Raw genomic sequence first — 57,671 nt, 5'->3', positions numbered from 1 at the left:
TGAAATTAACAAAAACGTTCAAAGCTTTTTTTGAAAGCGAAAAATCAGGCGGAATCTTATTACTATTTGTCACTTTAGCATCTTTATTTTTAGCTAATTCGGCCATACAAACCGATTACATTGCTTTTTGGGACACACAATTTGGCCATCATTCCATAACCCACTGGATTAATGACGGATTGATGACGATTTTCTTCTTACTAATAGGTTTAGAATTAGAACGTGAAATATATCAAGGAGAGCTATCTGACCTAAAAAATGCCGCCTTACCTATTTTTGGCGCACTTGGCGGAATGATTGTTCCGGCAGGAATCTTTTTGGCCTTGAATTTTGGAACAATTACTCAAAACGGCGCAGGAATACCAATGGCAACTGATATTGCCTTTGCAATCGGTATTTTATCGCTTTTAGGCAACAGAGTGCCTACTTCCTTAAAAGTATTTTTGACTGCACTTGCTGTAATTGACGACTTAGGTGCAATCATGGTTATTGCTATTTTTTATACAGAAAGTATCTCGTTTTTAAATCTAGCCATCGCTTTTGGAATTATGGGAGGCTTATTTATTTTGAATAGACGAAACGTACATAGTCTTTGGCCGTACCTTGTTGGCGGTTCCGGAATGTGGTATTTTATGCTTAATTCTGGCGTACACGCTACTATAACTGGCGTTTTGTTGGCATTTGTGATTCCGTTTGGAGATGGCGGAAAAAAGACCATCTCGTATAAATTACAACATTTTCTGCATAATCCAGTTGCCTTTTTCATTTTGCCCTTATTTGCAATAGCCAATACGTGCATCGCAATTAATCCAGATTGGCATGAGGGCTTAACGCAATCAAATACCCTCGGAATCATTGCAGGATTGGTCATTGGTAAACCATTAGGAATCTGGTTATTTTCGTTCCTTGCGGTGAGTTTAGGAATTTGTACTTTACCACGAGACTTAAAATGGTCTACTATTTTGGGCGCAGGAATGCTGGGTGGAATCGGTTTTACGATGTCAATTTTCATTACCCTTTTAGCATTTAAAAACGATGGCGAAGAAGTAATCACCTACTCTAAAATTGCCATTTTAATAGCTTCGTTTATGGCGGGAACAATTGGCTTCTTGTGGCTTAAGTTTAATTTGAAAACAAGAAAAACAAAAACTACCACAACCTAATTGGATTGAAACAACAATAAAAAAGCCTCGTTTACAAATTTGTTAACGAGGTTTTTTGATATTTAGTGACTATTGGTTTGTGTTATGGCAAACCTGTCTATGAAATTTGATGGTCTCAAACCCAAAAAAAGAACTCACATTGGACTCCCTACCCCTTAATCTGTTTCAAAGAAGTTTTTATTCCTCGAATTAAGGACGAACTAAAACCGTGCATTTCCATTTCGTTTAAGCCCGCAATGGTACAGCCTTGCGGCGTGGTCACACGGTCAATTAATTGTTCTGGATGGATTTTTTCTTCGAGAAGCATTTCGGCAGCTCCTTTTACCGTTTGAGCAGAAATAGCCAATGCCGTTTGCCAATCGAAACCAATTTCGATTCCAGCTTGCATTGAGGCACGAATGTAACGCAAAGCAAAAGCTGTTCCACTGGCAGCAAGAACGGTAGCTGCATCCATCAACTTCTCGTCAATAATTGGTGCCGTACCCAAACTTTCAAATAGGGCAACTACCTCTTGAGCCAGTTCTTTATGGGCTTCATGAAATGCAATACATGTTGCCGATGCACCAAATTGTGCGGCAATATTAGGCATGATGCGAACCGCATAGTTATTGGCGCCAATTTTAGATTGCAAATTTTCAATAGACAATCCACTTACTGCCGATGCTATGATTTTATTGGAGATTTGTGGTAGAATTTCGGCCAAAACAGTATCTACCTGATAGGGTTTGATGGTGAGTATAATTACGTCAGCCTCTTGAATTTCGAGAATATTATTCGTTGTTACTGTTGCCCCTAATTTTTCGAGATAAAGAATACTTGAAATGTTGCGTCGTGTTATGGTTACCTGATGCTGTGTGGCAAATTTAGCCAAACCGAGTGCGATAGAAACGCCTAGGTTTCCTCCGCCAATAATGTGTACTTTCATGCGTTGTAGTTTTTTGCCCTTTCCTTTGTATTTACAACAAAATCAATAAGGCAAGTAGTTAGTTTTAGTTTAGTTTTCTCAAAAATAGCTAAAACAGCAACACAAACCACAAAGTCCATAAATGAAAAAGCCAAAAATGAAATCATTTTGAACCAAACTGGTGGCATAAAAAGACTTCATTTTTGGCTGAATGATAATATTCAAATCTAATTTAAAGGATTAAAACCCTAAAATCAATCGTGCTATTGAAAAGTAAATTAAAATACCGCAAATATCGTTACTCGTTGTTATGAAAGGTCCAGTAGCCAAAGCAGGGTCAATTCCGAATTTATCCAACAACAAAGGTATAGCAGTGCCAATTAATGACGCAATTATGATTACTGCAATCAAAGCCGTAGTGACAATAATCCCGATAATCATTTCTACATTCAGTAAAAAATGACTTCCTGCAAATAAAATGGTGGCTAAGATTACGCCATTTAATAGACTAAGAGAGACCTCTTTGATGAGTCGGTTAAAAACAGAGCCACTTAACGTATTATTAGCCAAACCTTGCACAATAATTGCTGATGATTGTACACCAACATTGCCCGCCATTGCGGCAATAAGCGGCGTAAAAAAGAATAAGTTTCCATGTTCTTTCATTGCACCTTCAAAAAGGCCAAGTACTTTCACAGAAATAAAACCTCCTAATAATGCCAAGACCAACCAAGGTAAGCGTGCTTTGGTATGTTCGTATATGCTATCATCGGCTTCCACGTCTTGTGAGATACCCGCTGCTAATTGGTAATCTTCATCAGCTTCATCCTTGATTACGTCAACGATATCATCGATGGTGATTCGGCCTACAAGGCGGCCCAATTCATCTACTACCGGTATAGCCTCTAAATCGTACTTTTGCATAATACGCGCTACCTCAACATCTTCTGTATCTACTTTTACCGAGTTTAGTTTTCGAATGTACACATCATTGATAGGTGTTCTTGACGAGGTAGTCAACAAATCCTTAAGTGACAAACGCCCTTTTAAACGGTCTTCATCATCTACCACGTAAATAGAGTGTACTCTGGAAATATTTTCGGCTTGAATGCGCATTTCTTTTACACAAGTGAGCACGTTCCAATTTTCATTAACCTTAACCAACTCCTTGTGCATGATTCCACCTGCAGTATCCTCATCATACCGCAACAAGTCAACAATATCTTTGGCGTGTTCTACATCTTGAAGTTCAGATATTACCTCGGCTTTCAAATCTTGCGAAAGCTCAGCGATAATATCGGCCGCATCATTCGTTTCAAGTTCATCGAGCTCCTCAGCGATTTCCTTTGGCGAAAGCCTGCTTAAGATATTTTCACGCAAGTCATCCTCGAGTTCCAAAAGGATCTCGGCTGTTTTCTCGCTATCTAGAACTTTAAAGATATAAGTTGCTTCATTAAAGTCTAATTCATCCAGAATTTCAGCAATATCAGCATGGTGCATGTCATTCAACAAGACTTCCAACTGCTGGTCGTTTTTGTTTTGAATGAGTTGCTCTAATTCATTAATTAATACTTTGCTGATTTTAAATTCCATCGGCTTCTATTTTTTGGGTGAGAGCAATAAATTGAGCTACATTAAGCTGTTCAGGTCGTTTGTTGAATATTTCATCTTCACGCAAAGCATCAGTTAAATTCAACGTTTTCAAACTATTTCTTAAGGTTTTGCGGCGCTGTTGAAAAGCAGTTTTTACTACGGTAAAAAACAATTTTTCGCTGCAAGGCAAACTGTAATCTTCTTTTCGGCGCAAGCGCAACACACCCGATTTTACTTTTGGTGGCGGATTAAACACATTTTCATCTACTGTAAAAAGGTATTCAGCATCATAAAATGCCTGCACCAAAACTGATAAAATTCCGTAAGCCTTAGAACCTTCTTTTTCGCAAATTCGCTCGGCAACTTCTTTTTGAAACATTCCTGCAAACTCGGGAATTTGATCTCGATACTCCAGCGTTCTAAACACAATTTGAGTCGAAATATTGTACGGGAAATTGCCAATAATTGCAAACTGTTTCCCTTCAAATATCTCGTTAATGTTGTATTTTAAAAAATCTTGCGAAATGATTTTATCTTTCAATTTTGGATATTTTGCATCCAAATACGTCACAGATTCTGCATCAATTTCGATCACGTAAGTTGTAATGGGTTTGTCTAATAGGTATTTCGTTAACACACCCATTCCAGGTCCAATCTCTAAAACATCATCATACCCTTGTAAATTCAAGGTATCGGCTATATCTTTTGCAATACTTTCGTCTTTTAAAAAGTGTTGTCCTAAGTGCTTTTTGGCGGTAACTTTTTCCATATCTCTTGTTTTGCCTCAATGGCACATAGGCACAAAGCCTACTTCTATTATTTTAAAATTGAAAATAACTACATACTACTTTAAGGAAATGCTTTCATTAGCCTTTTTAAGAAGTACTATTTATCTTCTTTTGACGTATTAATAATCTGCTATTAGTTGTAATTCGGTTCTAAAAGCGAGCATTTTATCTCCGAAAAGCTTAGCTCCTTCGGCTCTCATTGCAGGAGCATCTTCTTGGTAATAGCTTTCGAGCGTAGCTTTACTATCTGTGGTGTATTGCACTGAATAGGTTACACCGCCCATTTCTTCTTCGACCAATACACGTACCAAACGTGCTGCGGTGAATTTGCCCGTAGCAAGCATTTCAGGTATATGTTTGTGCTGCATCCAGATCATCCATTGGTCGTGTACGCTTTCGTGTATGTTTGTAGTAACGTTGTATAGTATCATATCAGCCCCCTAACCCCCTGAGGGGGAATCCTACTAGGGGTAAGTAGGGTTAAAAGTGTTTAATAAATCTGTTTTAAATGCGCTTTTAATTGCACATTCTGAAAAGAGGTCATTGTGATTTAAGGATTCAAAGTATCGCCTCGCAACTGCCTAAATTTGTTTCGCGCCTCTACAAAATAAATACTGTCTTCGTGTTCAAATAGTATTTTTTCATAAAGTGGTTTTGCCTTTTCAGGAACCGTTTGCTTGTTGTAAATCTCTGCCGAAAAAAACAGTGCTTCATCAACGTAAATTCCATCCTTATGCTGTGTAATTATGGCTTGATAATGGTTTAAAGCTTGTTCGTAATTGGCTTTCTTTTCATACAATTTTCCCAATCGTAGCAAGGTTACCGCTTCTATTTCAGCCCCTTTATGTTTTTTCAATATTTCTAAAAAGTGAGTTATGGCTTCCTCATCTCTATTTTGATACAGCAGATAATCGCCTTTGGCAAAATCTTTTAGAGCGGTTTGGGTAGAATCAGCCACCGTATTGTCATTAATCAATAAAAAATACTCTAGCGCGTCATTAGCAATGAGTTGCGTGTTAGCAGCTTTCAACTCTTTAAACTGCTTTAAAGCCCATGAAAAATCAGTTTTAAAATAACTGGTTTTAGCAGCTTTTAGACTGGCTTCGTGCGCCAAAACATCATTTTTTATATCCAATTCAATTTGGGAATAATAAATTAAGGCTTGATTGAATTTCTCTTCGTACAAAAAGATATCGGCCAGTTCCATTTTGGCTTTAGCCTTATCAAATTCATTCAATGGCATTTCTAAAGCTCGCTTAACTATTGATTTCCCTTCTTCGGGATTTTTTAAATTAAACGCTGTAAAATGTGCTTGAGCCAGTTGCAACTCTAAAGTTTGTGGTACGATCCCGAATTGCTGCACAAGTGTTTCCAATTTCAGTCTTATCGCTGCCAAGTCTACTGCAGTAGCCTTTTCTATTTTTAGCTGAATCAAATAGGTTTCAACTTGCAAAACTAAATCCTTGTCCTGCGTATTCTCGAGCACAAAGGTCAAAATTTCTTGAGCTGTCTCGTCGCGTTCTTCTTGAATAGCCAACTGTCCTAAATTTACAATAGCATTTAGCGACTCCGGATTTCGTTTATAAATGGCTTTTTCTTGAATAAAAGCTTTGTCAAATTCCTTTTGTTGCACATAAAACCAACTCAAATAATGGTTCCAAAACAAATCTTGATTCTTTTGTGTTCTTAAGATTAATGCTTTTCGCAAAAGCTGATTAAAAGAATCATCTCCCTCATCAGCCATAAAACGTACAAATTGATTTTGAATTCGAATGGAATTTTGTGGATTAGCAAAAGCTTCATCTAAAAGCGTGGTTACCATCATCTCTAAATTTGCCATTTGCCCGTACAGCAACCCAATTTGATAGCTAAAATTGAAATTTTGATCTGATTTTGTAGCCGATTGATAACATTGTAAAGCATAATCGAGTAGTACTTTTTTCTCAAAAGCATTGGCAATACCGTACACTTCATTCGGGTTTTTTTTGACTTTTTCTACCGCTTGATTGTAGTATTCTTTTGCTTTAGCGTCATTTTTTTGAAGCTGAAAATTATACCCTAATTCTACCACCAAATAACCTTGTGGATATTTGCTTAAACGTTGTTGAATGGCCTTATCTGCTGCATCATATTGCTGTAACTGCTGCATACATTCTACCGTGCGCAAAAAATATTGGCTATTTTGAGGCGCTTCTTTAAGGAGTTCCTCGAAACTTATTTTTGCCTTTTCAAAATCGCCTTTGTCAAAATAATACTGAGCTAGTTGGTCGTTTTGAGAAAACGCCACTAGCGAGCATGACAAAAAAAGATATAGAAAAAGCTTCTTCATTTTCAATATTCGGTATTAGTTGCAGTTACCGTTTTCAGCCATGGCATAAAATTACTATGACTGAAAACTGCAAATTGCTTAATCTATAATATCAAACCCACAATACGGACGCAATACTTCAGGAATTACAATCCCTTCTGGAGTTTGGTAATTTTCTAAAATTCCGGCTAATACTCTTGGCAAAGCCAATGCACTTCCGTTTAAAGTATGAGCCAATTGGTTTTTTCCATCTTTGTCTTTGAAACGCAATTTCAAGCGATTGGCTTGAAAGGTTTCAAAATTAGAAACTGAACTAATTTCTAACCAACGGTCTTGTGCCGTAGAAAAAACTTCAAAATCATAGGTCAATGCTGATGTAAAGCCCATGTCACCTCCGCAAAGACGCAACACGCGGTATGGTAATTTTAAGTCTCTCAAAATATCCTTAACATGCTCAACCATCCCGTCAAGCGCTTCGTAAGACTTATCTGGGTGCTCAACGCGTACAATTTCTACTTTATCAAACTGGTGCAAACGATTTAACCCGCGTACGTGTGCTCCGTATGAACCTGCTTCACGACGGAAACAAGGCGTGTAAGCAGTTGTTAATACCGGTAATTCGTTTTCGTTCAGGATTACATCACGAAACAAATTGGTTACAGGAACCTCAGCTGTTGGAATCAAGTACAAATCATCAGCTTTGTCGTGGTACATTTGCCCTTCTTTGTCAGGCAACTGTCCTGTTCCGTATGCCGAAGCTTCATTTACCATGTGTGGCACTTGCACTTCATTGTAACCTGCTGCTGTATTTTTATCTAGAAAATAATTAATCAAGGCGCGTTGCAAACGAGCTCCTTTGCCTTTGTAAACTGGGAAACCCGCACCTGCGATTTTTACACCCAATTCAAAATCGATGATGTCGTATTTTTTTACCAATTCCCAGTGTGGTAAAGCGCCTTCGTGTAATACGGGCACAGTACCTTCTTCAAAAACATTTAAGTTTTCTTCGGGAGTTTTACCTTCTGGGACAATTGCCGCAGGAAGGTTTGGTAGCGTATATAATTTTTCAAGTAATTCGGTTGCTAAAGCATCGGCAGTTTCAGCTAATTTTTTACTTTTTTCTTTGTTGGCTACTGTTTTTTCTTTCAAGATCGAAGCTTTGGCCTTATCGCCTGCTTTCATGAGTTCACCAATATCTTTCGCTAATTTATTAGATTCGGACAAAATGGTATCCAGTTCTACCTGAGTTGCACGACGGTTTTCGTCCAATTGTATCACCTCTTCCACTACACTTTTGGCATCCATATTTCTTTTTGCCAAAGCTTGGATTACCTTTTCTTGATTCTCTCTAATAAATGCGATTTGTAACATAGCTTAATTTTTTTGCGCTAAATGGTATAATAATGGTAGCAAATTTAAGGAAATGTTTGGTAAGATTGGGACAAAGTTTTTTGGGAAAATGGATTTCATGAAGATTCTCAAAACAGCCACAAAGATTCACGAAGTTTTTGATAAAAATCTTTACGTTGCTCGGCGTTTTTCTTGCTGTGTCTTTGCGATATAACGCAATTCATTATTGGCAGGAAAGGTCATTTCACGAAGATTCGCAAAAGAGTCACAAAGATTCACGAAGTTTTTGATAAAAATCTTTGCGCTGCTCTGTGTTTTTCTTGGTGTGTCTTTGCGAGATAACGCTATTATTTATTGATAAAAAAAATGTATTTCACGAAGATTCGCAAAACAAACGCAAAGATTCACTAAGTTCTTTATAGAAATCTTTGCGCTGCTCACTGTTTTTCTTGGTGTGCCTTTGCGAAATAACGCTATTCTCTTTTAATCTCGTGACCCACAAACTCTTCTAAAGTAGCAAACATATCGTCTATAGAAAGCACTTCAAGATCAGGGTGCGACATTAAAAAAGCAGCATTAAGTTCTACTATATTTTCTTCTATTTCGAAAAAAGTATCGGTGTTGAGTGCGTCTCTAGTGGGATTTACCCCTTCTAATTTTCCTTGTAAAAACTTATTGAGTTTCACGCTGCTCATTAAACGCACTTTTTTAGACTGTTGCTGAAAAAGTTCGAGATGTTTTGGAGCACCAATTAAGGCTAATCCCTCTTCGATTAGTTCATTTAACTCTTTGTTCCATCCGGAACGGTGCACAAATTGTGCAAAATTGCCCTCAACATGTTGGGCTACGTAAAAGTCTAAATAATAACTCATCAGCGCATCTTCGTGAATCAAATCGTCATCGATTTTCTCTTCACGCATTAAATTGATCACCGAAATGTTTGAGTTAATAATATCTTGTGGGTTTTCACTTTGAGCGGCGTTTTCTGAGATGATGATTTTTCCGAATTCCATTTGGGTTGCATTTTATATTTAGGGTACAAATTTCGTTTTTTTGCCACAGATTGCACAGATTAACACAGATTTATTTCTACTTAAATTTACCGCAGATTGCACAAATTAGAGCAAATTATTTTGAGCATAATATCATTACGAAAAACGAAGCAAGCGTTTTTTGCCACAGATTGAGCAGATTAACACAGAATTATTCCTGCAAGAAGTTAGATATCATCAGGTGTATCATTATTCTTTTGCTGATTGATTTTGGCTACCAAAGCTTTCAGGCGTAAGGCTTTTTCTTTTTTTTCCTCTTGCAATTTGGCCTTTTTGCGATTTAGTAATTTGGTATGCAAGGCTTTGTTTTTGGTGTTTTTTTCGGGACCTTTGGGCATAATGAGAAAATGTTTTTAGTGGATGCACCATTTATTGCAAAATGACACGCACGAAATTTAAAACTTTGCAAAGAAAACTATTTTTCCTGACTATGCTCTTCTTACAAAGCTGGAATCGTACTTTGAGTTAATCCCAAATTAAAGATTTCTTTTCCCTCTGAATGAAAAATAGCTTACGAAAACCCAATTCTCTAGCCCCAATAGCAGTGAAAATCCTTTTGCGCAGGTCCCGAAACCCGGGGATTGCGCAAAAGATTGCAACCGACAGTGAGACATCGCAGATTCAGCAAAGCTAAATAGCTTCAAATAAAATTCTATTGCTTATTTTTGCCAGCAATTAAATTAAATCAAGCAATTAGCCAGCGAAAAAAAGGCATTTTGTCACTTTTTTTAGGCGAATTATATGTGAAAACTAAAAAAACACGAGTTACAGATGATACAGAATCCAAAAAGATATACAATTACCGCGGCATTGCCTTACACTAACGGACCCATTCATATTGGCCATTTGGCTGGTGTTTATGTGCCATCGGATATTTACTCACGCTATTTGCGTTTGCAAAATCGCGACGTTCTATTTGTTTGCGGAAGCGATGAACACGGCGTAGCTATTTCGATGAAAGCCAAAAAAGAAGGTATTACGCCGCAGCAAGTAATTGATAAATACGATGGTATAATTCGCAAATCATTCTCAGATTTCGGAATTTCATTTGATAATTATTCTAGAACTTCGGCTAAAATTCATCATGATACAGCATCGGAATTTTTTAAAAAATTATACGAGCAAGGCGATTTTATTGAAGAAACAACGGAGCAATTGTACGATGCGAAAGCCGATCAGTTTTTGGCTGACCGTTTTGTTACTGGAACTTGCCCTAAATGTGGCAACGAAGAGGCGTACGGCGATCAGTGCGAAAAATGTGGTTCTACACTGAACGCTACCGATTTAATTAAACCAAAATCGACTATCACAGGAGAAACGCCTATTTTAAAATCGACTAAACACTGGTTTTTACCTTTGGATCGTTACGAGGATTTCTTGAAAGAATGGATTTTAGTAGGACATAAGAGCGACTGGAAACCGAATGTGTACGGCCAAGTAAAATCATGGATTGACGGTGGTTTAGAGCCTCGTGCCGTAACGCGTGACCTTGATTGGGGAATTGATGTTCCTGTGGCTGGCGCCGAAGGAAAAAAATTATACGTTTGGTTTGATGCACCTATTGGCTACATATCTGCCACGAAAGAATGGGCTGCAAAAGAAGGAAAAGATTGGGAGCCGTACTGGAAAGATCAAGACACCAAATTGGTTCACTTTATAGGAAAAGACAATATTGTTTTTCACTGTGTTATTTTCCCGGCGATGTTAAAAGCCGAAGGAAGTTACATTTTACCAGATAACGTTCCTGCTAATGAGTTTTTAAATTTAGAAGGCAATAAATTATCAACCTCTAAAAACTGGGCGGTTTGGTTGCACGAATATTTGGAGGATTTCCCAAATCAGCAAGATGTGTTGCGATATGCTTTGACCTCGAATGCGCCAGAAACGAAAGACAACGATTTTACTTGGAAAGACTTTCAGGCTAGAAACAACAACGAATTGGTTGCCATTTTTGGAAACTTCATCAACCGTGTGGTGGTTTTAACTAATAAGTATTACAACGGAGTAGTTTCTACACCAAATGAACTTTCTGAGGTAGACGAACAAACTTTGGCTGAATTGAAAGCATATCCAGCGGTAATTTCTAGTTCGGTTGAGCGTTTCAGATTCCGCGAAGCACTTGGCGAAATGATGAATGCTGCCCGACTTGGTAATAAATACCTTGCCGATGAAGAGCCATGGAAAATGATAAAAACAGACGAAGAGCGCACCAAAACTCAAATGTATGTGGCTTTGCAAATTGCCGCAGCGTTGAGCACGCTTTGCGAACCGTTTTTACCATTTACAGCACAAAAATTGTCTCGTATTTTAAAATTAGAACAGCCATTGGCTTGGAGTACCATCTCTGAAACATCGGAATTGTTAGCGTCTGGACACCAAATTGGAGAGGCAGAATTACTGTTTTCTAAAATTGAAGACGAGGCCATCCAACAGCAAATTGAAAAATTGCAAGCTACCAAAACCGCAAACGAAGCTGAAAATAAAGTAGCCGAACCACAAAAAGAGCTAATTCAGTTTGAAGATTTTGCTAAAATGGACATTCGTACCGGAACTATTTTAGAAGCCGAAAAAATGCCAAAAGCAAATAAACTTTTAATCTTGAAAGTGGATACAGGAATTGATGTTCGTACCATTGTTTCTGGTATTGCCGAAAGTTTTAAACCCGAGGATATTATTGGGAAACGCGTAACTGTTTTGGTAAACTTGGCACCAAGAAACTTACGCGGCGTAGAAAGTCAAGGAATGATTTTTATGACTACCAACACCGAAGGAAAATTGGTTTTTGTAAATCCAGATACGGATGGTGTTGCGAATGGAGAGACAATCAATTAAAAAAATTAACCGCAGATTCGCAGATTTTTCTTTTTCTAATCTGTGAATCTGCGGTAAAATAAATAAAAATGAACTTAAAAGTAATTGCTTTCGATGCTGATGACACTTTGTTCATCAACGAAACCTATTTTTTAGAAACCGAAGAGAAATTTTGTGCCCTAATGAGTGATTATTTGTCGCATCAAGGACTTTCGCAAGAATTATTCAAAGTTGAAATCTCTAATTTAAAATTATACGGCTACGGAATCAAGGGATACATTTTATCCATGATTGAAGCGGCAATGACAATTTCGAACAACACCATTCCGATAGAGGTTATTGAAAAAATAATACAATATGGAAAAGAGCTTTTAGAAAAACCTATCGAACTTTTAGAAGGCGTTGAAGAAACTTTAGAGGCGCTTTATGGCAAATACAAACTTGTAGTAGCCACCAAAGGCGATTTACTAGACCAACGACGTAAGTTGCACAATTCTGGTTTAGGAAAGTATTTTCATCATATCGAAGTCATGTCAGACAAAAAAGAAAAAGATTATGACGATTTGTTGAATCGTTTGGATGTGCAACCACATGAATTTTTAATGATTGGTAACTCTTTAAAATCAGACGTATTGCCTGTTTTAGAATTGGGCGGGTATGCGGTTCATATTCCATTTCACACCACTTGGGCTCATGAAAAGATTGATCATGAAATAAAGCACGAGAACTTTCACAGTTTTACAAATATTACAGAAGTTGTTGCCCTAATTACAAATTGAGAGACGCATAAATACAAATGAAACAGCTTTTAGATCTAGAAAACTGGAACAGAAAAGAACATTTTTTATTTTTTAAAGAGTTTGACGAACCCTTTTACGGGGCAACAGTTACGATAGACTGCAGTAAAGCTTATGCCGTGGCAAAAGAAAAACAGACTTCTTTTTTTACTTATTATTTACACAAAACATTAGCAGCGGTCAATCATTTTGATTGTTTTAGATACCGAATTGCTGATAATCAAATTTACATTTGGAACCGTATTGACGCTTCAGCAACCGTGGGCCGTGAAGATGGCACTTTTGGATTTTCATTAATGCCATATAATGAAGACTATACAGTTTTTAATCAAGATGCGTTAGCCGAAGTAGAACGCATTCAACAAACTACAGGATTATTTACACGTACTTTTTCAGATGATAATGTGATTCATTTTTCAGCCATTCCGTGGTTGGATTTCACCTCATTATCTCATGCCCGTAGCTATCAATTTCCTGATAGTTGTCCTAAAATTTCATTCGGAAAAATGACCCTTCACCCTGATGGTAAACGAACCATGCCTATGAGCATACACGTGCATCATGGTTTGATTGATGGTTTGCACCTTAGCCAATTTGTAGATTATTTTCAGGATTTAATGAATCAGTAGTCTAAGTATTTTAAAAAATCTTGATGTTACCAATAGCCTTTCATCCCATATATCAACATCCTTTACCCGACGGCCACCGTTTTCCGATGCTGAAATACGAATTACTACCCCAACAATTACTGCATGAAGGCACCGCTGTAGCTGCTGACTTTTTTGAACCTACAGCTTGCGCCATCGAACTAGTTCTTGCGGCACATGAAGAGGAATATGTTCAAAATTTAATAGCGCTACAAATTGATCCGCGAGCTGCTCGAAAAATTGGTTTTCCGTTATCCAAAGAACTTGTAGAGCGTGAACTAACCATTGCACAAGGTACGGTCACGGGCGCTGTAAAAGCATTTGAACACAAAATTGCATTTAACATTGCTGGCGGAACACATCACGCTTTTCCCGGTCATGGCGAAGCTTTTTGTTTACTTAACGACCAAGCCATTGCGGCCCACTATTTACTGAACAAAAAGCTGGCAAAAAAAATCCTAATCATTGATTTGGATGTCCATCAAGGCAACGGAACTGCTGCTATCTTCCAGAATAACCCACAGGTTTTTACCTTTTCTACGCATGGCAAAACCAATTATCCATTTAAAAAAGAAATCTCTAATTTGGATATCGCTTTTGAAGATCATACAAGCGATGCCGTTTTCTTAGAAACAATTGCCAAAGTGATTCCGCGTTTAATAAAGGAACAAAAACCCGATTTTATATTTTATCTGGCAGGCGTTGATATTTTGGCCACAGACAAATTAGGAAAATTAGGCTGCACGCTAGAAGGTTGCAAAAAGCGAGACGAAATTGTTTTAGCACTTTGTGCGAAACATCAAATTCCCGTTCAAGTATCAATGGGTGGCGGTTATTCTCCAGAAATTAAAACCATTATTGAGGCGCACGCCAATACGTACCGAGTAGCGAAATCTATTTTTTAAAAACAAAAACGGGACATCCCCAGTGAGACATCCCGTTCTTTTCAACTGCTTGCTAGAACTATTTGCTTAGCAAAAGCAATTCATTAGCTACAATTTCAGTAATGTATCGTTTTTCACCATTTTTATCTTCGTAGCTTCTGTGTACCAGCTTCCCTTCGATACCAATTTCTTTTCCTTTGGTAACATATTTCTCTATTAAATCAGCAGTTTTGCCCCAAGCAGTTACGCGGTGCCATTCTGTTTGCTCTACCTTATCCCCGTTTTCTTTGTAATAAACATCATTCGTTGCGATACTTACGTTGGCTAGTTTTTTTCCTCCTTCTAAAGTTTTAACTTCTGGATCTTGACCTACTCTTCCGATTAATTGTACTCTGTTTTTCATGGCGTGTAAATTTAAATATTAGTGTTTATTTGTTTGTATCCCGATCTTGTTTCGAATCGACAGTGCAAAGATGTGACGACTACCAAAAATTAATCGGTTGCTAACTATTTACTTTCGGTTGTAACTATTTGTAAGCGTTTGTAAATGGCAAATTTTTTAATTATATTTGTTGAAAATCAATTTATTATGCAAGCAGCAATCAACAAAGTAGAACTCCGAAATTTGAAATTTGAGGACTATAAAGAACTCAAAAATTCAATGGTCGAATCGTATCCAGAAATGACCGGATCCTACTGGAGAGAGCATCACATCGAAAAATTATTAAATCTATTTCCAGAAGGACAGTTGGTTATTTTAGTAGATGGAAAGGTAGTTGGCTCTGCCCTTTCGTTAATTGTTGATGAAAACTTAGTCGATAAAAATCATAATTACTCTGACATCACTGGCAAATACACTTTTTCGACACACAACGCAAAAGGAGAAGTTTTGTATGGCATTGATGTTTTTATTCACCCTAATTATAGAGGTTTACGTTTAGGGCGTCGCCTATACGATGCGCGTAAAGAATTGTGCGAACAGCTCAACCTGAAGGCTATTGTTTTTGCCGGTCGCATCCCTAATTACGGGCAACATGCAGAAACCTTATCGCCTAAAGATTATATCGAAAAAGTAAAACGAAAAGAATTGCATGACTCCGTACTTTCATTTCAATTGAGCAACGATTTTCACGTGCTGAAAGTCATGAAAAACTATTTAGAAGGCGATACCGACTCGAAAGAATTTGCCGTTTTACTAGAATGGAACAATATTTATTTTGACAAAAGTCCAAAACTGATCAACTTAGAAAAAACGGTAATTCGTCTTGGACTTGTACAATGGCAAATGCGTCAATTGAATAACTTAGAAGCCTTATTTGAACAATGTGAGTTTTTTGTAGATGTAGTTTCTGGTTACGGGAGTGATTTTGCACTATTTCCAGAATTGTTTACGGCGCCGTTGATGGCTGATTACAACCACTTATCAGAGGCCGAAGCTATTCGCGAACTAGCCAAACACACCGAGCCCATTCACAAACGATTCAAAGAATTGGCTATTTCGTACAATATCAACATCATTACCGGAAGCATGCCATACCTTGAAAATGGCACACTTTACAATGTTGGCTTTCTTTGCAAACGAGATGGAACCTCAGAGATGTATGCCAAAATTCACGTAACTCCAAACGAAGTGCAACATTGGGGCATGACCGGAGGATCACAAATTAAAACTTTTGATACTGATTGCGGAAAAATAGGAATTGTAATTTGTTACGATGTCGAGTTTCCAGAGCTGTCACGATTACTTGCTGATGAAGGCATGAATATTTTGTTTGTACCTTTTTTAACCGATACCCAAAATGCCTACACGCGCGTAAAACATTGTGCGCAAGCACGGGCTATTGAAAACGAATGTTATGTGGCGATTGCTGGTTGCGTAGGTAATTTACCAAAAGTAAACAACATGGACATTCAATACGCACAATCAGCTGTGTTTACACCATCTGACTTTGCCTTTCCGAGTAACGGAATCAAAGCAGAGGCTACTCCAAATACCGAAATGACCTTGATTGTAGATGTTGATTTAGACCTACTAAAAGAATTACATGAACACGGAAGCGTACGCATCTTGAAAGACAGAAGAACTGATTTATACGACATCAAAAAAATAAATCCATGACAAAAACCTGTTTAGAATGTGGCGAAAAAATTGTGGGTCGCGAAGACAAAAAGTTTTGTAGCGACGGCTGCAGAAATGCCTACAATAACAAAATCAATAAGGACAGTACCAATTATATGCGCAACATCAACAACAAGTTGCGCAAAAATTACCGCATTCTATCTGAACTCAATACCGATGGTAAATCAAAAACCACTCGAGCCAAACTTCTTAGCAAAGGATTTGATTTCGATTTTTTTACCTCGATATTAAACACCAAAACCGGAAACACCTACTACTTTTTATACGATCAGGGTTACATGGTTTTAGACAATGATTTTTACATGCTAGTTAAAAAAGACCTATAAATACCACTACCCCAAATGCTATAACCAACCATGAAAAAAAATTACGCATCCTTTTTTAGTGCCTTATTTATTACAGGCATTATCGGCTTTCTATTTTTTAGCCTAATGCCACAATGGACCGCTGAAGAAGAAGAACCTTTTGCCGAGTTCTCTACCAAAAGAGCTTTGCAACACATAAAAGCTATTGCTCAAAAACCGCATTATGTTGGCTCGAGCAATCATGACAATGTAGCCAATTATCTTGTACAAGAATTACGCAACCTTGGACTCACCACAAGCACACAACAAGGCTACACCTTGAACGATAATGGACTCTTGGTTCAATCAAAAAACATTTTAGCCCGAATTAAAGGTAGTGATTCTGACAAAGCATTGGTTTTGTTATCCCATTACGATAGTGCGCCACACTCCTACTCTCCCGGTGCGAGCGATGCGGGGTCAGGCGTGGCTACCATTTTAGAAAGTTTACGTGCGTTTCTATATGCCAAAACACCACATAAAAACGACATTATTATCTTGTTTACCGATGCCGAAGAACTCGGCTTAAATGGCGCAGCTCTTTTTGTAACCCAACATCAATGGGCTAAGGAAGTAGGCCTTGTTTTGAATTTTGAAGCGCGCGGCTCGTCAGGACCAAGCTATATGTTGATGGAAACTACGGCTGGCAATGAAGGCATGGTCAAGGCTTTTGCGGAAGCAAAAACCAAATATCCGGTATCCAACTCCTTAATGTACAGCATTTACAAAATGTTGCCAAACGATACCGATCTAACAGTATTTAGAAAGCAAGGCAAAATTCAAGGTTTTAACTTTGCTTTTATTGACGATCATTTTAACTACCATACCGCTCAAGACGATGTTGCGCATTTGAACCAAAACACGCTGGCGCACCAAGGAACTTATTTGATGCCGTTGCTCAATTATTTTTCAAACGCCAATCTTGAAGCCACCAAAAGCACACACGACGAAGTTTATTTTAGCATTCCGTACACCTTCATTCACTACCCGTTTAGCTGGAATAAACCTTTGGTTGTTTTTGCAGCAATATGGTTAGTTTTTATGCTTTTTATAGGTAAGGCAAAACGATTACTTTCATTTCGAGAAATCGCAAAAGGCTGTATTCCGTTATTTGGAAGCCTACTTACAGCTGGTTTATTAACTTTTTTAGGATGGAAAAGTCTACTGTTATTTTATCCGCAGTACAACGATCTACTCAATGGCTTTACCTACAACGGTCATGATTACATAGCCGCTTTTATGGCACTTACTCTTGCCATAAGTTTCACCTTTTACCATTTTTTCTCCGAGCGAAAAATAACCATGAATCATTTGGTTGCACCACTTTTCTTGTGGATCATTATTAATTTCGCACTTGTTTTTCTCCTTCCAGGAGCCGGATTTTTAATCATTCCTGTGTACTTTGCTTTACTTGCATTAACAGCTTTTGTGGCCACACAAAAATCAAGAATAACTTTAAACGTTTTATTAAGTATTCCGGCGCTTTTGCTTTTGGTTCCGTTCATACAAATGTTTCCGGTTGGTCTCGGTTTAAAGATACTTTTTGGAAGCGCCATCCTCACCGTGCTAACTTTTGTTTTGCTACTGCCTGTTTTTGGTTCGTATACCAAAAAAGGTTGGTGGGCCGTTCTGTTTTATGCCATTGCAATCGGCTTTTTTGCGAAAGCAGATTTCAACTCTAGCTACGAATTAGGCAAAGCCAAATCCAACAGTTTGCTTTACGTTTATGATGCTGACACCAAACGAGCCAATTGGGCCACATACGACACGAATTTAGACAGTTGGACTAAGAGTATTCTTGGCAACCAACCCAAAGCTGCCAGTAGCAACATGATTAATTCACTCACAAGCAAATACAATTCTGGTTTTAGTTATACTGCTCCAGCACCCAAAGTAGCGTTGAAAGAACCATCGATTGTATTTTTAGAAGACCGAATAGTTGGCTCCAAAAGATACGTAGCTCTACAAATTACGCCAAACAGAAAAGTGAACCGCTACGATATTTTTGCTAATGAAAAGATGAAAATCTATAATTTCAAAGCCAATCGTGCCACGGAAAGTAATAATTCAGCAGGCGAGTACCGCAGAAAAGGATCTAATTTGTTACGCTATTATGTGGTAAACAATGCGCCTTTGGTTCTGAAATTTAATTTTGATGCCAAAGTCCCTTTCGATATGGAGCTGCTAGAAAGTTCCTTTGATTTGATAAGCAATCCGCTTTTTCAAATTCCGAAAAGAGAAAACTGGATGATGCCTACTCCGTTTGTATTGACCGATGCTGTGGTGATTAAACAAAAAATTAAAGTTACTCCGGTAGCTGCATCGCCAATTGTTGTGCCTCTCAAACGCCCAAATACAATCATGCCTAAACCGCAAGCAACACCAATTACTGAAATTATTGAATAGAATAAAAATGAAACAAATTAGCATTTTAGGTTGTGGATGGCTCGGGCTGCCTTTGGCGAAAGCCCTTATTGCAGACGGACACGCTATAAAAGGCTCTACCACAACTATCGAAAAAGAAACCATTTTAGCCGAAGCGCAGATCAATCCCTACTCAATACAACTTTCTGAGAGTGGAATAACGGGACCAATCACCAATTTTCTCGACGGGTCAACTACTTTACTAATTGATATTCCGCCGAAATTACGCAGCACAGAAAGCGAAAATTTTGTTGCCAAAATCAACCAACTGATTCCTTTTATCGAGCAATCAACAATAGAAAATGTCCTATTCATCAGCTCAACATCAGTGTTTAATGACCTTCAAGGCAACGTTACTCAGGATACTGTTCCTGAACCTGATTCCGAAAGTGGCAAACAACTTTGGGAAACCGAGCAACTTTTGCACAGCAATAAGCTTTTCAAAACCACTGTACTTCGTTTTGGCGGATTAATTGGTGGCAACCGACATCCGATACATTTTTTATCCGGCCGCCAACAAGTACCCAATCCAGATGCGCCGGTTAATTTAATTCATTTAGAAGATTGTATCGGTATCATAAAAACCATCCTAAAAAACAACTTATGGGCACAAACTTGGAACGCCGCAGCACCTGCGCATCCTAGCCGAAAAGACTATTACACTCAAAAAGCATTAGAACATGATTTGGCTCCGCCACAATTTGTAAACGAAGGCGGCTCCGACCAAAAAATAATAGGAACCGACGAGCTACAAAGCATTTTAAAGTATACTTTTGCACAACCAAATTTGTGAAGTGAAAACCAAAATTAAGAATGCCGTTTCGTCAAAATTAAGTAGTATTGGCTTGCCAATTCTGGCTTTGTGCTGGATTAGTTTTTTTTGGGGAACCACCTGGATCGCTTCCAAAGAAGGCGTAAAACACATGCCTGCTTTGCAACTAGTAGCAATCAGGCAATTTTTGGGCGGAATCATTTACATTTCCTTTTTCTTGTTCAAAAAAACGCCTTGGCCAAAAGGAAAGCAATGGAAAACTATTGCCATACTCAGTATTTTAAACTTCGTGTTGAGCAACGCACTAAGCACTTGGGGTGTCAAGTACATCAGCAGCGGCTTGGGCGCTATCATTGGTGCGTGTGTCCCGTTGTGGATTGTAATTATTTCCTTTTTTCAAGGAGAACGTTTATCTAAGTTCTCTATTCTGGGCTTGTTAATTAGTTTTAGTGGCGTATGCGTCATTTTTTACGATCATTTAGCTGATTTTTTAATTCCTGATTTCCGCTTTGGGATCATCATTTCGGTTATTTCAACCATCACTTGGGCCTTTGGTACTTTGTACACCAAACAAAAAGCCGCCAGTTTTAACCCTTATTTTAGCCTGGGAATTCAAATGTTTTTGTCCAGTTTTTTGCTTTTTGCCTACAACGGCGCCACCGGAACCGCTGTAAACCTATCTGATATACCGGCAATATCTTGGTGGTCAATTGCATATTTGGTTGTTTTTGGTTCGGTACTTACTTTTATTGCCTTTATTTATGCGTTGCAAAACTTACCAGCAGCCATCAGTAGTGTTTACTCGTACATTAACCCAATTATCGCTGTGTTGTTGGGAGCTTTGATTTTTGGCGAAACCCTAAATGCAGCCATAGCCACAGGCGGCAGCGTTACTTTATTCGGTTTGTACTTGGTAAATTACTCCTTGCGAAAAGCACGCGCAAAAGAATAAAACCATCAAAATTCAAAACACTAATTCTTGATTTTAGGAGCAGGTGTCTATCTTACCAAGTCGTTTTGTCCTGCTGTACGCTACAATCTCCTGTGCCATCCCGAAGTTTCGGGGCTGGCACAGCAGGATTTCCGCTGCCATCAGGGCTATGAAAGTCGTATTGGCTTTCAGTAGGTAACTAAACCCGAGCACCTTGCAAAAACACCATGCAAAATAAATGAAGGAAATAAATTGGTTCTAAAACGTTGACACCTAACAGGTTTTTGAAACCTGTTAGGTGTTTGCAATTAATCAAGAAGAAAAACAGCCGTCACATCGAGCGCGGTCGAGATGAAGTTCGGGTTCTCGACTGCGCTCGAAATTTCAACGTACTATTTGCTGATTTTGTAATGAAAATAAAACGAACTATCGTAGCCCCGATGGAAGCGGCATCTCCCGATTTAGAAAAACAAGGCTTTTTGGCCGTAGTTTTTATTTATCGGGAATACAGCGCACAGCGGGACAACTCGCGAACGGAGCAATAAAGTACTGCTCCTAAAATTACAACTTGTGTTAAAAAATATCTAGCCCGAAATAAAAGCGTTTATTGTGCTGTTTTTTTGATCTAGAGTTCCTGAAAACCTAAAGCGAAAGTGTACAAAAACGACTTAATTTATTTAATGGCCGAGCGATGGGGCACCTTCATGACCTCATAAATGATTTTTAGGTGGTATTTTACGGTGTTTTCTGAAATGTGCAGTTTGTTAGCGATTTCTTTGTTAGTCAATCCATTTTTAATCCAAGTGATGATTTCGCGTTGCCTATCTGTAAAATCGTATTCAGGCAGGATGACTGTTGCGGCATCATCGGTTTTTTGTTGGTGCGTTAACTTTTCAATTTCACCATAAATACGGGTATTTTCTTGTTCAACAAGTATTCTTCGAGTTTTGTTAGAATAGTACAAACGCACTGCAAAATACAGCAACAGCAGCAATGCCACAATTACGCCGTACAATATGTAATCAAGGTAGCGTGCGTTTTGCTCTTTCAATTTGGTGTTTTCTTGTTCTAGTTGCAGCTCTGCCAACTCTAGTTTACCATTAGCATCGGTGGCATCGTAGAGTTTTACAATTGAATCGTATTTTTTTTGAACATCAAATGCGTTTTTATAGTCGTTATTTTCTTGATAGGTATTGCGCATTACCTCGTACAGGTACATTTCGTACTTGATCTTTTTGTACTTTTTAGCAATAGCTAAACCCTCTTTGAATGCGTTATCGCGTTGCGCGTCTAACTTCATTTTATTGTACACTTCAATTTTTTTACCATAAATATTGGGTAAATGTTCTGGTGCTTCGGCTTTGATGATGGCCGCTGCTTCGTCTAACAATTGCAGGGCTTCGTCATACTTTTTATCTAACATTTTTAAGTAGCCATCTTGCATGATCAACCACGATTTAGCACCTGTATCTAAGTGTTTATAGCCATCTGCACGCAAGATTACCAATAATTTGGCTGCCTTGTCGTACTCGTGATTATCAAAATATACAAAACATTTCTCGGCTGAAATTTTATTAGAAACTTCTTGAGGATGGTCACTTTTCATTCCTTCTAAAAGTGCTTGCTCCAGTTTATTTAATGCTTTGGTGTAGTTAAAAAGTCGTTTGTAGGTGTACGACATATACAAATACGCAAAATATTTATCGTACGACGAAGCGCTAGAATTGGTTGTAATTTTGCTTAAAACATTAATCGATTTCTCGTATTGCTGTGCATCGTTATAGCCATTTATTTGTTTTTCGAGTTTTATGATGTGTGGAGGTTGCCCTAAAACGGCGCAAATTCCTGTTAGAAAAATCATAAAAACCAAAGCGTACTTTTTTATCATTTTTAACTTTTTTTCAAAGATAATAAATGCGGTAGATTTTTAACAAAAATAATAATTTTCACAAACTACTCATTTACAGTTTTTTAAATAAATGACTACCCGACGGGTAGTCAGTAAAACTACCCACTAACTACCCGCTCTAAACTGGGAAAATCTAAAAATCGTGTTAATCTTTGCACTTTCAATTAAACACTATTATGCAACAACTGCTCAATTTTTTAAAACTTCTTTTTCTAAAAAGAGACGAAGCCATTTATACTTGCTTTCAAAACAACATCAAACTCACCGATAAAAATATCAACGAAGTGAGACAAATTTTAAATCAAAATAACACCAAAACAACCCATCCTTAAACAAAAACTCATTTTTATGAAACAAAAAAACTTTCTTTTATTTTTACTGCTGAGCCTGCACTTTATTGGCTTTGCTCAAGCCGACTTTACCCAAGGCAACTTACGCTTCATTCAGATTGCAGGAACAAACAATGTAAGTGTACAAAAAGCAGCCACTGCTCCTACTGGCACATTAATTATTCCTGCTACCGTTACGGACAACGGTAATAACTACAACGTAACAACAATACCCACAGGTGGTTTTGGTAATTGCATAGGACTAACAGCTGTTGTATTACCAAATTCAATAACCATTATTCCTGGTAATAGTTTTAGAGGATGCACTAGTTTAACGTCTATTACTATTCCAAACTCAGTAACGTCTATAGGTATAGATGCTTTTAGAGATTGTACTGCGCTAACATCTGTTGTTCTTTCATCATCAATAAGTGGAATAGGACTCGGCGCATTTAACAATTGTAGCTCATTGCAATCGATAACACTGCCTGGTTCCATACTTGGCATTCCTAGTCTTGCTTTTAGAAACTGCTTCAATTTGACCTCAATCACTGTACTAGCAGTAGAGCCACCAGTGATATCAGCAAGTTCTTTCTCTGGACTTAATCTTCTTAATGTAATACTTAAAGTTCCCTCAGGCACCGCTAATTTATATGATTCCGCTACAATCTGGACAGATTTTGGCACAATTACAGAAAGCGAATTAAATAACTTCACGATAGCCAACAACACAAACCTAGTTACAACCGGTAATGTATCAATCAATTATAGCGGTGGTCAACTAACTAATAATGGTACCATTACTAATCCTAGCGGAACATTAGTGTTCTCGGCTCCTGTTCTATTTGCAGGCTCAGGAACCACGAACACACAGCGTTTTAACACCACTCATTTGGGATTCACCCGTTTAAATAACCGCATCAATGTCACTGGAAGTGTTGACGTTAGCAACGGTAGGCTAAACGCCAACAACAACCTAACTTTAATCTCAAATGCCGCAGGCTCAGCAGTAATTGCTCCTCTAGCCGGAACAAGCACTATTACCGGTAAAGTTACCGTTCAACGCTACATTCCGCAAGGTAAAAGAGCGTTTCGCTTTTTGAGTCCGGGTGTTACTACAGACAATTTTATCAGCAACAACTGGCAATTGGGCACACACATTACTGGCTCAACAACAGGCGCTAATGGTTTTGATGCTACTGGTACTGGTAGCCCATCGTTGTTTACTTACAATAACAACCAAGCTACTGGAAGTGGTTGGACAGCAGTAACCTCTACCGATGCTACCAATTTACAAGCTGGTCAAGGCTACCGACTTTTAGTTCGTGGAGACCGAAATGTAAATATCAATAGCAATTCGTTGCCAACAATTAATGCAGCGGTTACTTTAAGCACAACGGGTAACATTAGCATTGGAAATGTAGTTTTTGATACTGCCTTAAATGCAACTAGCAATTTGGTAACCAACGGCTACAGTTTAGTAGGTAACCCTTACGTAAACACCGTAGACTGGAACGCCTTAACTAAAGTAGGTTTAACCGACTCGTATTACATTTGGGACCCAAATATGGGCACTGCCGCACAAAGAGGACGTTATGTGGTGTATAGCAGCACTACAGGATCAAGCAATGTGGCCTCTGCAGCAAACCAATACATTCAGCCAGGGCAAGCCTTTTTTGTACAAAACAGCGTACTAGGAACGCCTGGAACACTGACATTTCAAGAAAGTAACAAAGTAGGTAATGGCAACTTGACTAGTGTTTTTAGAACACAAAAAAAACCGATGGCTCGTTTGGACTTGAGCGTTTACGAAACTAGCGAATTAACTACAGGCGGTTTCCCTATTGATGCTACTGTAGCTGTTTTTGACGCTGCTTTTAGCGCCGATATCGACAAGGCCGATGTTGCTAAACTAAGTACTGGAACAGAAAACCTTTCAATTAGTAACAATACCAAAACATGGGCTATTGATGCTCGTGGACCAATTAGCGAAAAAGACGAAGTGCTTTTGAATTTACAAGACTTTCAAGCCAATAAAAACTACAGTTTCCGTACGCAGTTTTCGAATTTTGATGCATCAGTAAGTCCGTTTTTGGTAGATAAATTTTTAGGAACTAGTACTGCAATAACGACCGATAGTGCTACTACACTAAACTTTACAACCACAGCAGCAGCGGCATCGTATGCAAGCGATCGTTTCAAAATAGCGTTTACTAACAAAACGTTGGATACCAAAGATTTTGAAGCAGCTCAATTACAATTGTACCCGAACCCTGTAGTAAACGGTCAATTTTCAATTGATTTACCAAATACCATGAGCGGAACGGTTAACGTAAAAATCATCAACTTGATTGGACAAACGGTTTATGAAACTAATACCGAAGCCAAAAACAGCATTCGCATTAACACGCAATCACCGCTGCCGCAAGCTGTTTACTTGGTACAACTAACCAACAATGGCGAGCGTTTTACCAAAAAAATTACTGTTAACTAATTACAATGTTACTCATGAAAAAACAGACTTTATCCATACTACTTAGCCTTACTGCTTTACTGTTTCCGTTTGTAACGGCATTGGCACAAGAAGATTTTAATGATGATGTACAAGATGTACCTGCAGCACCTATAAACGACTGGATTCCTCTACTATTGCTGCTTGCTATTGCCGTTGCTTTTTATTTCTTTAAAAAACAGCACAATAGCAACAATAAATTAAACAAGTGGTAGATTAGCCCGAAACAATAAGAAAAAAAATATCAGAATAAAATAACGCGTCCTACAATAGGCGAACAATCAAAATAATAAACCTTTACAAACATGAAAAAACTTTTCTTTTTAGGCCTTAGCCTTATCGCATTAAACGCAAGCGCGCAATCAGTAGCTATTAACACTGATGGTAGCACTGCTGATCCATCTGCTATTTTAGATTTAAAAAGCACCAACCAAGGAGTTTTGGTACCACGCTTAACACAAACACAAAGAACGGCTATTGCCACTCCAGCCACGGGATTAATGGTGTACCAAACCGATGCTACTGCTGGTTTTTATTTTTACAACGGAACAGCTTGGACGAGTTTAAATGGAACAAACGGTACTAACGGTACAAATGGAGCCAACGGACAAGGTGTACCAACTGGTGGTACTGCCAATCAAGTACTAGCAAAAGTTAACGGTACTGATTTTAATACACAATGGATAACGCCAAGCGGTGGCGGTGCAAAGTTAGAACTTAGGGTTACCAAAAACACTACGCAAGCTTTGGTTACTTCAACATCTTCAAATCCAGATCTTGTAACTTATGAAAGCATTGTTACTGCTCCTACTTTAGGCTCCTATGCCAACAATGCATATACCGTTGGAACGAACGGAGCAGGACTATACCTGATACAGACAAGAAATTCTATGATTGATAATGCAACGAGTCCTAATAATACGCTTGGAGCTTATAACTTTTTAGAAGTTAATAGTTCTGCATATGGTTCTTTCAATAATATATATCCTTCTTATCTAAGTAATGTGAGCCAGAGAGGTGTTACCAATGTTGCAATTCGCAGTGCTACACAATATATGTTTTTGGTATTTTTGAATGCAGGTGATGTAATTAGAATTAGAGCAACTAGTGCAAACAGTACCAATACACAGACATTAAGTAATGATGGAGGAACGCAACTAATGGTTGTGAAGTTATAAGAAATCTAAATAAGGTTAACTAGATCGCACAGACTTTAAATCCATTCCTACAAATTAAAGAATAATAACAGCTCCCACTGACGCTCGATTGTAACGAGTGCCTATTTATCTTATAAAAATAAGTCGTAGCATTTGCAACGCGGCAAACTAAAACAGGAGTAACTTTAAACAAGTATATTCCTGTTTTTTTATAGCTTTTCTTTTAAAATCAATACATTTGATTAAAAAAATGTCTGAGAAATACAAAGATATTGATCGTACGGTACCTACTTTTATTACCATTACTGTTGTTGATTGGATTGATCTATTTATGCGTCCCGTTTATTGCAATATCTTAGATGAATCATTGAATTATTGCATCAAGGAAAAAGGATTGAGTGTACATGCCTATGTTTATATGACAAGTCATATTCATTTAATAGTTTCAGCTTTTGAAGGCGAATTGCAAAATGTGATACGTGATTTTAAAAAGTATACCTCTAAAAAATTAATAGAAGCAATACAAGAACATCCAGAAAGCAAAAGAGAATGGCTATTAAAAAAATTTAGTTTTGAAGCTCAAAAATCAGGAAGAGCTAAGAATTATAAATTATGGAAAGATGGTTTTCATCCCGTTATCTTAGACACTTTGGAAAAAATGGAACAACGCGTAAACTACATCCACTATAATCCAGTTGAAGCAGAAATTGTATTTCATGAAAGAGACTTTGTAAATAGTAGCTATAGAAATTATGAAGAGGAAAACACTGTTTTTTGTAACGTAAATGTGGAACCTTTATGGTAATGCATCTAATATAGCTGCGTTGCAAACGCTTTGTTTTCGTTAATTAAGTAAGTAAGTACTCTTTGCAAACGAGCACAAGATGGGGTAAATCCTTTCGTACTAAAGTGGAGACACCTAACAGGTTTTTGAAACCTGTTAGGTGTTGCAATTAATCAAGAATAAGAATAGCCGTCACATCGAGCGCAGTCGAGATGCGGCATTGGTTTTTTAACCGTTATTTATCTTACATTTGTATCGTTACAACAGCAAACCAACCAAAAAAACCTTTTATGCAGCACCATTTATGCAAAAACTGCGACCGTACCTTTGAAGGGCAATTTTGTTCGCATTGCGGGCAAAAATCAAGCGTAAGCGAATTGAACATGCATGATTTAATTCATGAATTTTGGCACTCCATTACCCATACCGACAAAGGGATTTTAAAAGTGGTAAAAGATTTATTCCTACAACCTAAAAAGGTGTACCACGGTTATTTTGCGGGTCAGCGTAAAACTTATTTTAGTCCCGTAACCTTTTTTTTAATCACCGCTACACTCCTACTTATTATTGGTGATAAAATATACGATTATGAAGATGCAGTACACCTAGCCAATAACCCTTTTGGTTATAATGAATTTGGTAGAAAAGTATTTGAAGCTACTAAATTTAGAACTTTGTTTACCATTCCGTGTGCCGTTTTAGTAACCTGGTTGCTGTTTCGAAAGCGATTTAATTTGGCTAAAAATGTGGTTTTTTGGATTTATTTTAATGCCTTACTTTTTACCATAGACCTAATTGTCTCGCCTTTGTATTTCCCTTTTATACTGCACAAGGCAACTATTGAATTGTATGTATTGTTTATTAGTTATGCCTTTTTGTTTTGGCATGTACTTGTGGTATTTACTAAAAAAAAATGGACTGATTACTTGCTTAGTTTCTTGGTAGTAAATTGTTTTCACATCATCAACTACGTCACGATTTACTTGTTACTGTTTGGCACCAATGTTTTCAAACAAACCAAGACCAATAATGTGTTCGAATTTTTGATTCATCTGTACACGTTTTGATCTTAAGCCTAAGTTGAGACCTAACCCGTTTTAAAAACCTGTTAGGTCTGTACAAATTCCATTTACTGATTGTGTAATGAAAATAAAACGAACTATCGTAGCCCCGATGGAAGCGGCATCTCCCAATCAATAAAAACAAGGCTTTTTTGCCGTAGTTTTTATTTATCGGGAATACAGCGTACAGCGGGACGAGTAGTGTACGGAGCAAAAAAGTGCTGCTCCTAAAAAACAACACTTTTCTGCTTTTTAAAATTTGACTTTAGGCCATAAAAAAACCCATTCGACTTAACGAATGGGTTTTGCATTTATAAGATACTGAATTACCAGATTCTCACACGTTTTTCAGGTGCAATGTACATCCCGTCATTTTCTTTGATATCAAAAGCTTGATAAAAAGTATCGATGTTTTGCAAAGGCACATACGCACGGTACATTCCTGGAGAGTGCGGATCTGTTTTCACTTGGTTTTTCAAGGCTTCATCACGCATTTTAGAACGCCAGATGGTTGACCAAGAAATGAAGAAACGCTGCTCCGGTGTGTATCCGTCAATCAAGCCTGGATTTCCGTTTTCTTTCAAGTATAATTGTAAACCATCATAAGCTGCGTTTACACCACCTAAATCACCTATGTTTTCACCTAATGTAAATTTACCATCTACAAAAGTTCCTGGCAATGGCTCTAAAGCGCTGTATTGTGCCGCTAAAGCTCCAGTTAAAGCTGAGAATTGTTTTAAATCATCTGCAGTCCACCAGTCAACTAAGTTTCCGTCAGCGTTGTAACGCGATCCTGAATCGTCAAAACCATGTGAAATTTCGTGACCAATAACACCACCAATTCCGCCATAATTCACAGCTTCATCAGCTTGGTAGTTGTAAAACGGTGGTTGTAGGATAGCTGCTGGGAAAACAATCTCATTGTTTGATGGGTTGTAATACGCATTTACTGTTTGTGGAGACATGCCCCAACGCTCTTTATCAACTGGTTTGTTCAACTCAGCGATGTTTTCTTGAAAACGCCATTTGGCCATGCTCAACGCATTTTCAAAGTAGCTACCGCCTTCTTCTGGACTCTTGATAGTCAAAGCAGAATAGTCTTTCCACTTGTCAGGATATCCAATTTTGATTCTGGATTTATTCAATTTAGCCAAGGCGCTTACTTTAGTTTCAGCCGACATCCAAGACAAGTTATTGATTCTGTTTTCGAAAGCACGGAAAATGTTTTTGATCATTTTTTCTGCTTTGGCTTTGGCCTCAGCTGGAAATTTTTTCTCTACGTATAATTTTCCTAAAGCTTCACCAACCGTTCCATTGATGGTTTGTAATGCTCTTTCGTCACGTGGTCTTTGGCTTACTGCACCTGTTAAAGTTTTTCCGTAAAACTCAAAGTTGGCATTTTCAATATCGGTAGATAGTTGGCTTGAAGCTCTGTTTAATAAACTCCAACGCATATACGCTTTCCACTGGTCAACTTTGTTTTCTTTCAACATCGTTTCAAGTGCTACCATGTATTTAGGTTGTGATACAATTACAGTATCTACTTTCGCCAAACCAATTTTAGTAAAATAATTATTCCAGTTGATTGATGGCGTTAATTTACTCAACTCTGCCAAGGTCATTGGGTTGTATGACTTACGACGGTCTCTGCGCTCTACTCTGTCTAATCTTGGTTTAGACATGGCAATTTCAAGCGCTAAAATTTTCTCAGCATTTGCCTGAGCAACGGCTGGCTTATCACCAAGAAATTGTAGCATTTTAGCAACGTGAAGCACGTACTTTGCACGTTTTTCTTTAGAGTCGGCATCTTCAGAAACGTAATAATCTCTATCTGGCAAACCTACTCCACCTGGACCTACATTGATTACATTTCGGCTACTATTTTTAGCATCAGTACCTACACCTGCTCCCATGAAACCAATACCACCGATAGGTTCCATTTCGATTAATAATGCTTCAAGGTCTTTCGCATTTTTAACCGCATCAATTTTTTTAAGAAAAGGTTTTAATGGCGCAATTCCCATTTTGTTGCGACCAACTGTGTCCAAAATAGACTTGTATAAATTAATCGCTTTACCTTGATCAGTATTTGATTTGTACTTTGGATTAGTTGCTGCTTCTTTTAAAATAGCTAGTGCATCCGCATCTGTTCTTTGACGCAATTCATCAAAACTTCCCCAACGGGTTCTATCAGCTGGAATGGCAGTGTTGTCTAACCAAGTTCCGTTTACGTAACGAAAGAAATCGTTACTTGGCTTCACTTTTTTGTCCATGTAATTCACATTAATCCCTGGCTCCTTAGCCGCAGGATTACTTTGGGCTTGACCCACTGCAAAAGCCATCATTGCAGGAATCACAAAAAGCAATTGCTTATTGTTGGTTTTTTTCATTTTAATTAGTTTTTTAGTTAAGTAAACAAAGCTATTAATAAATTTTGTGATTGTTTAGAGTTCTCTAAATAATCACAAAACATTGTGATTTGACATTAAAAAATCAAAAAGGTTTAATCAAATGGGGTAACAATTTTGTTTTTTAAGGCCATTCCACTAGCACTAAGATTGTGTTAATAAGACCAAAAAACAAGCTCTGATTTTGTACTTTTGTGGCAAAATTGGATTATGTTACAGCTATTTAAAAAATACCGTCTTTTTTTAGGAGTGTTCTTCGTGCTTTCGGCCGTTATACTTACGTTATTTTACAACGCGTTGAAGCCAAAAAAATCCTTACCCATTTTTAATCCAGCCGATGTCAATCCCGAGTTGGTAGACAGTACGGTACAATACAAAAGCAAGTACCACACCATTGCTGATTTTTCGTTTGTGAACCAAAACGGCGACACGATTACTCAAAAAGATTACGAAGGTAAAATTTATGTAGCCGATTTCTTTTTTACTACTTGTGGTTCTATTTGTCCAAAAATGTCGGTGAATCTAGAAGAAGTTCAAAAAGCTTTCGCCAATAATCCTAAAGTTAAATTACTCTCGCATACCGTATTTCCTGAAACGGATAGCGTTCCTGTGCTTAAAGCTTACGCTAAAAAACACAATGTAATCGATGCCAAATGGAATTTAGTTACCGGTGACAAAAAAGAAATTTATGCCATGGCTAGAAAATCGTACTTGGCTGTAAAACTGGGCAAACCAAGTGAATTGTATGATATGGTTCACACCGAAAACTTTGTTTTGGTAGATACTAAAAGACGAGTTCGCGGTTTTTATGACGGTACCAACAAAGAAGACATCAAAAAATTGATTGAAGACATTAACTTTTTGTGTGAACAAGATTCCGCGGACTAAGCCGATTTTTCAGCGATTTTCCAAGCCTCAGATAAAACGTCAACATACCTCTGAATCTGACAACTAATTATTGAAATAATTAACATTTGTCTTTCCTATAAAATGTGTATTTTTGCAATCTTAATTCAATCTAAATAAGGTTTGCAAACAACGATACATTCTCTCAAAAAAGGCGAAAAAGCCATTATCAAAGACTTTGATATTGATACCGTTCCGTTAAAATTACTGGAAATGGGTTGCTTGCCTGGCAACATGGTCGAGCTGTTACAAGTTGCCCCTTTTGGTGATCCTTTGTTTTTAAACATCAATGGTTCACATGTGGCAATTAGAGTCGAAACCGCTAAAGAGATTGCAGTTGACCTTTTAAAAACCAACCTATGGTAAGCAAACAAAACATTAATGTAGCCTTGATTGGCAACCCAAATGTGGGTAAAACTTCGGTTTTTAATCAGCTTACAGGATTGAATCAACAAGTGGGTAACTATCCCGGAATTACCGTTGAAAAAAAGATTGGTTTCTGTAAACTATCCAACAATATCAAAGTCAACATTCTGGATTTACCAGGAACGTATAGTTTGAACGCAAGTTCTATTGATGAAAATGTAGTTATTGAATTACTACTTAATAAAAATGATAAATTGTATCCTGACGTAGCGCTTGTAGTTACCGATGTGGAGAATTTAAAACGCAACTTATTACTTTTTACGCAGATAAAAGATCTTGAAATTCCGACGATTCTTGTCATCAACATGGCCGACAGAATGAAGTTCAAAGGAATTTCACTTGACATTCCTTACTTAGAGGAACACTTAAACACCAAAATTGCTTTGATCAGTTCGCGTAAAGGATACGGAATTGAAGAATTAAAGCAGTTAATTGTAAGTTTCAAAACCATTTCGAGCGAACCTTGCTTGAATGCTTCGGTTATTGATCCGGATTATTTCAATAGTTTACGCAAAGCATTTCCAAACCAGCTTTTGTACAAATTATGGTTGGTAATTACGCAAGATGTGAACTTTTTGAACTTGGATAGAAATGAAATTCGAAGTTCATTTACCAAATCACATTCTGATTTAAAGCGCTTACAGCAAAAAGAAACCATCAAACGCTATCAATTTATTAACGATGTTTTGAAAGTAGGTTTAAAAGTAGATAGCAGCGTAGCCAAAGATTACCGCAGCCAGCTTGATCGTGTACTTACGCACAAAGTTTGGGGATATGCGATTTTCTTTTTGATTTTGTTTGTCATTTTTCAATCGATATTTGAATGGTCAAAAATTCCGATGGATTTCATTGACGCCTCTTTTGCATCTTTGAGTTCGCTTGCTGCGGAGCAGTTGCCAGCCGGTGTTTTAACCGATTTGATTTCGCAAGGAATTATTCCTGGTATTGGAGGAATTTTAATTTTTATACCCCAAATTGCCTTCTTGTTTATGTTTATTTCCATCCTTGAGGAAAGCGGTTACATGAGCCGTGTGGTATTTTTGATGGATAAAATCATGCGCAAATTTGGACTTTCAGGTAAAAGTGTGGTGCCGCTTATTTCTGGAACTGCCTGCGCTATTCCCGCAATTATGGCTACGCGTAATATCGAAAACTGGAAAGAGCGATTGATTACTATTTTAGTAACACCTTTCACTACTTGTTCAGCTAGACTTCCTGTTTACGCCATCATTATTGCCTTGGTAATTCCAGACGAACGTTTGTTTGGGTTTTTAAACATGCAAGGAATGACCTTGATGTTGTTGTATTTATTAGGGTTTGGAATGGCCATTTTCTCTGCTTATATCTTGAACAAAATCCTTAAAATTCAAAGTAAAACGTATTTTGTGGTAGAAATGCCGAACTACAAATTGCCTTTGTTTAAAAATGTAGGCATCAACGTAATCGAAAAAACAAAAGCTTTTATATTTGGTGCTGGTAAAATTATCCTTGCAATTTCGATAGTGCTATGGTTTTTGGCCTCCTACGGACCTGGAGAAAAATTCAACAAAGCGGAAGAAATTGTTACTCAAAACACGATCAATAAACCATTATCGCCTGCTGATTTTGAAAATGCAGTTGCCTCGCAAAAACTAGAGAACTCCTATATTGGTATTATGGGTAAAACCATTGAACCTGTTATCTCTCCATTGGGTTACGACTGGAAAATTGGTATTGCTATCATCAGTTCATTTGCTGCACGCGAAGTGTTTGTAGGTACGCTAGCAACCATTTACAGCGTTGGCGGTAGCGAAAATGAAGTTACTATCAAAAACAAAATGGCTGCCGAAATCAATCCTGCTACAGGCGAGAAAGTATTTAATTTTGCATCTGGAATTTCCTTGCTTTTGTTTTACGCTTTTGCAATGCAATGTGCTAGTACTTTGGCAGTAACAAAAAAGGAAACCAACTCTTGGAAATGGCCTGCAGGTCAGCTTTTATTCATGTCAGCTTTTGCTTATGCCGTTGCCTTAATCGCTTTTCAAATCCTAAAATAAGAGTCAGAGACCATATTCTACCTCAACAACAGTTAAAAATTTAAAAATCATTATTTTTAATTTGTCTAAATAAGTTTCTCGTTTTATATTTGCATCGTAGAATTAATCTAAATAAAAATGAGAAACAGTTTAGTAACAGCTGCAATACTTACCTCGGTATTTGCTTTTGCTCAAGAAAAAGAACTAACGCAAGCCCAAAAAGACAGTATTGTAAGAGCTAACTCTTTAATAGTTGATTTGGAAGCGGTAACCGTTACACCGTTTAAACAAAGCCCAGAAAGACAGCCAGAAGTAAAAGGAACTGTACTTTTTTCAGGAAAAAAGAACGAAGTTTTAAAATTATCTGCATTTACTTCTAACTTGACTACCAATAATGCGCGCGAAGTGTTCTCACGTGTTCCAGGTGTTACTGTTTGGGAAAATGAAGGATCTGGAATTCAAATTAACATCGGAGTACGCGGATTAAGTCCAAATCGTAGCTGGGAATTAAACACCAGACAAAATGGCTACGATATCTCATCAGATGTTTTTGGTTACCCAGAAGCGTATTACAACCCACCTTTAGAAGCAGTAGAAAACATTGAACTAGTTCGTGGTGGTGCTTCATTACAATTTGGCCCTCAGTTTGGCGGAATGGTAAACTACGTTTTAAAACGCGAGCAAAACAAAAAATTCAGCTTTGAGACTCAAAACACAGCCGGAAGCTATAACTTAATGAGCAGTTACAACGCCATTGGTGGTAAAATAAATAAGTTTTCTTATTACGCCTACAACCACTCTCGTAGTGCCGATGGTTGGAGAGAAAACAGCCAATACAAAGTACGTAACTCACACTTATTTTTAGAATATGCATTTACAGAAAAAACCAAATTATCAGCAGAATATACTAATATGGATTACCAAATGCAACAAGCAGGTGGTTTGACAGATGCGCAATTTGCTGAAAACTCAAGACAATCTTTTAGAGAGAGAAACTGGTTTGGAACGCCTTGGAACTTATTTGCAATTAATTTAGATACCCAAATCTCAGCTTCCTTAAAATCGAATACAAAACTATTTGGTTTAATTGGAGAAAGAAATAGTGTTGGAAATACAGCAACACCAAACATTCTTGACACTAACGGCAATAGAAGAGTTGACCGCGATTTTTACAAAAATTTCGGAATCGAAAACAGAAACACTTACACGTACACCTTAGGCAAAAATAAAAACACTTTGGCATTTGGAGTTCGTGCTTACCAAGCACAAACACAAAGACAACAAGAAGGAGCAGGTACTGCAGGGTCTGATTTCGACTTAAGTACTTCAGCAAAATACCGAAGAGACTTGCAGTTTAAAACTCAAAATGTTGCTTTTTTTGCCGAAAATCAATTTAAAGTTACCGATAGATGGAGTGTTGTTCCTGGAGTTCGTTTTGAGCACATCACAGCTGATGGAGAAGGTCGTTTTACAATTGATACTGATGGAAATGACGTTCCGTTTGAAAGCAAACAAATGGTTAGAAACAAACCTTTGTTTGGATTAGGAATGGAGTACAAATTAGGAGCAACAAACTTTTACGGAAACATCACACAAGCTTTTAGACCTGTTTTATTCTCAGATATTACTCCGCCAGCTGTAACTGATGTGATAGACCCAAACTTAAAAGATGCCTCAGGATACAATGCTGATTTAGGATACCGCGGAGTTGTAAAAGGATTTTTGAACTTCGATTTTAGTGTGTTTTACTTGAGCTACAACAACCGTATTGGTGGCGTAAGACAATTTAGAAATAATGATGACCCATCACAAGGTACGTTCTTATTCAGAACCAACTTAGGTGAAACGGTAAACAAAGGAATTGAAGGCTTTGTAAACGTAAACATCACTAAATATTTTGGTGTTGAAAAAACTTTCGGAAACGTTGATTTATTTGTAACAACTAGTTTTATTGATTCTCGTTATACTGATTTTGAAGTACCTTCTGGACCTGGATCAGCTACTGCAACGACTAACTTAAAAGGAAATCGTGTTGAAAACGCGCCTCGTTACATTCACAATGTAGGTTTGAGTTATAGTACTGACCACTTTTCGTCTACCTTACAATACAAAACTTCAGGTAAAGTATTTACAGATGCTAACAACACGGTAGCGCCTTCAGCAAACGGTGTAACAGGATTACTAGACGGTTATGAAGTATTAGATTTATCAGCTGAATACAAGTTTTTAAAACGCTACAATATTCGTTCTGGAATTAATAACTTGATGAACAAAGACTACGCTACCCGCAGAGCAGGTGGATATCCTGGACCAGGTATTTTACCAGGTGAAGGAAGAACATTCTTCGTGTCTTTAGGAGCTCGTTTTTAATAAGAAACCACGATAATACACACTCTTTAATTAGAAAGTGATTACAAACAAGAAAGCAACCTCAATAGGTTGCTTTTTCTTATCTTTACAATATGGATATTCAAGAAATAGTAGCATTTGCTACCTTAATCGTTGCAGTCGCTTTTTTAATCAAGAAATTCTTTTTCAAAAAGAAAGCAAAGGATAAAAATTGTGGAAGTTCTGACTGCGGCTGCAATTAAACTAATTGATGTAACCTATTTTTATGGCGTAATCCAAAGGCTTGATTGACGAACCTTCAACGGGATATGGCGTAACTCGTAAGCTTTCAATTTTTTGCTTTTCAACAGGCAAATATTTAGCGAACCATTTTTTATTAGCTTCCTTATTTTTTTCGTTAAAAACCAAAGTTATTTCTTCAACTTGTTTCTGTCCATCGAAGACTTGTAGCACAGCCATAACCTCACCTTCCCAAATACAAGTTGTTCCTTTAGGGCAACGCGAGTCACTTTCAATCGCTTTTAAAACAAATTGAAACCCTTTTTGACTGCGACATACTTTTTGCTTGACAGTGATTAATTTTACTTTAGCAGGCTTTGGACTTTGAGCCAAAACTAAACCGCTGAACATCATAAAAAGGAATAGAATTGACTTTTTCATCTGTATTTATAGATTTGGTTCCTTTGTAAATGTAGCAAACATTTAGCTCATTTTTTAAACCATTAAGAAATTAAGAATCACAAAGCCAAATCAACCTTAATTATTTAACCTAATGCCACATCTAGTGTCATCATCACAATAAATCCGCCTATAAAACCTAAAGTAGCAATATCAGTATTTTTATCTTGTTGCGTTTCCGGAATTACCTCCTCGACCACAACAAAAATCATAGCGCCTGCGGCAAAAGCCAAAGCGTAAGGTAAAATAGGGGTAAAAAAAGTAACTGCAAAAGCACCTAAAACAGCGGCAACAGGCTCTACTAATGCTGAAGACTGTCCATACATAAAACTTTTCCATCTGCTCATTCCCATTCGTCGTAACGGCATAGCAACAGCAATTCCTTCGGGAAAATTTTGAATCCCGATACCAATTGCAAGGGTTAAGGCTGCTCCTATTGACGCCTCAGGAATTCCGGCAGCAACACCACCAAACAAAACACCAACCGCCAAACCCTCAGGGATATTGTGCAACGTAATTGCAGATACCAATAAAGTAGTGCGTTGCCAAGGCGATTTTACCCCTTCGGAAACTTTAAAATTAATGTGTAAATGAGGCAATACTTTGTCTATTCCAAAAATGAAAAGCGCACCAAGCGAAAAACCAAAAGCTGCAGGAATCACCTTTGCAAAACCTTCTCCACCAGTCATTTCGATTGCTGGCGCCAATAAACTCCAAAAACTGGCCGCCACCATTACACCACCTGTAAAACCTAACATGCCATCAAGCACCGTTCGGTTCATAGTTTTAAATAAAAAAACAAACGAAGCACCTAAGGCAGTTAAAAACCACGTAAATAAACTGGCATAGAGCGCAGCCAAAATAGGATCAATACTGGTAAAATAATCAACTAACGATTGAAACATAATTATTGAATATAAATGTTACTAGCAATTTTTTGAGATACAGTAATTTCATTCGCGCCCACACGAATACGCAAAGAAGCATCGAAACTTTCTTTTTCTATAATTTCCATTTGAGAACCCAAAGCAATTTCTTGTTTGTCGAGGTATTTTAAAAAATCAGACGAAGTATCTTTTACACCCACACAAATTCCAATTCTACCTTTTTCACATTCAGAAAGCAGTTGTTTTTCTATTTTAAGAATACGTCCCTGAGCATCTGGAATTGGGTCACCATGAGGATCTTCGGTTGGATTTCCTAGAAAATCATCTAGTTTATTGATGAGCTTTTCGGATTTGATATGCTCTAATTGCTCTGCTAATTCGTGTACTTCATCCCAAGCAAAATCTAGTTTTTCGACTAAAAAGGTTTCCCACAAGCGGTGCTTTCGAACAATCATTTTAGCTGCTAACTTTCCTGTATCAGTAAGTGAAACACCTTGATATTTGATGTAATTAATACAGTTCTTTTCGGCTAATTTCTTCAGCATATCAGTAACAGATGATGCTTTGGTATCCATCTTTTCAGCAATGGCATTCGTACTCACTGCGGTATTTGCACTTGCAGAAAGATGGTAAATCGTTTTTAAATAATTCTCTTCGGATAAAGTCATTGAAATAAATTAAAGCTTAATACCTCGATCAAGATTGACTAAGCTATTGATACAAATGTAACTAAAAAATTTGTTTTGCAAAATTTAATATTTAGGTTTGTCTAAAATTTAATTTATAAATAATGAAAACAATAACTCCTCTACTCCTACTTCTACTCTTTAACTTTGGCTACAGCCAAGAAAAGACAAGTGTTTCAGGATATGTTTCGTCAGAAAAAAAAGGAATTTCGGATGCCCGTGTTTTTCTAATTGGCACAAAATACGCCACCCAAACGGATAGCTTGGGGCAGTTCAGTATTAAGAATATTGCTGAAGGAGATTATAAAATACAAATTGTAGCTGAAGGTTTTCAAACTATAAAAAAGAATATAATCGTCAAAAGTAATGAAAACAACATTTTAAATTTTGAACTTACTACCACTGAAAACCAACTAGACGAAGTGGTAGTATCAGGAACACTCAAACCGGTAAAAAGACTTGAAAATCCTGTTCCTGTTGAGATTATTTCGGCTGCTTTTTTAAAACAAAACCCAACCAGCAATGTCTTGGATGCCTTGCAAAACGTAAATGGTTTACGACCTCAAAACAATTGCAATGTGTGTAACACAGGTGATATTCGCATTAACGGACTTGACGGCCCGTACACCATGGTCACTATTGATGGCATGCCTATTGTGAGCGCTCTCGGTACTGTTTACGGGCTTTCAGGCATTCCCAATGCCATGATTGATAAAATAGAAGTGGTCAAAGGAGCGGCATCTACACTTTATGGCAGTGAAGCAGTAGGCGGATTAATTAACATTATTACTAAAAAACCGTTTGCAGTTCCTTTATTAACTGCTGATGTTTTCACTACATCATGGCTCGAAACGAATGTTGACCTTGGCTACAAAACCAATATTGGCTCGAATGCCACAGCACTTTTTGGCATAAATTACTTCACTTACAACAATCGTATTGACAACAACAACGATAATTTTACTGATGTTTCTTTGCAAAACAGAGCTTCTTTTTTCTCTAAAATAAACATCAACAGAGCTTCTAAAAAAGAGTTTAGCCTTGTATCTCGCTACCTTTATGAAGACCGCTGGGGCGGAGAAATGCGATGGAACAAAAGTTTTAGGGGCGGAGACCAAGTGTATGGCGAAAGCATTTACACTTCGCGCTATGAACTTCTAGGAAAATACGAGCTTCCCGTAGCCGAAAAAATGTATTTTCAATTTTCGGTTATTGGGCACGACCAAAACTCCGTTTATGGCAATGCTACTTTTTTGGCCAATCAAAAAATTGCTTTTGGCCAATTCATTTGGGACAAAAACTGGAATAACCACTCGGTTCTCTTGGGTTCAGCACTTCGCTATCAATTTTATAATGACAACACGCCCGCAACGGCAACAGCGAATCATTCTAAAATTTACAGTGCTTTTGCTCAAGATGAAATCAAGCTTAACGAAAAAACCAGCACGCTCCTTGGCTTACGCTACGATTACAATGACAATCACGGTTCCATTTTTACACCTCGTTTTGCATTTAAATTCAAACCAACGCCAACAGATATTTTACGATTCAATTTTGGAACGGGTTTTAGAATCGTAAACCTTTTTACTGAAGATCATCAAGCTTTGTCTGGCGCTCGAGAAGTCGTGATTCAATCTAACTTGAAACCAGAAACCTCATACAACCTAAACTTAAATTACCTGAAAAAATTCAAATTAACCAATGCGGGCGTGGTTAATCTCGAATTAGCATCTTGGTACACCTATTTCACAAACCGAATTTTTGCGAACTACGACATCAACCCGAATCAAATAATTTATGATAATTTAAACGGCAACTCGACTATTTTCGGACTAAGTGCCAATGCTGATTGGGTTAGTCCGTTTGGGCTTAAAGCCAATCTTGGAACCAGTTATTATGATGCCATGACCACACAAGATGGCGTTAGTTTGAGACCATTATTTACCGAAAGATACAGCCTAAACTGGGGCTTTAGTTATGATATCACAAACTGGTTTTTATCCTTAGATTTTACAGGAAATCTTACTGGACCGATGCGTTTGCCTTTGCTAAGCGAACTTGATCCGCGTCGCGAAATTTCTAGACCGTACAGTATTCAGAATATACAAATGACTTTCAAAAAAATTCATAATCTAGAGTTGTATGCTGGTGTTAAAAACCTACTTAATTGGACACCCAATCGTGGAAATCCGTTCTTGATAGCACGCGCCAATGATCCTTTTGATAAAAATGTACAAGTTGACAATTCGGGAGCGGTAATCCCTACGGCTGATAATCCATTTGCACTCACTTTTGACCCTACGTATGCTTACGGACCTAATCAAGGAAGACGCTTTTTTATAGGTCTGCGTTATCATTTTGATTAATTTTTTGCTCTTAAAGTTGTATTTTTGAGCCATGAAACACTACGATTATATTTTTACTGGCGCGGGACTTTCGGCTTTAATGACGGTTTACAAAATGGTTCAATCCGGATCGTTTGCAGATAAAAGTATTTTGTTACTAGATGAAAACTCCAAAAAAACCAATGATAGAACCTGGTGTTTCTGGAAAACAACCGATTCAACTTGGGAACCGGCTATTTCTAAAAAATGGAATTCGGCTTTGTTTGCCAATGCAGCTTTCCGCAGGGATTTAAACTTGCAGCCTTATCACTACAATATGGTGAAAGGACTTGATTTTTACAACCAAGTTTTTGATTTACTTTCGAAACAAGCAAACGTCACTTTCTTGAATCAAAAAGTCATGACTATTGAAGAATCCGAAACTATAATTTTGGTACAAACGGAAAACGAATCTTTTTCGTGCTCCAAATTATTCAATAGTATTTACCACAAACAAAAGGCAGAAAATCAGACAAAATATCCCGTTTTACAACAACATTTTATAGGTTGGTTTATCAAAAGTGAGCAAGCTGTTTTCAATAATGAGCAAGCCACGTTCATGGATTTTTCGGTAACACAAAAAGGAAATACTCGTTTTATGTACGTGTTGCCTACCTCTAAAACCGAAGCTTTACTGGAATACACTTTGTTTTCGCACCAGCATTTAAAGAAAGAAGAATACGAAAACGAAATCCAGCAATACATTCAAAAATTGGGGATTACAAAATACGAAATCATTGAAAAAGAACAGGGCAGCATCCCAATGACGTGTTATCCTTTTTGGAAAGCCAATACTAAAAACGTGATCAACATTGGTACTTCTGGCGGATGGACCAAGGCGAGTACGGGTTATACTTTCAAAAATTCCGATAAAAAATCAAGTGAATTGGTAGCCTTTTTACAAAGTGAAACCGACTTTACTAAGTTTCATAAAAAAACCAAATTCTGGTTTTATGATTTGCTATTATTAGACATTTTAGATAGAAAAAACGAATTGGGTTCTCACATTTTTTCTTCGATGTTCAAAAAAGGAAATCCAGCAGTTATCTTTAAATTTTTGGACGAAGAAACCTCGCTAAAAGAAGATATTCAGGTGATTTTAAAATGTCCAAAAATGTTGTTTATCAAAGCCATTTTTCACGTGGCCGCCAAAGCCCTAAAATAACAATCAAACTATAACAAAACTTTATAATTGAAGTTCTATTCTTGAGGGTAAACTTTGTAACTTTGCAGGACTTAATTACTAATGATTTAAAATAAAAGATATGTATCCAGAAGAAATGGTAAAACCAATGCAAGCAGAACTTACTGCAGCAGGTTTTCAAGATTTACATAGTGCCGAAGCAGTAGAAAACGCATTGAAAGCAGAAGGAACAACGCTAGTAGTTGTAAATTCGGTTTGTGGTTGTGCTGCACGTAATGCACGCCCAGGAGCAAAAATGAGTTTAGAAGGTGGTAAAAAACCAGATCAATTAATTACTGTTTTTGCAGGAGTTGATAAAGATGCAGTTGATGCTGCAAGACAACACATGTTCCCTTTTCCTCCATCATCGCCAAGTATGGCTTTGTTCAAAAACGGAGAATTAGTACACATGCTAGAGCGACACCACATTGAAGGTCGCCCAGCAGAACTAATTGCTGAAAACCTAAGAGACGCTTTCAACGAGTATTGCTAATACCTGATAAAGTATAGATTTTAAAACCACGTTTCGGCGTGGTTTTTTTATTTATTGATGGTGCTTATTGTTTGTATTCAAGACATAATTGTCACTCTGATGAAGGAAGAGTCTAATTAAGTTGCTCAACAAATAAAGATTCTTCCTTCGTCAGAATGACAAAATAACCATAAAATAAGTCATCCCATTATTTGTCACTCTGACGAAGGAAGGGTCTCCACAAATTGCTCAAAACACAAAGATTGCTCTACCAGTTAACTAACGCTCGGGTCTTCGTTCCTCAGAATGACAAATGACCGATAAAACAATTAAATTCTTACTTGTCACTCTGACGAAGGAAGAGTCTCTGATAATTCCAAAGCTTCCAGCCTTCAAAAGGCTGGAAGCTTTAAAAAAGGATTTCTCCCGAAGCTTCAGGATTATCTGGGTTAGAGGACATTTTGTGCTAAAAAGAAATACTGGAATTAATAAGCAATTAACTCAATCAAAAAATCAATTCTGAGAACTGAATTTTCTATTCACCACAACTCCCCTAGCCCAGATGGAAACGGCATCCTGTTGTGGCGGGGTTCGCCGCAACAGATATAGTGAACAGCTGGAAGAAGCTCCAAAAAAAGAAACCATTAAGACTTTAAGGAAAATTGAGAATCTATTTATTGATTACGAACCTTAGTCCCTTCAAATCTTTGCGCCTCTGAACCTTTTTAACTACTTTTGCAAAAAATATATTTCTCACTTAAACTGTTTATAGCATGCAACTGTATAACACATTAAGCGCAGAGGAAAGAGCCATCATGATTGATGATGCCGGAAAACAAAGACTCACTTTGTCGTTCTATGCTTATGCGCAAATTCAAGATCCCACTCAATTTCGTAATGATTTATTCCGCGCTTGGAATCCTTTGGATGTTTTAGGCCGAATTTATGTCGCCAAAGAAGGTATCAATGCACAATTATCTTTGCCTGCTGATAATTTTTATGCCTTCAAAGATACCGTTGAAGCATACGATTTCATGAAAGGGATGCGCTTGAATATTGCGGTGGAGCATGACGATCACTCGTTTTTGAAACTAACGATTAAGGTGCGTGACAAAATTGTTGCCGACGGTTTGAACGATGAAACTTTTGATGTAACCAACATAGGTGTACACCTAAAAGCGAAAGAATTCAACGAAATTCTTGACGATCCCAACACAATTGTAGTCGATTTTAGAAACCATTACGAAAGTGAAATAGGCTATTTTAAAGGCGCCATCACTCCTGATGTAGATACATTTAGAGAATCGTTGCCAATTATTAATGAGCAATTAAAAGACTTTAAAGAAGACAAAAACTTGGTGATGTATTGCACTGGAGGAATTCGTTGCGAAAAAGCATCGGCTTACTTTAAACACCAAGGTTTTAAAAATGTTTTTCAGCTGGAAGGCGGTATTATCAACTACGCCAAGCAAATAAAAGAAGAAAATCTAGAGAGCAAATTTATAGGTAAAAACTTTGTTTTTGATCACCGCTTGGGCGAACGCATTACAGATGATATTGTTTCGCAATGCCATCAATGTGGTGCGCCTTGTGATGTGCATACCAATTGCGAAAACGAAGGTTGTCACTTGCTTTTTATTCAGTGTGATTCTTGCAAAGAAAAAATGCAAGGTTGTTGTTCGGTTGAATGTGTGACTGTAATTCACTTGCCCGAAGAAGAGCAAAAAGCCATTCGCAGAGGAATAAAAAACGGAAATAAAATTTTCAAAAAAGGAAAATCTGAAAAGCTCCTTTTCAAAAACAATGCAGATCCTTTGGCGGCTATTCCTAATTTGACAGAACTGGCAAAAAGAAAGCCTGTTGCAAAAAAAGCAGTAAAAATCAAGAAACAATATCTGGGTAAAGGCGCACACTTTTTCCCAAAATCAAATATTGGTCAGTTTTTAATTGAAGAAAATGAATTGAAAATTGGCGATATTGTAATGATAAAAGGCAGCACAACAGGAGAGCAAATTTTAACCATTGAAGAAATGATGGTGAACGGAACGGCGCAACAAAAAGCCATTACTGGTGATACTTGTACTTTCAAATTACCTTTCAGAATTCGGTTATCAGACAAACTATACCGCATTGTAGAATAACACAACTGCTGTAAAACAAACAAAACCAACCCATTGCAAAACCATTTGCAGTGGGTTTTTTAGTATAATTTTATGAGTGATTGCTCCAAATTGTCGTTGTTGCATAAAATTAAAAAATACTATCTTTACAAATTAAACGTTTTAAGAACTTAAGTTGTGCTTGTCACAACACTACATATACGATTATGGCATGTACAAGTTGTTCAACCTCTGATGGTGGCGCACCAAAGGGTTGCAAAAATAATGGGACTTGCGGCACCGATAGCTGCAATAAATTAACGGTTTTTGATTGGCTTTCGAATATGAGTTTGCCTAACGGCGAAGCCCCTTTTGACTGTGTAGAAGTACGTTTCAAAAACGGTCGTAAAGAATTTTACCGTAATACTGAAAAACTTACTTTGAGCATTGGTGATATTGTTGCTACGGTAGCATCACCAGGTCACGACATTGGTATTGTTACTTTAACAGGAGAGTTGGTTCGTATTCAAATGAAGAAAAAAGGATCCAACCCAAACAGCAACGAAATTCCGAAAATTTACCGAAAAGCATCACAAAAAGACATTGATATTTGGTCTGCAGCACGTGACCGCGAAGAGCCAATGAAGGTTCGCGCACGTGAATTGGCCATTGCTCAAAAACTAGAAATGAAAATTTCGGATATTGAATTTCAAGGAGATGGATCAAAAGCAACATTTTATTATACCGCAAATGATCGAATCGATTTTAGAGCATTAATCAAAGATTTTGCTAAAGAATTCAGCACGCGTATTGAAATGAAACAAGTAGGTTTCCGTCAAGAAGCAGCTCGTTTGGGCGGAATTGGTTCTTGCGGAAGAGAATTGTGTTGCTCTACTTGGTTGACTGATTTTAGAAGTGTAAATACCTCAGCAGCGCGTTACCAACAACTGTCCTTGAATCCTCAAAAACTAGCAGGGCAATGCGGTAAACTGAAATGCTGCTTGAACTATGAGTTAGACACTTACATGGATGCTTTAAAACATTTTCCTGATTTTGAAACCAAATTAAGCACTGAAAAAGGGGATGCTATTTGTCAAAAACAAGATATTTTTAAAGGATTGATGTGGTTTGCCTACACCAACAATTTTTCGAACTGGCACGTTTTAAAAATAGACCAGGTCAAAGAAATTATTGCTGAAAATAAGCTTAAAAATAAAGTGTCATCACTGGAAGATTATGCTATTGAGGTTATTGTAGAGCCGGAGAAAAACTTTAACAATGCCATGGGTCAAGAAAGTTTAACGCGATTTGACCAACCAAAAGGCAAGAAAAAGAACAACCGCAAGCGTAAACCAAATCCGGAGAACGCTATTGTTGCCAACGGAGCACCTAAACCGCCACGTCCAAAAAACAACAATAACAAACCACAAAACGCAAACAAACCAACCAATACCAACAAGCCAGCACCTGCTGACAAGAAACCAGCAGGCCCTAGAAAACCTATAATTATTACTAAAAATGTGGATAAAAAATAGTGCATTTTTTTTATTAGCAGTCATACTTCTTGCCTCTTGTGACGAGAAAAGAAGTTTTGACGAATATAAATCTGTCGGCCCAGCTTGGCACAAAGACAGTACCGTAACCTTTGCTATTCCGGCTCTTGACTCGACCAAGAGATACAACTTGTTTGTCAATTTAAGAGCCAACAACAACTACCAATACAACAATTTGTTTTTAATTGTTGCTATGGAATTACCAAACGGATTTACAAAAGTAGACACGTTGGAATACGAAATGGCCGATGTTGATGGAACACTTTTAGGTGACGGATTTTCGGATGTGAAAGAAAGTAAACTTTTTTACAAAGAAAACGTACGCCTGCGTTCAAAATACAAAGTACATATCAAACAAGCAGTTCGCGAAAACGGAAAAGTTCCTGGAGTTACAGCACTTAATGGGATTACAGATGTAGGTTTTAGAATCGAAAAAAAAGAATAATATAGTTTTATGGCAATCAAAAAAAATAACACTAGCACAAAAAGCGAGATTAAAGACGTCGCTTACTACCAAAAGAAATTTTGGAAAATTTTCTTTATCGGATTAGGAAGTATTGGTTTGTTCTTCCTATTTGCCTCTTGGGGACTTTTTGGCTCTATGCCGTCCTTTGAAGATTTAGAAAATCCAGATTCAAACTTAGCCACCGAAGTCATCTCAGCTGACGGAGTAGTTATTGGAAAATATTTCGAAAAAAACAGATCGCAATTAAAGTATTCTGATTTACCTAAAAACCTAGTTCAAGCCCTTGTTGCGACTGAGGATGCTCGTTTTTATGATCACTCTGGTATTGACGGTCGTGGTACTCTTAGAGCAATTTTTAGCCTAGGAACTAGCGGTGGAGCGAGTACGTTGACACAACAACTTGCCAAACAATTATTTCACGGAGAAGGTTCAAAGTTTCTTCCTTTTCGAATTGTACAAAAAATCAAAGAATGGATCATTGCTATTCGTTTAGAAAGACAATACACTAAAAATGAAATCATTGCCATGTACTGCAACGTATATGACTTTGGAAACAATTCTGTTGGAGTAAGTTCTGCTGCCAAAACGTATTTTTCGAAAGAGCCAAAAGACTTAACAATAAGTGAGTCGGCAATATTGGTGGGAATGTTCAAAAACTCTGGTTTGTACAATCCTGTTCGAAATCCACAAGGTGTAAAAAACCGCCGCAATGTGGTGCTTTTGCAAATGCAAAAAGCCGATATCATTTCGGAAAACGAAAAAGTAAGATTACAAAGTTTACCAATTAAATTAAACTTTAAACTCGAAACTCATAAAGACGGAACAGCAACTTATTTTAGAGAATATTTGCGTGATTACATGAAAAAATGGGTAGAAGAGAATAAAAAACCAGACGGATCAGATTACGATATTTACAAAGACGGTCTTAAAATTTACACTACTATTGACTCAAGAATGCAGTTGCACGCTGAAGAAGCTGTAAAAGCACACATGGCCAACTTGCAAGAGGAGTTTTTTAACCAATCTAAAGACAACAAAAACGCGCCTTTTGTAAATATTTCTGCTGTAGAAACGCAACGTATCATCAACCAAGCTATGAAATCTTCTAGCCGTTGGTCAGTAATGAAATCAATGGATAAAACCGATGAAGAAATCATAAAATCTTTTAGCGAAAAGACCAAAATGAAAGTCTTTACCTGGAAAGGCGAGCGCGATACCATCATGACGCCTCTTGATTCTATCCGCTACTACAAACACTTTTTACAGTCAGGATTGATGGCTATGGAGCCACAAACCGGAAACATCAAAGCTTGGGTAGGCGGTATTAATTACAAATATTTCCAGTACGACCACGTAGGTCAAGGAGCTAGACAAGTAGGATCTACTTTCAAACCTTTCGTATATGCTACTGCTATCGAACAGTTGAATATGTCACCTTGCGACTCTATTGTTGATGGTCCGTTCATGATTCGTAAAGGGCGTCACCACGTAACCGAAGATTGGGAACCTAAAAACTCTGATAACAAGTATCGCGGGATGGTAACCTTAAAAAGAGGTTTGGCCAACTCAATCAATACCGTATCAGCGAAATTAATAGACAAAGTAGGTCCTGAAGCCGTTATCGATTTAACGCATAAATTAGGAGTAAAATCAGAGATTGTAACGCAACCATCAATTGCCTTAGGAGCGGTAGAAATCACCGTTCAAGATATGGTAGCTGCTTACAGTACTTTTGCTAATCAAGGAGTGTATGTAAAACCACAATTTATCACCAAAATTGAAGATAAAAGCGGTGTTGTAATTTACGAGCCTATTCCAGAATCACACGATGTATTGAATAAAGACATTGCATACGCTGTTGTAAAATTACTCGAAGGCGTAACCGAAGGCGGTTCAGGTGACCGTTTGCGTACCACTGGAGGTGGGAATGGAGACAACCGTTGGACGGGTTACCCTTATTCATTTAGAAACCCAATTGCAGGAAAAACAGGTACTACACAAAATCAATCTGACGGCTGGTTTATGGGAATGGTACCTAATTTAGTAACCGGAGTTTGGGTAGGTTGCGAAGACCGTTCCGCTCGTTTCAAAAGTATCACTTATGGTCAAGGAGCAACAGCTGCTTTGCCAGTTTGGGGTTATTTCATGAAACTTTGTTACGAAGATCCAGCACTCAAAGTATCCAAAGAACCTTTCGAAAGACCTAACAATCTATCTATCAAAGTAGATTGTTATGTGCCGAAAAAAGTAGTAGATACAACTGCTGTTGAGCAAGATACAGAAGAATTTGAATTATAAAATTTTCATTTGGAGCCAATCCAGCTATACGTTGCAATCTTTTTAAAAGCGATAAAAAATCACTTTTAAAAAGGATTTCCACTGCTATCTGGGCTAGGGTATTCGTACTAAAACTCAATTCATCATTAGATTAAAATTCGATAAATAGCACCTTATTTTTATGATTAACAAAAAAGTAAATACCGTTCAAGATGCACTTCAAGGCATTGAAAATGGCATGACTATCATGCTAGGCGGTTTTGGATTATGTGGAATTCCAGAAAATAGTATTGCCGAATTGGTTCAAAAAAATGTAACCGATTTAACCTGTATTTCGAACAATGCCGGTGTAGATGATTTTGGACTTGGATTGCTTTTGCAAAAACGCCAAATCAAAAAAATGATCTCATCGTATGTAGGTGAAAATGCCGAGTTTGAGCGTCAGATGCTATCAGGCGAACTAGAAGTTGAATTGACTCCTCAAGGAACTTTGGCAGAAAAATGCCGTGCTGCACAAGCCGGAATTCCTGCGTTTTTTACACCTGCAGGTTACGGTACTGAAGTAGCCGAAGGAAAAGAAGTTCGCGAATTTAATGGTAAAATGCACATCATGGAACTCGCTTACAAAGCTGATTTTGCAATAGTAAAAGCATGGAAAGGCGATGAAGCAGGTAATTTAATTTTTAAAGGAACAGCTCGTAATTTCAATTCTAGCATGGCTGGAGCTGCAAAAATTACCATTGCAGAAGTGGAAGAACTTTTACCTGTAGGAGCATTAGACCCTAATGAAATTCACATTCCTGGAATTATGGTACAACGCATTTTTCAGGGAGAAACGTTTGAGAAAAGAATTGAACAACGAACTGTGAGACAAAAGTAATATCAAGTTTGCAAAGAATTATATGGACTTCATTTTTTATGATTTAAGAATACTCGAATTATAAAAACCTTACCAGTTTCAAAAATAAAATTATGGCTTTAACAAAAGAAGATATAGCAAGAAGAATTGCCAAAGAAGTACAAGACGGCTATTATGTTAACCTAGGAATTGGAATTCCTACCTTGGTGGCTAATTATGTTCGCACAGATATTTCAGTTGAATTTCAAAGTGAAAATGGCGTATTAGGCATGGGACCATTCCCTTTTGCGGGTGAAGAGGATGCCGACATCATTAACGCAGGAAAACAAACCATTACAACCTTGCCTGGAGCATCGTTTTTTGACTCGGCATTGAGTTTCGGAATGATACGATCTCAAAAAGTAGATTTAACCATTCTAGGCGCTATGGAAGTTGCGGAAAATGGTGACATTGCCAACTGGAAAATCCCAGGTAAAATGGTGAAAGGAATGGGCGGAGCAATGGATTTAGTGGCTTCTGCCGAAAATATCATTGTAGCCATGATGCACGTAAACAAAGCAGGCGAATCAAAAATCCTTAAAAAATGCTCTTTGCCATTAACAGGTGTAGGTTGCGTTAAAAAGGTAGTAACCGAGCTTGCTGTACTAGAAGTTACCTCGGCAGGTTTTAAGCTTTTAGAGCGCGCGCCAGGCGTTACAGTAGAACACATCATCGCTTCTACCGAAGCTAACTTGATAATTGAAGGTGATATTCCTGAAATGGATATCAACTAATCGAGACCAAATCCTACAAAAAAACCTCAAATGAAGTTCATTTGAGGTTTTTTTATGACTTTTAAGTACTCACTATTTACTTTCTAAATATTCGGTTAGCGCTGTTGCTGCATGCGTGAAACTAGGAAATTGCTCCACCATACTTACCGCTCTTTTTTTATTTAGTTTATAAGTCAAATCAAACTCTGTTGTGAACAAAATCGCTGACAAAAACGGATTATTGATAAAGGGCAATAAACGATCAAATGCGCTGTCTATGGAATGAATTTCGAATAATTCTTCTTGCTGAAATTTAAACTTTAATTCCAATTGTAAATCATTTTCCACCACTACCGGCCGTACATAAATATTCATCAATAAAGTATTCCCTATGGTTTTAGCTAGCGTTAATTTAGCAAAAGTCCCATCCTGCAAACTTGATTTGACCTTGGAATAAAACTCAGAAAAGGTTTCTTGAAATGACATAAAATTAGATTTATGAAGCAAAAAAACCGCACAAACACTCACGCTTGTGCGGTTGATAGTTTGCTTTTATTAATTACAAATTATTGAAAAAATCGTTCCCTTTATCATCAGTAATAATGAAGGCTGGGAAATCTTTGACTGTTATTTTTCGAACAGCTTCCATACCTAACTCTTCAAAGTCAACTACTTCTACCTTTAAGATGTTATCTTGTGCTAAAATAGCTGCTGGACCTCCTATAGAGCCTAAATAAAAGCCTCCGTAGGTTTTACAAGCATTCATAACTTGTGGCGTTCTATTTCCTTTAGCAAGCATAATCATACTTCCGCCTGCTTTTTGAAATTCTTCTACATACACATCCATTCTTCCAGCTGTGGTTGGTCCAAAACTACCTGATGGCATTCCGTCTGGAGTTTTAGCTGGACCAGCATAATACACCGGATGATTTTTGAAATACTCTGGCATAGGTTTTCCTGCATCCAAAAGTTCTTTGATTTTAGCATGTGCAATATCACGCGCTACAATCAAAGTCCCGTTCAGTTTTAAACGCGTTTTAATTGGATATTGTGATAACTTTTTAAGAATATCCGCCATCGGTTGGTTCAAGTCAATTTCAACAGCTTCTTCCAAATGCGGAGGTGTTGCAGGCAATAAACGCCCAGGATTCACCTCAAGTTGTTCTACAAAAATACCTTCTTTAGTAATTTTTCCTTTTATATTTCTATCGGCAGAGCAAGACACTCCTAATCCTACTGGGCAAGAAGCAGCATGACGTGGTAAACGAATTACACGTACATCATGCGTAAAATATTTTCCACCAAACTGCGCTCCAATGGCACTTTCTTGGCAAATTTGTTGCACTCTTTGCTCCCATTCTAAATCACGGAATGCTTGACCAGCCATGTTTCCTGTGGTTGGCAAGTGATCATAGTAACCCGCTGAAGCTTTTTTAACAGCAGCCAAATTAGCTTCGGCAGAAGTACCGCCAATTACAAATGCCAAGTGATACGGCGGACAAGCAGAAGTTCCTAAATCCATGATTTTAGCACGAACAAACGCATCCATCGACTTTTCGTTCAAAAGGGATTTCGTTTGTTGGTACAAATAGGTTTTATTGGCAGAACCGCCCCCTTTTGCTAAAAACAAAAACTCGTACGTATTTCCTTTTTTGGCATAAATATCAATTTGAGCCGGAAGATTAGAACCAGAATTCTTTTCTTCGAACATACTGATAGGCACAATTTGAGAGTAACGCAGGTTTTTTTCTTGGTAGGTGTTGAATATCCCTTTTGAAAGCCACTCGGCATCATCGACACCTGTGTATACATTTTCTCCCTTTTTAGCCATTACAATCGCTGTTCCGGTGTCTTGACAAGATGGCAATTGACCATCAATGGCAACCGCAGCATTTTGCAATAAATTATAGGCTACAAAACGATCGTTATCTGTCGCTTCCGGATCATCCAAAATAGCACGTAATTTTTCTAAATGTGAAGTACGAAGCATAAAAGAAACGTCTTTCATGGCTTCTTGCGAAAGCAACTCCAAACCTTTTGGATCAACGGTAAGGATTTCTCTATCGCCAAACTGCTCTACTTTTACGTAGTCTGAAGATATTTTACGGTATTGTGTATCGTCTTTTAAAATTGGATAAGGATCCTGATAAATAAAGTCCATGGTGTAATGTTTTTACAAAGATAAAATAGTTCGTTTAGTTGCAAAAGTTACTTTAAAAGCAAAGCAAAACTACTACGTTAAAATACTTGTTAGTAAAAATAGAATTAGCAAACCGATGGCGATGTATTTGGTATATTTTGACATTTTGATATGAATTTAAAAAATTATTGAATCCCTCAAAAGAATGAAAAATTGATTAAAAATCCTAGTATATAATTGGTTCGTACGAAATCAAATCAAAATTTAACAATATGTTGTGTTTGATCATTGGAATACAATTTCATAATACGTCCCGTTCTAAAGAAAAATGTTGTAAAAAAGGATTTTAATCTGTTAAAAAAATACATGCCATAAAATATATCATGCCAACCACCACATGAAACATATTGTATATTCCGTTCCTACGGAACTATGTTGTACCACAATTCGTTTTATCAACGGATTAAAATCCGTTGCTACAAAATGTATCGAACCTACGGCTCTATGGAATATGTCAAATATGATAGTTCCGTAGGAACCACCAATATTGTTACAACGGATTTTAATCCGTTGTAAACTAACACAATCTAAAAAAGCGCTATCCACTTTAATTTTATTTCAGGTCTTCGAAAATATATCTTCCCTCAAATGGTACTTCAAATTTGTTTAAAAACTCTATATATTCATCGTTGAAAGCTTGCCTTTTATGATGTTCTTCCTGATTTGCAATATACTTGTACACTGCATTAATTTGAGAATGTGCATAAGAAAAAACACCGTAACCCTCTTGCCATTCGAATCTTGATTTCGTTAAATGATGATCATTAACATATTTTGATGATTTTGCTTTAACGGTTTTCATTAATTCCGAAATGGAAACCGCAGGTTTAAGACCTAAAAAACAATGAACGTGATCTTCAACTCCATTTACAATGATGGTTTTGCACCCGGTTTCATTTATTAAATTACCAATAACACCAAATAATGTAGATCTCCAATCGCTGTTAATAACCGCTTCGCGATATTTTACCGCAAAAACAACCTGGATATATACTTGATGATAGGTATTTGCCATGTTTTGATAATTTTTATTTTATGAATTAAAATTTATCTTACGTTCCTACGGAAATCCATTTGATGTTATTTCGTTTTATCAACGGATTAAAATCCGTTGCTATAAAATGAATCGAGCCTACGGCTCTTTGACATATGTTAAGCACGAAAGTTCCGTAGCAACAACCATTATTGTAACAACGGATTTTAATCCGTTGGAAACAAAAACAAACTACAAAATGACATGAGCCTACGGCTCTTTGATATTTGTTATATATGAAAGTTCCGTAGGAACGACCAATATTGTAACAACGGATTTTAGTCCGTTGTAATTAGTCACCATAAAATTGAGAGCATTAGGCTCGGCACATTTTTAAGAAAATTTATCGACTGGCTTAAAAAAACCAGCTCGCCACAAATATTGCCGTAATTACACATATCACGTCGACCAGCAACATGGTACCTAAAGCGTAACGCGTATTTTTGATATTCACCGACCCAAAATAAACCGCAATTACGTAAAAAGTACTTTCGGCGCTACATTGAAAAATACTACTCAAGCGAGCCGTTAAGGAATCTGGACCGAAAGTGTTCATAGAATCAATCAAAAACCCACGTGATCCTGCGGAGCTGAAAGGACGCAATAATGCAACTGGCAACGCATCTGTAATTTCTTTGCTTACGCCCATGTTAGAGAAAATAAAAGCAATCCAATTGCTAATTATTTCAAATAAGCCACTGTTTCTAAACAAGGAAATTGCCACAAGCATACCTAACACATAAGGAAATATGGTAACTCCTGTTTTAACACCATTGTTAGCACCTACCACAAAGGCATCAAATACCGTAGTACTTGCATCGGTAAATTTCTTTTCGTTTATGAAAGCAAAAATCAAAGTAAACGCAATAATAGCAATTAAAATTAAAGCGGAAAGATTAGAGGTGAAGTAGTTTTTACCAACTAAGTCCAGCTGATTAACATACATTAACAAACCTATAATTGCTGCAATCAATGTGATTAATACCAATACCAAAGACGCACTCTTGAAATTGATTTTTTGCTTAATTCCAACAATCAAAAACGCAGCAATTGTACCTATGAACGATGTAATAATGCAAGGCAACATCACATCGGCTGGATTGCCTGCATTTGCAGCAGCACGGTAGCCAATGATTGAAGTAGCTATCAAGGTAAGTCCTGAGGCATGCAAGCACATGAACATGATTTGCGCATCACTAGCTTTGTCTTTTTCAGGATTTATTTCTTGTAAACTTTCCATAGCTTTGAGGCCAAAAGGCGTTGCAGCCGAATCTAAACCAAGAAAATTAGCTGCAAAATTCAACGTCATATAAGAAATCGAAGGATGGTTTTTGGGAATACTCGGAAATACTTTTACAAAAACAGGGCTTAAAGCTTTGGCCAATTTCCCCGAAGCACCTGAAATAATCAGAAGCTCCATCAACCCACAAAAGAAAGCCAAATAGGCCATTAATGGCAAAACTAAATCGAGCAAAGTACTTTTACAGGTAGGCAATAACCCATCTGATTTTTGCACGCCACTGTAGATTTTTACGGTTTTATTTTTAAAAACATATGTTGTGTCAGCGTTTAAAGTATCGCGATTGATAATCATGGTTTGATCTGGTGCATTTTTGATACTGTCTTTGATGAAAAGCGGCAATTGCTCTGGCATTTTTTCAGAAATCAAAATCGGGTCGTCCTTTTTTCCATTCAATACATAATCAATTGTATAGGTGTTTGAACTGAACAAACTCACTACTACAAAAACAATTGATGAAATAAAAATAACCAACCAAAATCTACTCAATACCATATCTAATAATTTTTGTAAATGTAATTATTTAACCGCAAAGTGCACAAAGTGATTCGCAAAGTACGCAAAGCATTTTCAAAAAATTTAGCTTAACATCTTATTAATTTAGCTACTACACATGAATAATCTCGTCTTCAATTAACAACTCTTCTCTACGCAAACGCAGAAAAATTTGCGCTACAGCAATCGTATCTCGCTCACAATAAGTGACAATACGATCAATGTCTTTCTCCACATAAAATACATGACCTACTTGACTGCCATCGATATCACCTTTTGAAGAAGGAATTCCGAGTACTTTACACATCAATTTCAAAGAAGTAAAATGTTTGTAATCGCCAAATTTCCACAATTCTAATGTATCTAAATGCGGAATTTCCCAAGGTTTTTTTCCAAATAAATTTAGCTTGTTTGGAATTTCAATATTGTTGATAATCATTCGCCTAGCCAAAAAGGGAATATCAAATTCTTTGGCATTGTGTCCGCACAAAACATGCTGCGGTTGATTGAAGTGATTGTTAAGTAAATTATTAAAGTCGGAAAGTATTTTTTTCTCTTCGCCAAAAAAACTCGTTACTCGAAAATTACGAATGTCACCTTTGATAGTAAAATAACCTACCGAAATACATACAATTTTCCCAAACTCGGCCCAAATACCCGCACGATCATAAAAATCTTCGGGTGAAAACTCTTCTTTGCGTTGGTAATAGGTTTTATGTTCCCAAAGCGATTGCATTTCCGGATCTAAAGCATCGTAATTTTCAGATTCAGGAACGGTTTCTATATCGAGAAACAGAATGTTGTTGAGATTTATTTTTTCGATCATTTTTATGGCACGCAGATTTTGATTTTACACCGATTTGATAAAACGAATATAAGAATTTTATTGATAAACAACTAAAAAAGAGCTTGTTGCTTATTAGGATTTTCATGCTCTAACAACCATTTTTTGCGCCATAAACCTCCTGCATAACCCGTTAATGACCCATCACTACCAATGACTCTGTGGCAAGGAACTACAATCCACAATGGGTTTTTTCCATTTGCCGAAGCCACAGCTCGAATGGCTTTTGGATCACCAAGAAATTTAGATTGTTCTAGATAGGTTCTTGTTTTACCAAACGGAATATCGAGTAATGCGTTCCAAACTTTTTGTTGAAAATCGGTTCCTTTTGGATTGAGTTTAATTGTAAAATTAGTTCTTTGCGAATTGAAATATTCTTGAAGTTGCTGCACTGCATCTTGTAAAAAATCGGGAATTTCAGTGGATACCTCACCCTCTTCTAAAACTGTTATTTCAGAAACACCATGTGCATCACCGGTAATGGCAGCAATTCCTAAAGGCGTTTTGATGTAGACTGTTTCCATTTTTTAAAGGTAAAAAAATAATCTGTGTAGACTACATACGGTCATAAAAAAACCATTCGTACTTGCGAATGGTTCTTGTTCTAGCCCTGATAGAAGCGGCATCTCCCGATTTAGAAAAACAAGGCTTTTTAGCCGTAGTTTTTATTTATCGGGAATACAGCGGATAGCAGGAAACAGCTCCTAGAAACTTTATTTTATATGAGAATAAACGTAAG

General features: G+C 37.3%; 52 protein-coding genes (2 of these 52 cut by a window edge). 30 read left to right on the top strand and 22 right to left on the bottom strand.

Going from position 1 to position 57,671, the window contains the following annotated elements:
• Positions 1-1,163: the 3' portion of a Na+/H+ antiporter NhaA gene (nhaA, locus tag ACXX8U_RS13665; RefSeq protein WP_458566320.1), read on the top strand. 1 nt of this gene lie to the left of the window's left edge; 1,163 of the gene's 1,164 nt are visible here — the last part of the coding sequence; its start codon straddles the left edge of the window (only 2 of its three bases are visible, at positions 1-2); it ends in the stop codon at positions 1,161-1,163.
• Positions 1,164-1,311: 148 nt separating this feature from the next.
• Here nhaA and proC read toward each other — a convergent pair whose 3' ends face one another.
• From proC to ACXX8U_RS13625, 8 genes are all read right to left on the bottom strand, one after another.
• Positions 1,312-2,088, bottom strand: a complete 777-nt coding sequence (gene proC / locus ACXX8U_RS13660) for a pyrroline-5-carboxylate reductase (RefSeq protein WP_210790626.1) — start codon at positions 2,086-2,088, stop codon at positions 1,312-1,314.
• 219 nt (positions 2,089-2,307) lie between these two features.
• On the bottom strand, positions 2,308-3,660 hold the full coding sequence (gene mgtE / locus ACXX8U_RS13655) for a magnesium transporter (RefSeq protein WP_458566319.1): 1,353 nt from the start codon (positions 3,658-3,660) through the stop codon (positions 2,308-2,310).
• Positions 3,650-4,429, bottom strand: coding sequence for a 16S rRNA (adenine(1518)-N(6)/adenine(1519)-N(6))-dimethyltransferase RsmA (gene rsmA, locus ACXX8U_RS13650; protein WP_458566318.1), 780 nt, complete (start codon positions 4,427-4,429; stop codon positions 3,650-3,652). The genes mgtE and rsmA overlap by 11 nt, the downstream gene beginning before the upstream one ends.
• Before the next feature lie 138 nt (positions 4,430-4,567).
• Positions 4,568-4,879 carry a DUF4286 family protein gene (locus tag ACXX8U_RS13645; RefSeq protein ID WP_306259610.1) on the bottom strand — a complete coding sequence of 104 codons (312 nt, stop codon included), beginning with the start codon at positions 4,877-4,879 and terminating at the stop codon, positions 4,568-4,570.
• 119 nt (positions 4,880-4,998) lie between these two features.
• Entirely contained in the window at positions 4,999-6,777 is a 1,779-nt protein-coding gene (locus ACXX8U_RS13640) for a tetratricopeptide repeat protein (protein WP_458566317.1), read from the bottom strand.
• 78 nt (positions 6,778-6,855) lie between these two features.
• Positions 6,856-8,127 carry a serine--tRNA ligase gene (gene serS / locus ACXX8U_RS13635; protein WP_458566316.1) on the bottom strand — a complete coding sequence of 424 codons (1,272 nt, stop codon included), beginning with the start codon at positions 8,125-8,127 and terminating at the stop codon, positions 6,856-6,858.
• Between the two features lie 452 nt (positions 8,128-8,579).
• Positions 8,580-9,119 (bottom strand): DMP19 family protein, encoded by a 540-nt coding sequence (locus ACXX8U_RS13630; protein WP_458566315.1) that lies wholly within the window; start codon positions 9,117-9,119, stop codon positions 8,580-8,582.
• A gap of 206 nt (positions 9,120-9,325) precedes the next feature.
• Positions 9,326-9,496, bottom strand: coding sequence for a hypothetical protein (locus ACXX8U_RS13625; RefSeq protein ID WP_458566314.1), 171 nt, complete (start codon positions 9,494-9,496; stop codon positions 9,326-9,328).
• Between the two features lie 433 nt (positions 9,497-9,929).
• Between ACXX8U_RS13625 and metG the strand changes: the two genes are divergently transcribed.
• From metG to ACXX8U_RS13605, 4 genes are all read left to right on the top strand, one after another.
• Complete coding sequence (metG, locus tag ACXX8U_RS13620) at positions 9,930-11,990, top strand: methionine--tRNA ligase (RefSeq protein WP_458566313.1); 2,061 nt, start codon at positions 9,930-9,932, stop codon at positions 11,988-11,990.
• Between the two features lie 68 nt (positions 11,991-12,058).
• Entirely contained in the window at positions 12,059-12,748 is a 690-nt protein-coding gene (locus ACXX8U_RS13615; RefSeq protein WP_458566312.1) for an HAD family hydrolase, read from the top strand.
• Between the two features lie 17 nt (positions 12,749-12,765).
• Complete coding sequence (locus tag ACXX8U_RS13610) at positions 12,766-13,395, top strand: CatA-like O-acetyltransferase (protein ID WP_458566311.1); 630 nt, start codon at positions 12,766-12,768, stop codon at positions 13,393-13,395.
• A gap of 23 nt (positions 13,396-13,418) precedes the next feature.
• A complete protein-coding gene (locus tag ACXX8U_RS13605) occupies positions 13,419-14,318 on the top strand; it encodes a histone deacetylase family protein (RefSeq protein ID WP_458566310.1) in 900 nt (299 codons plus the stop codon).
• Positions 14,319-14,376: 58 nt separating this feature from the next.
• Here the strand turns inward: ACXX8U_RS13605 and ACXX8U_RS13600 are convergent, their stop codons facing one another.
• Entirely contained in the window at positions 14,377-14,700 is a 324-nt protein-coding gene (locus ACXX8U_RS13600; protein ID WP_210790597.1) for a single-stranded DNA-binding protein, read from the bottom strand.
• Between the two features lie 186 nt (positions 14,701-14,886).
• On the opposite strand from ACXX8U_RS13600, the gene ACXX8U_RS13595 reads away from it, so the two are divergent.
• From ACXX8U_RS13595 to ACXX8U_RS13570, 6 genes are all read left to right on the top strand, one after another.
• Positions 14,887-16,416: a GNAT family N-acetyltransferase gene (locus ACXX8U_RS13595; protein WP_458566309.1), complete on the top strand. Its 1,530-nt coding sequence runs from the start codon at positions 14,887-14,889 to the stop codon at positions 16,414-16,416.
• Positions 16,413-16,763 carry a hypothetical protein gene (locus ACXX8U_RS13590; RefSeq protein ID WP_458566308.1) on the top strand — a complete coding sequence of 117 codons (351 nt, stop codon included), beginning with the start codon at positions 16,413-16,415 and terminating at the stop codon, positions 16,761-16,763. Before ACXX8U_RS13595 ends, ACXX8U_RS13590 begins: the two co-directional genes overlap by 4 nt.
• 30 nt (positions 16,764-16,793) lie before the next feature.
• Entirely contained in the window at positions 16,794-19,187 is a 2,394-nt protein-coding gene (locus ACXX8U_RS13585; protein WP_458566307.1) for a M28 family peptidase, read from the top strand.
• 7 nt (positions 19,188-19,194) lie between these two features.
• Positions 19,195-19,998, top strand: coding sequence for an SDR family oxidoreductase (locus ACXX8U_RS13580; protein ID WP_458566306.1), 804 nt, complete (start codon positions 19,195-19,197; stop codon positions 19,996-19,998).
• Between the two features lies 1 nt (position 19,999).
• Positions 20,000-20,929 (top strand): DMT family transporter, encoded by a 930-nt coding sequence (locus tag ACXX8U_RS13575; RefSeq protein WP_458566305.1) that lies wholly within the window; start codon positions 20,000-20,002, stop codon positions 20,927-20,929.
• Positions 20,930-21,192: 263 nt separating this feature from the next.
• Complete coding sequence (locus ACXX8U_RS13570; RefSeq protein ID WP_458566304.1) at positions 21,193-21,453, top strand: hypothetical protein; 261 nt, start codon at positions 21,193-21,195, stop codon at positions 21,451-21,453.
• A gap of 128 nt (positions 21,454-21,581) precedes the next feature.
• Here ACXX8U_RS13570 and ACXX8U_RS13565 read toward each other — a convergent pair whose 3' ends face one another.
• On the bottom strand, positions 21,582-22,796 hold the full coding sequence (locus ACXX8U_RS13565; RefSeq protein ID WP_458566303.1) for a helix-turn-helix transcriptional regulator: 1,215 nt from the start codon (positions 22,794-22,796) through the stop codon (positions 21,582-21,584).
• Positions 22,797-22,993: 197 nt separating this feature from the next.
• Between ACXX8U_RS13565 and ACXX8U_RS13560 the strand changes: the two genes are divergently transcribed.
• The 6 genes from ACXX8U_RS13560 to ACXX8U_RS13535 all read left to right on the top strand — a co-directional run bounded on the left by ACXX8U_RS13560 (position 22,994) and on the right by ACXX8U_RS13535 (position 28,666).
• Positions 22,994-23,149 carry a hypothetical protein gene (locus ACXX8U_RS13560; protein WP_458566302.1) on the top strand — a complete coding sequence of 52 codons (156 nt, stop codon included), beginning with the start codon at positions 22,994-22,996 and terminating at the stop codon, positions 23,147-23,149.
• A 16-nt stretch (positions 23,150-23,165) separates the two neighbouring features.
• A complete protein-coding gene (locus tag ACXX8U_RS13555; RefSeq protein WP_458566301.1) occupies positions 23,166-25,640 on the top strand; it encodes a leucine-rich repeat protein in 2,475 nt (824 codons plus the stop codon).
• 14 nt (positions 25,641-25,654) lie between these two features.
• The gene (locus tag ACXX8U_RS13550) at positions 25,655-25,873 is read left to right on the top strand and encodes an Fjoh_0651 family PID-CTERM protein (protein WP_458566300.1); all 219 of its coding nucleotides are present in this window, start codon (positions 25,655-25,657) and stop codon (positions 25,871-25,873) included.
• Between the two features lie 90 nt (positions 25,874-25,963).
• Positions 25,964-26,836 carry a phage tail-like protein gene (locus ACXX8U_RS13545; protein WP_458566299.1) on the top strand — a complete coding sequence of 291 codons (873 nt, stop codon included), beginning with the start codon at positions 25,964-25,966 and terminating at the stop codon, positions 26,834-26,836.
• A 229-nt stretch (positions 26,837-27,065) separates the two neighbouring features.
• Positions 27,066-27,620, top strand: a complete 555-nt coding sequence (locus tag ACXX8U_RS13540; protein ID WP_458566298.1) for an REP-associated tyrosine transposase — start codon at positions 27,066-27,068, stop codon at positions 27,618-27,620.
• A gap of 269 nt (positions 27,621-27,889) precedes the next feature.
• Positions 27,890-28,666, top strand: coding sequence for a DUF3667 domain-containing protein (locus ACXX8U_RS13535; protein ID WP_458566297.1), 777 nt, complete (start codon positions 27,890-27,892; stop codon positions 28,664-28,666).
• 320 nt (positions 28,667-28,986) lie between these two features.
• Here ACXX8U_RS13535 and ACXX8U_RS13530 read toward each other — a convergent pair whose 3' ends face one another.
• Positions 28,987-31,050, bottom strand: a complete 2,064-nt coding sequence (locus tag ACXX8U_RS13530) for a M13 family metallopeptidase (RefSeq protein ID WP_458566296.1) — start codon at positions 31,048-31,050, stop codon at positions 28,987-28,989.
• A 228-nt stretch (positions 31,051-31,278) separates the two neighbouring features.
• Here ACXX8U_RS13530 and ACXX8U_RS13525 point away from each other — a divergent pair, with 228 nt between their 5' ends.
• From ACXX8U_RS13525 to ACXX8U_RS13510, 4 genes are all read left to right on the top strand, one after another.
• Positions 31,279-31,956, top strand: a complete 678-nt coding sequence (locus ACXX8U_RS13525; RefSeq protein WP_458566295.1) for an SCO family protein — start codon at positions 31,279-31,281, stop codon at positions 31,954-31,956.
• 141 nt (positions 31,957-32,097) lie between these two features.
• The gene (locus ACXX8U_RS13520; protein WP_166132545.1) at positions 32,098-32,340 is read left to right on the top strand and encodes a FeoA family protein; all 243 of its coding nucleotides are present in this window, start codon (positions 32,098-32,100) and stop codon (positions 32,338-32,340) included.
• A complete protein-coding gene (gene feoB / locus ACXX8U_RS13515; RefSeq protein ID WP_458566294.1) occupies positions 32,334-34,436 on the top strand; it encodes a ferrous iron transport protein B in 2,103 nt (700 codons plus the stop codon). Before ACXX8U_RS13520 ends, feoB begins: the two co-directional genes overlap by 7 nt.
• A gap of 117 nt (positions 34,437-34,553) precedes the next feature.
• Positions 34,554-36,785 carry a TonB-dependent receptor family protein gene (locus tag ACXX8U_RS13510; protein ID WP_458566293.1) on the top strand — a complete coding sequence of 744 codons (2,232 nt, stop codon included), beginning with the start codon at positions 34,554-34,556 and terminating at the stop codon, positions 36,783-36,785.
• 222 nt (positions 36,786-37,007) lie between these two features.
• Here the strand turns inward: ACXX8U_RS13510 and ACXX8U_RS13505 are convergent, their stop codons facing one another.
• The 3 genes from ACXX8U_RS13505 to ACXX8U_RS13495 form a co-directional block, all read right to left on the bottom strand.
• On the bottom strand, positions 37,008-37,424 hold the full coding sequence (locus ACXX8U_RS13505) for a hypothetical protein (protein ID WP_458566292.1): 417 nt from the start codon (positions 37,422-37,424) through the stop codon (positions 37,008-37,010).
• Positions 37,425-37,528: 104 nt separating this feature from the next.
• Positions 37,529-38,347 (bottom strand): ZIP family metal transporter, encoded by an 819-nt coding sequence (locus ACXX8U_RS13500; protein ID WP_458566291.1) that lies wholly within the window; start codon positions 38,345-38,347, stop codon positions 37,529-37,531.
• 2 nt (positions 38,348-38,349) lie between these two features.
• Complete coding sequence (locus ACXX8U_RS13495; RefSeq protein WP_458566290.1) at positions 38,350-38,997, bottom strand: metal-dependent transcriptional regulator; 648 nt, start codon at positions 38,995-38,997, stop codon at positions 38,350-38,352.
• Positions 38,998-39,119: 122 nt separating this feature from the next.
• Between ACXX8U_RS13495 and ACXX8U_RS13490 the strand changes: the two genes are divergently transcribed.
• The 9 genes from ACXX8U_RS13490 (at position 39,120) to ACXX8U_RS13450 (ending at position 51,081) form a co-directional block, all read left to right on the top strand.
• Positions 39,120-41,381 (top strand): TonB-dependent receptor, encoded by a 2,262-nt coding sequence (locus tag ACXX8U_RS13490; RefSeq protein ID WP_458566289.1) that lies wholly within the window; start codon positions 39,120-39,122, stop codon positions 41,379-41,381.
• 31 nt (positions 41,382-41,412) lie between these two features.
• Positions 41,413-42,564 (top strand): lycopene cyclase family protein, encoded by a 1,152-nt coding sequence (locus tag ACXX8U_RS13485; protein ID WP_458566288.1) that lies wholly within the window; start codon positions 41,413-41,415, stop codon positions 42,562-42,564.
• Positions 42,565-42,664: 100 nt separating this feature from the next.
• On the top strand, positions 42,665-43,075 hold the full coding sequence (locus ACXX8U_RS13480) for a BrxA/BrxB family bacilliredoxin (protein WP_114753830.1): 411 nt from the start codon (positions 42,665-42,667) through the stop codon (positions 43,073-43,075).
• 752 nt (positions 43,076-43,827) lie between these two features.
• Positions 43,828-45,195 carry an oxygen-dependent tRNA uridine(34) hydroxylase TrhO gene (gene trhO, locus ACXX8U_RS13475; RefSeq protein WP_458566287.1) on the top strand — a complete coding sequence of 456 codons (1,368 nt, stop codon included), beginning with the start codon at positions 43,828-43,830 and terminating at the stop codon, positions 45,193-45,195.
• 185 nt (positions 45,196-45,380) lie between these two features.
• A complete protein-coding gene (locus ACXX8U_RS13470) occupies positions 45,381-46,688 on the top strand; it encodes a PSP1 domain-containing protein (protein ID WP_458566286.1) in 1,308 nt (435 codons plus the stop codon).
• Positions 46,672-47,151, top strand: a complete 480-nt coding sequence (locus ACXX8U_RS13465) for a gliding motility lipoprotein GldH (RefSeq protein WP_458566285.1) — start codon at positions 46,672-46,674, stop codon at positions 47,149-47,151. Before ACXX8U_RS13470 ends, ACXX8U_RS13465 begins: the two co-directional genes overlap by 17 nt.
• Positions 47,152-47,160: 9 nt before the next feature.
• A complete protein-coding gene (locus ACXX8U_RS13460) occupies positions 47,161-49,470 on the top strand; it encodes a penicillin-binding protein 1A (RefSeq protein WP_458566284.1) in 2,310 nt (769 codons plus the stop codon).
• A 160-nt stretch (positions 49,471-49,630) separates the two neighbouring features.
• Positions 49,631-50,329: a CoA transferase subunit A gene (locus ACXX8U_RS13455; RefSeq protein ID WP_221915978.1), complete on the top strand. Its 699-nt coding sequence runs from the start codon at positions 49,631-49,633 to the stop codon at positions 50,327-50,329.
• 92 nt (positions 50,330-50,421) lie between these two features.
• Positions 50,422-51,081: a 3-oxoacid CoA-transferase subunit B gene (locus ACXX8U_RS13450; RefSeq protein WP_166132562.1), complete on the top strand. Its 660-nt coding sequence runs from the start codon at positions 50,422-50,424 to the stop codon at positions 51,079-51,081.
• A gap of 72 nt (positions 51,082-51,153) precedes the next feature.
• Here the strand turns inward: ACXX8U_RS13450 and ACXX8U_RS13445 are convergent, their stop codons facing one another.
• From ACXX8U_RS13445 to ACXX8U_RS13410, 8 genes are all read right to left on the bottom strand, one after another.
• The gene (locus ACXX8U_RS13445; protein WP_458566283.1) at positions 51,154-51,546 is read right to left on the bottom strand and encodes a hypothetical protein; all 393 of its coding nucleotides are present in this window, start codon (positions 51,544-51,546) and stop codon (positions 51,154-51,156) included.
• Between the two features lie 73 nt (positions 51,547-51,619).
• The gene (locus ACXX8U_RS13440; RefSeq protein WP_458566282.1) at positions 51,620-53,221 is read right to left on the bottom strand and encodes a fumarate hydratase; all 1,602 of its coding nucleotides are present in this window, start codon (positions 53,219-53,221) and stop codon (positions 51,620-51,622) included.
• 360 nt (positions 53,222-53,581) lie between these two features.
• Positions 53,582-53,806: a hypothetical protein gene (locus tag ACXX8U_RS13435; RefSeq protein WP_458566281.1), complete on the bottom strand. Its 225-nt coding sequence runs from the start codon at positions 53,804-53,806 to the stop codon at positions 53,582-53,584.
• 7 nt (positions 53,807-53,813) lie between these two features.
• Complete coding sequence (tnpA, locus tag ACXX8U_RS13430; protein WP_458566280.1) at positions 53,814-54,275, bottom strand: IS200/IS605 family transposase; 462 nt, start codon at positions 54,273-54,275, stop codon at positions 53,814-53,816.
• A 373-nt stretch (positions 54,276-54,648) separates the two neighbouring features.
• Positions 54,649-56,088 carry a spore maturation protein gene (locus ACXX8U_RS13425; RefSeq protein ID WP_458566279.1) on the bottom strand — a complete coding sequence of 480 codons (1,440 nt, stop codon included), beginning with the start codon at positions 56,086-56,088 and terminating at the stop codon, positions 54,649-54,651.
• A 112-nt stretch (positions 56,089-56,200) separates the two neighbouring features.
• Positions 56,201-56,914, bottom strand: coding sequence for a 3'-5' exonuclease (locus ACXX8U_RS13420; protein WP_458566278.1), 714 nt, complete (start codon positions 56,912-56,914; stop codon positions 56,201-56,203).
• 71 nt (positions 56,915-56,985) lie between these two features.
• Positions 56,986-57,456 (bottom strand): methylated-DNA--[protein]-cysteine S-methyltransferase, encoded by a 471-nt coding sequence (locus tag ACXX8U_RS13415; protein ID WP_458566277.1) that lies wholly within the window; start codon positions 57,454-57,456, stop codon positions 56,986-56,988.
• Between the two features lie 189 nt (positions 57,457-57,645).
• Positions 57,646-57,671, bottom strand: partial view of a c-type cytochrome gene (locus tag ACXX8U_RS13410; RefSeq protein WP_458566276.1) — the 3' portion only. 361 nt of this gene lie beyond the right edge of the window; the window shows 26 of its 387 coding nt (coding positions 362-387); its start codon lies beyond the right edge, outside the window — the gene reads right to left on this strand; its stop codon occupies positions 57,646-57,648.

It is taken from the genome of Flavobacterium sp. GNP001, assembly GCF_054343775.1.
This window is presented reverse-complemented; position numbering and strand designations above follow the sequence as displayed.

Bases quoted from the DNA above. Each gene is read 5' to 3' on its own strand.
- ACXX8U_RS13605 (WP_458566310.1), top strand. From the start codon at position 13,419: ATGTTACCAATAGCCTTTCATCCCATATATCAACATCCTTTACCCGAC.
- metG (WP_458566313.1), top strand. From the start codon at position 9,930: ATGATACAGAATCCAAAAAGATATACAATTACCGCGGCATTGCCTTAC.
- ACXX8U_RS13595 (WP_458566309.1), top strand. From the start codon at position 14,887: ATGCAAGCAGCAATCAACAAAGTAGAACTCCGAAATTTGAAATTTGAG.
- ACXX8U_RS13580 (WP_458566306.1), top strand. From the start codon at position 19,195: ATGAAACAAATTAGCATTTTAGGTTGTGGATGGCTCGGGCTGCCTTTG.
- ACXX8U_RS13640 (WP_458566317.1), bottom strand. From the start codon at position 6,777: ATGAAGAAGCTTTTTCTATATCTTTTTTTGTCATGCTCGCTAGTGGCG.
- ACXX8U_RS13510 (WP_458566293.1), top strand. From the start codon at position 34,554: ATGAGAAACAGTTTAGTAACAGCTGCAATACTTACCTCGGTATTTGCT.
- ACXX8U_RS13565 (WP_458566303.1), bottom strand. From the start codon at position 22,796: ATGATAAAAAAGTACGCTTTGGTTTTTATGATTTTTCTAACAGGAATT.
- ACXX8U_RS13630 (WP_458566315.1), bottom strand. From the start codon at position 9,119: ATGGAATTCGGAAAAATCATCATCTCAGAAAACGCCGCTCAAAGTGAA.
- ACXX8U_RS13500 (WP_458566291.1), bottom strand. From the start codon at position 38,347: ATGTTTCAATCGTTAGTTGATTATTTTACCAGTATTGATCCTATTTTG.
- ACXX8U_RS13420 (WP_458566278.1), bottom strand. From the start codon at position 56,914: ATGATCGAAAAAATAAATCTCAACAACATTCTGTTTCTCGATATAGAA.
- tnpA (WP_458566280.1), bottom strand. From the start codon at position 54,275: ATGGCAAATACCTATCATCAAGTATATATCCAGGTTGTTTTTGCGGTA.
- ACXX8U_RS13425 (WP_458566279.1), bottom strand. From the start codon at position 56,088: ATGGTATTGAGTAGATTTTGGTTGGTTATTTTTATTTCATCAATTGTT.
- ACXX8U_RS13480 (WP_114753830.1), top strand. From the start codon at position 42,665: ATGTATCCAGAAGAAATGGTAAAACCAATGCAAGCAGAACTTACTGCA.
- ACXX8U_RS13590 (WP_458566308.1), top strand. From the start codon at position 16,413: ATGACAAAAACCTGTTTAGAATGTGGCGAAAAAATTGTGGGTCGCGAA.
- ACXX8U_RS13525 (WP_458566295.1), top strand. From the start codon at position 31,279: ATGTTACAGCTATTTAAAAAATACCGTCTTTTTTTAGGAGTGTTCTTC.
- ACXX8U_RS13585 (WP_458566307.1), top strand. From the start codon at position 16,794: ATGAAAAAAAATTACGCATCCTTTTTTAGTGCCTTATTTATTACAGGC.
- serS (WP_458566316.1), bottom strand. From the start codon at position 8,127: ATGTTACAAATCGCATTTATTAGAGAGAATCAAGAAAAGGTAATCCAA.
- ACXX8U_RS13465 (WP_458566285.1), top strand. From the start codon at position 46,672: ATGTGGATAAAAAATAGTGCATTTTTTTTATTAGCAGTCATACTTCTT.
- ACXX8U_RS13440 (WP_458566282.1), bottom strand. From the start codon at position 53,221: ATGGACTTTATTTATCAGGATCCTTATCCAATTTTAAAAGACGATACA.
- rsmA (WP_458566318.1), bottom strand. From the start codon at position 4,429: ATGGAAAAAGTTACCGCCAAAAAGCACTTAGGACAACACTTTTTAAAA.
- ACXX8U_RS13540 (WP_458566298.1), top strand. From the start codon at position 27,066: ATGTCTGAGAAATACAAAGATATTGATCGTACGGTACCTACTTTTATT.
- ACXX8U_RS13485 (WP_458566288.1), top strand. From the start codon at position 41,413: ATGAAACACTACGATTATATTTTTACTGGCGCGGGACTTTCGGCTTTA.
- ACXX8U_RS13460 (WP_458566284.1), top strand. From the start codon at position 47,161: ATGGCAATCAAAAAAAATAACACTAGCACAAAAAGCGAGATTAAAGAC.
- trhO (WP_458566287.1), top strand. From the start codon at position 43,828: ATGCAACTGTATAACACATTAAGCGCAGAGGAAAGAGCCATCATGATT.
- ACXX8U_RS13450 (WP_166132562.1), top strand. From the start codon at position 50,422: ATGGCTTTAACAAAAGAAGATATAGCAAGAAGAATTGCCAAAGAAGTA.
- ACXX8U_RS13560 (WP_458566302.1), top strand. From the start codon at position 22,994: ATGCAACAACTGCTCAATTTTTTAAAACTTCTTTTTCTAAAAAGAGAC.
- ACXX8U_RS13615 (WP_458566312.1), top strand. From the start codon at position 12,059: ATGAACTTAAAAGTAATTGCTTTCGATGCTGATGACACTTTGTTCATC.
- ACXX8U_RS13545 (WP_458566299.1), top strand. From the start codon at position 25,964: ATGAAAAAACTTTTCTTTTTAGGCCTTAGCCTTATCGCATTAAACGCA.
- ACXX8U_RS13550 (WP_458566300.1), top strand. From the start codon at position 25,655: ATGAAAAAACAGACTTTATCCATACTACTTAGCCTTACTGCTTTACTG.
- proC (WP_210790626.1), bottom strand. From the start codon at position 2,088: ATGAAAGTACACATTATTGGCGGAGGAAACCTAGGCGTTTCTATCGCA.
- ACXX8U_RS13610 (WP_458566311.1), top strand. From the start codon at position 12,766: ATGAAACAGCTTTTAGATCTAGAAAACTGGAACAGAAAAGAACATTTT.
- ACXX8U_RS13445 (WP_458566283.1), bottom strand. From the start codon at position 51,546: ATGTCATTTCAAGAAACCTTTTCTGAGTTTTATTCCAAGGTCAAATCA.
- ACXX8U_RS13415 (WP_458566277.1), bottom strand. From the start codon at position 57,456: ATGGAAACAGTCTACATCAAAACGCCTTTAGGAATTGCTGCCATTACC.
- ACXX8U_RS13555 (WP_458566301.1), top strand. From the start codon at position 23,166: ATGAAACAAAAAAACTTTCTTTTATTTTTACTGCTGAGCCTGCACTTT.
- mgtE (WP_458566319.1), bottom strand. From the start codon at position 3,660: ATGGAATTTAAAATCAGCAAAGTATTAATTAATGAATTAGAGCAACTC.
- ACXX8U_RS13625 (WP_458566314.1), bottom strand. From the start codon at position 9,496: ATGCCCAAAGGTCCCGAAAAAAACACCAAAAACAAAGCCTTGCATACC.
- ACXX8U_RS13455 (WP_221915978.1), top strand. From the start codon at position 49,631: ATGATTAACAAAAAAGTAAATACCGTTCAAGATGCACTTCAAGGCATT.
- ACXX8U_RS13645 (WP_306259610.1), bottom strand. From the start codon at position 4,879: ATGATACTATACAACGTTACTACAAACATACACGAAAGCGTACACGAC.
- ACXX8U_RS13505 (WP_458566292.1), bottom strand. From the start codon at position 37,424: ATGAAAAAGTCAATTCTATTCCTTTTTATGATGTTCAGCGGTTTAGTT.
- feoB (WP_458566294.1), top strand. From the start codon at position 32,334: ATGGTAAGCAAACAAAACATTAATGTAGCCTTGATTGGCAACCCAAAT.
- ACXX8U_RS13535 (WP_458566297.1), top strand. From the start codon at position 27,890: ATGCAGCACCATTTATGCAAAAACTGCGACCGTACCTTTGAAGGGCAA.
- ACXX8U_RS13490 (WP_458566289.1), top strand. From the start codon at position 39,120: ATGAAAACAATAACTCCTCTACTCCTACTTCTACTCTTTAACTTTGGC.
- ACXX8U_RS13600 (WP_210790597.1), bottom strand. From the start codon at position 14,700: ATGAAAAACAGAGTACAATTAATCGGAAGAGTAGGTCAAGATCCAGAA.
- ACXX8U_RS13495 (WP_458566290.1), bottom strand. From the start codon at position 38,997: ATGACTTTATCCGAAGAGAATTATTTAAAAACGATTTACCATCTTTCT.
- ACXX8U_RS13530 (WP_458566296.1), bottom strand. From the start codon at position 31,050: ATGAAAAAAACCAACAATAAGCAATTGCTTTTTGTGATTCCTGCAATG.
- ACXX8U_RS13470 (WP_458566286.1), top strand. From the start codon at position 45,381: ATGGCATGTACAAGTTGTTCAACCTCTGATGGTGGCGCACCAAAGGGT.